This is a genomic window from Fodinicurvata halophila, from assembly GCF_042651425.1.
Taxonomy (GTDB): domain Bacteria; phylum Pseudomonadota; class Alphaproteobacteria; order Kiloniellales; family DSM-21159; genus Fodinicurvata; species Fodinicurvata halophila.
The window spans coordinates 1-54915 of record NZ_JBHSCW010000007.1 but is presented as its reverse complement, the minus strand read 5'-3'; the positions used below and the strand labels follow the sequence as shown (position 1 = coordinate 54915).

General features: G+C 62.2%; 55 protein-coding genes and 1 pseudogene (1 of these 56 only partly in view). 22 read left to right on the top strand and 34 right to left on the bottom strand.

The features are described from left to right. Positions 1-813, top strand: the 3' portion of a protein-coding gene (locus tag ACFOW6_RS12520; RefSeq protein WP_382422715.1) for a penicillin-binding protein activator. The gene continues 441 nt to the left of window position 1, outside the view; the window shows 813 of its 1254 coding nt (coding positions 442-1254); the start codon falls outside the window, past its left edge; it ends in the stop codon at positions 811-813. Here ACFOW6_RS12520 and hemW read toward each other — a convergent pair. The 3 genes from hemW to rph are packed head-to-tail and all read right to left on the bottom strand — an operon-like array spanning position 806 to position 3365. Beyond that, a complete protein-coding gene (gene hemW / locus ACFOW6_RS12515; protein WP_382422714.1) occupies positions 806-2002 on the bottom strand; it encodes a radical SAM family heme chaperone HemW in 1197 nt (398 codons plus the stop codon). The genes ACFOW6_RS12520 and hemW overlap by 8 nt on opposite strands. A gap of 29 nt (positions 2003-2031) precedes the next feature. Then, on the bottom strand, positions 2032-2637 hold the full coding sequence (gene rdgB / locus ACFOW6_RS12510) for an RdgB/HAM1 family non-canonical purine NTP pyrophosphatase (protein WP_382422713.1): 606 nt from the start codon (positions 2635-2637) through the stop codon (positions 2032-2034). Then, positions 2634-3365, bottom strand: coding sequence for a ribonuclease PH (gene rph, locus ACFOW6_RS12505; protein ID WP_382422712.1), 732 nt, complete (start codon positions 3363-3365; stop codon positions 2634-2636). Before rph ends, rdgB begins: the two co-directional genes overlap by 4 nt. Positions 3366-3607: 242 nt before the next feature. Between rph and hrcA the strand changes: the two genes are divergently transcribed. Continuing rightward, a complete protein-coding gene (gene hrcA, locus ACFOW6_RS12500) occupies positions 3608-4684 on the top strand; it encodes a heat-inducible transcriptional repressor HrcA (RefSeq protein ID WP_449267365.1) in 1077 nt (358 codons plus the stop codon). A 68-nt stretch (positions 4685-4752) separates the two neighbouring features. Beyond that, positions 4753-5415, top strand: coding sequence for a nucleotide exchange factor GrpE (gene grpE, locus ACFOW6_RS12495; RefSeq protein WP_382422711.1), 663 nt, complete (start codon positions 4753-4755; stop codon positions 5413-5415). 32 nt (positions 5416-5447) lie between these two features. Here the strand turns inward: grpE and ACFOW6_RS12490 are convergent, their stop codons facing one another. After that, positions 5448-5723, bottom strand: a complete 276-nt coding sequence (locus ACFOW6_RS12490) for a hypothetical protein (protein ID WP_382422710.1) — start codon at positions 5721-5723, stop codon at positions 5448-5450. A 225-nt stretch (positions 5724-5948) separates the two neighbouring features. Here ACFOW6_RS12490 and dnaK point away from each other — a divergent pair, with 225 nt between their 5' ends. From dnaK to ACFOW6_RS12475, 3 genes are all read left to right on the top strand, one after another. Continuing rightward, positions 5949-7883: a molecular chaperone DnaK gene (gene dnaK / locus ACFOW6_RS12485; RefSeq protein WP_382422709.1), complete on the top strand. Its 1935-nt coding sequence runs from the start codon at positions 5949-5951 to the stop codon at positions 7881-7883. 99 nt (positions 7884-7982) lie between these two features. Then, entirely contained in the window at positions 7983-9131 is a 1149-nt protein-coding gene (gene dnaJ / locus ACFOW6_RS12480; RefSeq protein WP_382422708.1) for a molecular chaperone DnaJ, read from the top strand. A gap of 108 nt (positions 9132-9239) precedes the next feature. Next, complete coding sequence (locus tag ACFOW6_RS12475; protein WP_382422707.1) at positions 9240-9665, top strand: OsmC family protein; 426 nt, start codon at positions 9240-9242, stop codon at positions 9663-9665. Here the strand turns inward: ACFOW6_RS12475 and ACFOW6_RS12470 are convergent. The 7 genes from ACFOW6_RS12470 to ACFOW6_RS12440 form a co-directional block, all read right to left on the bottom strand. Then, entirely contained in the window at positions 9650-10051 is a 402-nt protein-coding gene (locus ACFOW6_RS12470) for a helix-turn-helix domain-containing protein (RefSeq protein WP_382422706.1), read from the bottom strand. The two genes, ACFOW6_RS12475 and ACFOW6_RS12470, sit on opposite strands and share 16 nt — an antisense overlap. Beyond that, the gene (locus tag ACFOW6_RS12465) at positions 10048-10662 is read right to left on the bottom strand and encodes a Smr/MutS family protein (protein ID WP_382422705.1); all 615 of its coding nucleotides are present in this window, start codon (positions 10660-10662) and stop codon (positions 10048-10050) included. Before ACFOW6_RS12465 ends, ACFOW6_RS12470 begins: the two co-directional genes overlap by 4 nt. 6 nt (positions 10663-10668) lie before the next feature. Further along, on the bottom strand, positions 10669-11340 hold the full coding sequence (locus ACFOW6_RS12460) for a LutC/YkgG family protein (protein WP_382422704.1): 672 nt from the start codon (positions 11338-11340) through the stop codon (positions 10669-10671). Next, complete coding sequence (locus ACFOW6_RS12455) at positions 11337-12779, bottom strand: LutB/LldF family L-lactate oxidation iron-sulfur protein (protein ID WP_382422703.1); 1443 nt, start codon at positions 12777-12779, stop codon at positions 11337-11339. Before ACFOW6_RS12455 ends, ACFOW6_RS12460 begins: the two co-directional genes overlap by 4 nt. A gap of 5 nt (positions 12780-12784) precedes the next feature. Then, positions 12785-13636, bottom strand: a complete 852-nt coding sequence (locus tag ACFOW6_RS12450; RefSeq protein ID WP_382422702.1) for a (Fe-S)-binding protein — start codon at positions 13634-13636, stop codon at positions 12785-12787. Between the two features lie 63 nt (positions 13637-13699). After that, positions 13700-14932 carry a murein transglycosylase A gene (mltA, locus tag ACFOW6_RS12445; RefSeq protein ID WP_382422701.1) on the bottom strand — a complete coding sequence of 411 codons (1233 nt, stop codon included), beginning with the start codon at positions 14930-14932 and terminating at the stop codon, positions 13700-13702. Between the two features lie 40 nt (positions 14933-14972). After that, entirely contained in the window at positions 14973-15695 is a 723-nt protein-coding gene (locus tag ACFOW6_RS12440; RefSeq protein ID WP_382422700.1) for a Tim44/TimA family putative adaptor protein, read from the bottom strand. A gap of 157 nt (positions 15696-15852) precedes the next feature. On the opposite strand from ACFOW6_RS12440, the gene ACFOW6_RS12435 reads away from it, so the two are divergent. After that, positions 15853-16401, top strand: coding sequence for an FxsA family protein (locus ACFOW6_RS12435; protein WP_382422699.1), 549 nt, complete (start codon positions 15853-15855; stop codon positions 16399-16401). Positions 16402-16508: 107 nt separating this feature from the next. Next, entirely contained in the window at positions 16509-17090 is a 582-nt protein-coding gene (gene secB / locus ACFOW6_RS12430; protein WP_382422698.1) for a protein-export chaperone SecB, read from the top strand. A gap of 94 nt (positions 17091-17184) precedes the next feature. Here secB and dnaQ read toward each other — a convergent pair whose 3' ends face one another. The 5 genes from dnaQ to ACFOW6_RS12405 are packed head-to-tail and all read right to left on the bottom strand — an operon-like array spanning position 17185 to position 20791. Continuing rightward, positions 17185-17862 carry a DNA polymerase III subunit epsilon gene (gene dnaQ / locus ACFOW6_RS12425; protein WP_382422697.1) on the bottom strand — a complete coding sequence of 226 codons (678 nt, stop codon included), beginning with the start codon at positions 17860-17862 and terminating at the stop codon, positions 17185-17187. After that, entirely contained in the window at positions 17855-18490 is a 636-nt protein-coding gene (gene coaE / locus ACFOW6_RS12420) for a dephospho-CoA kinase (protein WP_382422696.1), read from the bottom strand. Before coaE ends, dnaQ begins: the two co-directional genes overlap by 8 nt. After that, positions 18490-19341, bottom strand: coding sequence for a shikimate dehydrogenase (locus tag ACFOW6_RS12415; protein ID WP_382422695.1), 852 nt, complete (start codon positions 19339-19341; stop codon positions 18490-18492). Before ACFOW6_RS12415 ends, coaE begins: the two co-directional genes overlap by 1 nt. After that, on the bottom strand, positions 19338-19967 hold the full coding sequence (locus tag ACFOW6_RS12410) for a Maf family protein (protein WP_382422694.1): 630 nt from the start codon (positions 19965-19967) through the stop codon (positions 19338-19340). The genes ACFOW6_RS12415 and ACFOW6_RS12410 overlap by 4 nt, the downstream gene beginning before the upstream one ends. Then, positions 19964-20791: a pyruvate, water dikinase regulatory protein gene (locus ACFOW6_RS12405; protein ID WP_382422693.1), complete on the bottom strand. Its 828-nt coding sequence runs from the start codon at positions 20789-20791 to the stop codon at positions 19964-19966. The genes ACFOW6_RS12410 and ACFOW6_RS12405 overlap by 4 nt, the downstream gene beginning before the upstream one ends. Before the next feature lie 431 nt (positions 20792-21222). Between ACFOW6_RS12405 and hemE the strand changes: the two genes are divergently transcribed. The 4 genes from hemE (at position 21223) to rho (ending at position 25360) form a co-directional block, all read left to right on the top strand. Beyond that, positions 21223-22263, top strand: coding sequence for a uroporphyrinogen decarboxylase (hemE, locus tag ACFOW6_RS12400; protein ID WP_382422692.1), 1041 nt, complete (start codon positions 21223-21225; stop codon positions 22261-22263). A gap of 37 nt (positions 22264-22300) precedes the next feature. Then, on the top strand, positions 22301-23383 hold the full coding sequence (gene hemH, locus ACFOW6_RS12395) for a ferrochelatase (RefSeq protein ID WP_382422691.1): 1083 nt from the start codon (positions 22301-22303) through the stop codon (positions 23381-23383). 30 nt (positions 23384-23413) lie between these two features. Then, positions 23414-23854, top strand: a complete 441-nt coding sequence (hemJ, locus tag ACFOW6_RS12390) for a protoporphyrinogen oxidase HemJ (RefSeq protein ID WP_382422689.1) — start codon at positions 23414-23416, stop codon at positions 23852-23854. A 249-nt stretch (positions 23855-24103) separates the two neighbouring features. Further along, positions 24104-25360 (top strand): transcription termination factor Rho, encoded by a 1257-nt coding sequence (gene rho, locus ACFOW6_RS12385; RefSeq protein WP_382422688.1) that lies wholly within the window; start codon positions 24104-24106, stop codon positions 25358-25360. Between the two features lie 136 nt (positions 25361-25496). Here rho and ACFOW6_RS12380 read toward each other — a convergent pair whose 3' ends face one another. The 3 genes from ACFOW6_RS12380 to ACFOW6_RS12370 are packed head-to-tail and all read right to left on the bottom strand — an operon-like array spanning position 25497 to position 29334. Then, on the bottom strand, positions 25497-26474 hold the full coding sequence (locus ACFOW6_RS12380) for a quinone oxidoreductase family protein (protein WP_382422687.1): 978 nt from the start codon (positions 26472-26474) through the stop codon (positions 25497-25499). Positions 26475-26491: 17 nt separating this feature from the next. Continuing rightward, positions 26492-27190 carry a dienelactone hydrolase family protein gene (locus ACFOW6_RS12375; RefSeq protein ID WP_382422686.1) on the bottom strand — a complete coding sequence of 233 codons (699 nt, stop codon included), beginning with the start codon at positions 27188-27190 and terminating at the stop codon, positions 26492-26494. A gap of 50 nt (positions 27191-27240) precedes the next feature. Further along, the gene (locus ACFOW6_RS12370) at positions 27241-29334 is read right to left on the bottom strand and encodes a thioredoxin domain-containing protein (RefSeq protein WP_382422685.1); all 2094 of its coding nucleotides are present in this window, start codon (positions 29332-29334) and stop codon (positions 27241-27243) included. A gap of 115 nt (positions 29335-29449) precedes the next feature. On the opposite strand from ACFOW6_RS12370, the gene ACFOW6_RS12365 reads away from it, so the two are divergent. From ACFOW6_RS12365 to ACFOW6_RS12335, 7 genes are all read left to right on the top strand, one after another. Further along, complete coding sequence (locus ACFOW6_RS12365; RefSeq protein WP_382422684.1) at positions 29450-29722, top strand: DUF6489 family protein; 273 nt, start codon at positions 29450-29452, stop codon at positions 29720-29722. A gap of 53 nt (positions 29723-29775) precedes the next feature. Further along, complete coding sequence (locus ACFOW6_RS12360; protein WP_382422683.1) at positions 29776-30390, top strand: nitroreductase family protein; 615 nt, start codon at positions 29776-29778, stop codon at positions 30388-30390. After that, the gene (mnmE, locus tag ACFOW6_RS12355; protein WP_382422682.1) at positions 30387-31742 is read left to right on the top strand and encodes a tRNA uridine-5-carboxymethylaminomethyl(34) synthesis GTPase MnmE; all 1356 of its coding nucleotides are present in this window, start codon (positions 30387-30389) and stop codon (positions 31740-31742) included. Before ACFOW6_RS12360 ends, mnmE begins: the two co-directional genes overlap by 4 nt. 78 nt (positions 31743-31820) lie before the next feature. After that, complete coding sequence (gene mnmG / locus ACFOW6_RS12350) at positions 31821-33695, top strand: tRNA uridine-5-carboxymethylaminomethyl(34) synthesis enzyme MnmG (RefSeq protein WP_382422681.1); 1875 nt, start codon at positions 31821-31823, stop codon at positions 33693-33695. Positions 33696-33707: 12 nt separating this feature from the next. Beyond that, the gene (rsmG, locus tag ACFOW6_RS12345) at positions 33708-34346 is read left to right on the top strand and encodes a 16S rRNA (guanine(527)-N(7))-methyltransferase RsmG (RefSeq protein WP_382422680.1); all 639 of its coding nucleotides are present in this window, start codon (positions 33708-33710) and stop codon (positions 34344-34346) included. 15 nt (positions 34347-34361) lie between these two features. Then, positions 34362-35189 (top strand): ParA family protein, encoded by an 828-nt coding sequence (locus ACFOW6_RS12340; protein ID WP_382422679.1) that lies wholly within the window; start codon positions 34362-34364, stop codon positions 35187-35189. A gap of 31 nt (positions 35190-35220) precedes the next feature. Beyond that, positions 35221-36168, top strand: coding sequence for a ParB/RepB/Spo0J family partition protein (locus ACFOW6_RS12335; protein WP_382422678.1), 948 nt, complete (start codon positions 35221-35223; stop codon positions 36166-36168). A gap of 32 nt (positions 36169-36200) precedes the next feature. Here ACFOW6_RS12335 and holA read toward each other — a convergent pair whose 3' ends face one another. The 11 genes from holA to ACFOW6_RS12280 form a co-directional block, all read right to left on the bottom strand. Then, positions 36201-37250: a DNA polymerase III subunit delta gene (gene holA / locus ACFOW6_RS12330; RefSeq protein ID WP_382422677.1), complete on the bottom strand. Its 1050-nt coding sequence runs from the start codon at positions 37248-37250 to the stop codon at positions 36201-36203. A 34-nt stretch (positions 37251-37284) separates the two neighbouring features. Further along, complete coding sequence (gene lptE, locus ACFOW6_RS12325; protein WP_382422676.1) at positions 37285-37902, bottom strand: LPS assembly lipoprotein LptE; 618 nt, start codon at positions 37900-37902, stop codon at positions 37285-37287. Further along, positions 37889-40465, bottom strand: coding sequence for a leucine--tRNA ligase (gene leuS, locus ACFOW6_RS12320; protein ID WP_382422675.1), 2577 nt, complete (start codon positions 40463-40465; stop codon positions 37889-37891). The genes lptE and leuS overlap by 14 nt, the downstream gene beginning before the upstream one ends. Positions 40466-40602: 137 nt before the next feature. Beyond that, on the bottom strand, positions 40603-41148 hold the full coding sequence (locus tag ACFOW6_RS12315; protein WP_382422674.1) for a DUF3576 domain-containing protein: 546 nt from the start codon (positions 41146-41148) through the stop codon (positions 40603-40605). A gap of 140 nt (positions 41149-41288) precedes the next feature. Next, a complete protein-coding gene (locus ACFOW6_RS12310) occupies positions 41289-41876 on the bottom strand; it encodes a hypothetical protein (RefSeq protein ID WP_382422672.1) in 588 nt (195 codons plus the stop codon). A 124-nt stretch (positions 41877-42000) separates the two neighbouring features. Continuing rightward, a complete protein-coding gene (locus tag ACFOW6_RS12305) occupies positions 42001-42606 on the bottom strand; it encodes a hypothetical protein (protein WP_382422671.1) in 606 nt (201 codons plus the stop codon). 97 nt (positions 42607-42703) lie between these two features. Next, on the bottom strand, positions 42704-43672 hold the full coding sequence (hslO, locus tag ACFOW6_RS12300) for an Hsp33 family molecular chaperone HslO (RefSeq protein WP_382422670.1): 969 nt from the start codon (positions 43670-43672) through the stop codon (positions 42704-42706). Beyond that, complete coding sequence (argF, locus tag ACFOW6_RS12295) at positions 43660-44586, bottom strand: ornithine carbamoyltransferase (RefSeq protein ID WP_382422669.1); 927 nt, start codon at positions 44584-44586, stop codon at positions 43660-43662. The genes hslO and argF overlap by 13 nt, the downstream gene beginning before the upstream one ends. Before the next feature lie 4 nt (positions 44587-44590). Then, entirely contained in the window at positions 44591-45772 is a 1182-nt protein-coding gene (locus ACFOW6_RS12290) for an aspartate aminotransferase family protein (protein ID WP_382422668.1), read from the bottom strand. A 135-nt stretch (positions 45773-45907) separates the two neighbouring features. Then, positions 45908-46690, bottom strand: a complete 783-nt coding sequence (locus ACFOW6_RS12285) for an ABC transporter permease (RefSeq protein WP_382422667.1) — start codon at positions 46688-46690, stop codon at positions 45908-45910. A gap of 10 nt (positions 46691-46700) precedes the next feature. Continuing rightward, the gene (locus ACFOW6_RS12280) at positions 46701-47453 is read right to left on the bottom strand and encodes an ABC transporter permease (protein WP_382423006.1); all 753 of its coding nucleotides are present in this window, start codon (positions 47451-47453) and stop codon (positions 46701-46703) included. A 198-nt stretch (positions 47454-47651) separates the two neighbouring features. Here ACFOW6_RS12280 and ACFOW6_RS12275 point away from each other — a divergent pair, with 198 nt between their 5' ends. Beyond that, complete coding sequence (locus ACFOW6_RS12275; RefSeq protein ID WP_382422666.1) at positions 47652-48305, top strand: regulatory protein RecX; 654 nt, start codon at positions 47652-47654, stop codon at positions 48303-48305. Between the two features lie 66 nt (positions 48306-48371). Continuing rightward, positions 48372-48995, top strand: coding sequence for an FMN-binding negative transcriptional regulator (locus tag ACFOW6_RS12270; protein WP_382422665.1), 624 nt, complete (start codon positions 48372-48374; stop codon positions 48993-48995). Here the strand turns inward: ACFOW6_RS12270 and ACFOW6_RS12265 are convergent. From ACFOW6_RS12265 to ACFOW6_RS12255, 3 genes are read right to left on the bottom strand one after another with little or no spacing between them, the layout of a single operon-like run. Then, the gene (locus ACFOW6_RS12265) at positions 48992-49453 is read right to left on the bottom strand and encodes a (deoxy)nucleoside triphosphate pyrophosphohydrolase (protein WP_382422664.1); all 462 of its coding nucleotides are present in this window, start codon (positions 49451-49453) and stop codon (positions 48992-48994) included. The genes ACFOW6_RS12270 and ACFOW6_RS12265 overlap by 4 nt on opposite strands. A 2-nt stretch (positions 49454-49455) precedes the next feature. Beyond that, a complete protein-coding gene (argJ, locus tag ACFOW6_RS12260) occupies positions 49456-50685 on the bottom strand; it encodes a bifunctional glutamate N-acetyltransferase/amino-acid acetyltransferase ArgJ (protein ID WP_382422663.1) in 1230 nt (409 codons plus the stop codon). A gap of 47 nt (positions 50686-50732) precedes the next feature. After that, positions 50733-51656: a peptidylprolyl isomerase gene (locus ACFOW6_RS12255; protein WP_382422662.1), complete on the bottom strand. Its 924-nt coding sequence runs from the start codon at positions 51654-51656 to the stop codon at positions 50733-50735. Between the two features lie 335 nt (positions 51657-51991). Here ACFOW6_RS12255 and secA point away from each other — a divergent pair, with 335 nt between their 5' ends. Continuing rightward, positions 51992-54742 carry a preprotein translocase subunit SecA gene (gene secA / locus ACFOW6_RS12250; RefSeq protein WP_382422661.1) on the top strand — a complete coding sequence of 917 codons (2751 nt, stop codon included), beginning with the start codon at positions 51992-51994 and terminating at the stop codon, positions 54740-54742. A 52-nt stretch (positions 54743-54794) separates the two neighbouring features. Here secA and ACFOW6_RS12245 read toward each other — a convergent pair. Then, positions 54795-54915, bottom strand: a pseudogene (locus tag ACFOW6_RS12245) (IS5/IS1182 family transposase); the annotation flags it as partial.

Sequence of the window (54915 nt, the reverse complement as noted above, 5' to 3'; positions counted from 1 at the left end):
TCCAACAATCGCGAAGTGGCCGCGCCGGGCATCTATGTCATGGGCATCGGCCCCTCCAACGACATCACCCGGGTCATCGAGTACGCCACCGAACAGGGGCGCAGCCGCATTGGCCTGCTGACGCCGCGAAATGCCTTCGGGCGGGCTGTGCAACAGGCCGCACAGCAGGCCGCTTCGCGCTACGGAGCGGAGATCACGCGTCAGGCCTCCTACGACCCCGAGGCCGTGGACATCACCAGCGAGGTCCGGGGTCTCGCCCAGTCCGCCAGCCAGACCAGCAGCGAGCAGACCGTCACCGGCAGTGCGGGCCCTGGTGCCACCGGCTTCAACGCCCTGCTGATCCCGGCCGGCGGCCGCGAGGTGGAGAACATCGCCCCTCTGCTGCCCTATTACGACATCAATCCAGAGAACGTCCAGCTCCTGGGCTCCCGCCTGTGGGAGAACGGCAATCTGGGACGCGAGCAGATCCTGGTCGGCGGCTGGTTCGCCGCACCGGAACGGGACAACTGGCGCACCTTCGCCCGGCAGTATGAGGACCTCTACGGCAATGAACCGCCGCGGGTGGCCTCCATCGCCTACGACACCACGGCCCTGGCCGCCGCTCTGGCCCGGGACGCCGAGGGCGGCGACAATCCCGTCGTTTATGATGAAGAGGTTCTGACCAGCAGTGACGGCTATACCGGCGTCGACGGCCTGTTCCGCCTGCGGCCCCAGGGCGAGGTGGAACGCGGCCTGGCCGTCTACGAACTGCGCAGTGACGGTTTCGAGCGTCTCGAGGCGGCGCCGGACAGCTTTGAACCGCTGATCAACTAGCGGCGCGCGTTCGGCCCAGCAGGTATCCCAGCAGGGCGTCGAGGCGCTGGCGCCCCGCCGGCAGGGCGCGCAGGCGCTGTGGTGTCAGTTCCAGATAGCCTTCCTCGCAAAGCGCGGTGAGCCGGTCCCGGTCCAGCAGTTCCTCCAGGCAACGGCCCTGTTCGGATTCCACATCCGCGCGATTGATCCCCTCCGCAAGCCGCAGCCCCATCATCAGGCGTTCGGTAAGGCGCTCCTCGCGCGTCAGGGCGGTGTCCGCACGCGTGGCATGGCCCTGGCGCTCCACGCTCTCCAGCCAGGCCTCGGGAGCCCGGTGCTGGCGCAAGGCATAGCGCTGACCATCGAGGGTCAGGCGCCCGTGCGCGCCCGGGCCGATGCCCAGGTAATCGCCATAGCGCCAGTAGACCAGGTTGTGGCGGCTCTCCGCACCGGGACGGGCATAGTTCGAGATCTCGTATCCCAGCAGCCCGGCCGGTTTCAGGATCTCGGCGGTGCGCTCGTAGAGAGTGGCCTGGCGCTCTTCGGGTGGCAGGTGCAGTTCGCCGCGGCGCCAGTCGCCGTGAAAGACGGTGTTGGGTTCGATCGTCAACTGGTAGAGCGAGATGTGCTCCGTTCCCTCTTGCAAGGCGGCCTGGAGCTCGTCTTCCCAGGCCGAGAGGCTCTGGTCCGGCCGCGCATAGATCAGGTCGAAGGAGAAGCGCGGAAAATGCCGCCGGGCCAGCGCGATAGCCTGGCGCGCCTCGGCGGCCGAGTGACGGCGGCCCAGGAAGGCCAGTGCCTCGTCGTCGAAGGACTGCACCCCTAGCGACAGGCGGTTGACGCCGGCCGCCCGATAGGCGGCGAACTTCTCGGCCTCCGTTGAGGTCGGGTTCGCCTCGAGCGTCACCTCCAGGTCCTCGGCCAGCTGCCAGTGCTGCGGCAGGCGCTCGAGAAGCGCACCCACGGTGTCCGGTGCCATCAGGGACGGCGTGCCGCCGCCAAAGAAAACAGAGGTCAGGCGGCGCCCCCGGGTGCGACGGGCAAAGTGCTCCAGCTCGTTCAGCAGTGCGGAACGCCAGCGTGCCTGATCGATGGTCTCGCGCACATGGCTGTTGAAATCGCAATAGGGGCACTTGGACTGGCAAAAGGGCCAGTGAATGTACAGTCCGAAGCCGGCCTGCGAGGCCTCCGCTTTGCTATCGGTTTCCAAGACAGCCATTTCCGTTTGCACCTGTGCCATCACTCCGTTTTGCGCAGCCAGGAGTCCAGATCCCGAAAGGCGCGGGCGCGATGACTGATGGCATGCTTCTCGGCCGGATCCATCTCGCCGAAACTCTCGCTGCGGCCGTCGGGCAGGAACATGGGGTCGTAGCCGAACCCCCGCTCGCCCCGGGGCGGCCAGAGCAGGACGCCATCCACTCGCCCCTCGAAGATCCGTATCTCCTCTCCGGGTCGCGCCAGGGCCAGCGCACAGACGAAATAGGCATGCCGGTCCCGACTCTCGCCAAGTTCGCGGTTCACCCGCTCCATGGCGTGAGAAAAATCCTTGTCCGGCCCCGCCCAGCGGGCCGAGTAGATACCGGGCGCTCCGTCGAGTGCCGGCACCACGAGACCGGAATCATCGGCCAGGGCGGCCAGCCCGGAGGACTCGGCCGCGGTTTCCGCCTTCAAGGCGGCATTCTCGGCAAAGGTGTGACCGGTTTCCTCCGGCTCGGGCAGCTCCAGCGTTCCGGCCGAGACCACCTCGATACCGAAGGGAGTCAGCAGCGCCTCGATCTCCCGGACCTTTCCCGGGTTGTGGCTGGCAATGACCAGGCGTTCGCCGAGCAAAGCCCTGGCTGTCATGCCGCACCCCCCAGTTCGCCCAGGGCGGCGCGCTGAACCTCCGTCAATCGCTGAATGCCGCTTTCGGCCAGCTCCATGAGATGATCGAACGCCTCGCGCGTAAAGGGGACATCCTCGGCCGTGCCCTGGATTTCCACGATTCCGCCGCTCGCCGTCATCACGAAGTTGGCATCGGCACCGGCTTCGGAGTCTTCCGCGTAGTCCAGGTCAAGCACCGGGATCCCGCGAAAGAGCCCGCAGGAGACGGCCGCCACCTCTTCGGACAGCGGGACCTTCTCGACAACACCCAGACGGCGCAGGTGCTCGAAGGCAATGTAGAGCGCCACATAGGCTCCGGTGATGGCCGCCGTGCGCGTTCCTCCATCGGCCTGCAGTACGTCGCAGTCCAGGCGGATCTGACGCTCGCCGAACGCGCTCATGTCGGTCACGGCTCGCAGGCTGCGCCCGATCAGGCGTTGGATCTCCTGGGTCCGGCCGCTCTGACGGCCGCGCGCGGCTTCGCGATCGGTCCGCCCGTCGGTGGCCCGGGGCAACATGCCGTATTCCGCGGTCACCCAGCCGCGTCCGCTGTTGCGCAGCCAGCCCGGCACGCCGGGATCCACGCTGGCCGTGCACAGAACATGGGTGTCCCCGAAGCGAGCCAGGCAGGAGCCCTCGGCATACTTGTTGACATGGGTTTCGAGGGTAATCTCGCGAAGCTGGTCGGTGGACCGGCCACTGGGACGCATGGGCGACCTCCCTATTGCATATGATAGGCAGAACGGGCCGAGGCCCCTGGAGGCATCGGTCTGACAGGACAAACTGCCGTGAAACGGCGCGAACCTAACGCCTGGAAGCAGGGCCGTCCAGTCGCATAGGGGCCGTTGAAACCGCTCACGTCACGGACTAAATGCTCTGCGTGTGATTGGCGAGGGTGAAGTTTGCTCTCGGCCTGCAGTGTTTCTCCGGTATAATCGATCTCATGACCTCCATGTCCAAGCGTCCCTCAAAGTCTTTTGCCGCCCGCCCCGAACTGGGCGCGCTGAACGAGCGTTCGCGTGAAATTCTGCGCATGATCGTCGATGCCTATGTGGAAACCGGCGCCCCTGTGGGCTCGCGCACGCTGTCGCGCAACATGGGTCTGGATCTCTCATCGGCCACGATCCGCAACGTCATGGCCGACCTGGAGGAGCTGGGACTGCTGGTGGCCCCCCACACCTCGGCCGGGCGGCTGCCCACGGAGCAAGGCCTGCGCCTTTATGTGGACGGCCTGCTCGAACACGGCAATCTGGGACAGGACGAACGCGAGATCATCGAGGGACAGTGTGCGGCCTCCGGACGCAGCCTCTCCCAGGTTCTCGAGGAGGCCACCAGCCTGCTCTCGGATCTATCGCACTGCGCCGGGCTCGTGCTTGCCCCGAAGCAGCAGGACGATACCCTCAAGCATATCGAGTTCGTGTCACTCGGCCCGGGGCGGGCCCTTGTGGTGCTTGTCGGCGAGTCAGGAAACGTGGAGAACCGCGTGATCGACGTGCCTGTGGGCCTGCCGCCGTCTTCCCTGGTGGAAGCGTCCAACTTCCTCTCGACTCACCTGCGCGGCCGCACGCTGGAAGATGCCCGACAGATCGTCAACAAGGAGCTGGAGGAGCAGCGTGCGCGCCTGGACGAACTGACTTCGCGCGTGGTCGAGGCCGGACTGGCCACCTGGGCCGACAATTCCAGCGGCGGTGCCCTGATCGTGCGCGGCCAGGCCCAGTTGCTCAGTGACGTTCAGGCTCTCGAGGACTTGGAGCACATCCGGCAGCTGTTCACGGCGCTGGAAAAGAAGGAAGCCCTGCTTCGCCTGCTGGACCTGACCGACGACGCCGAAGGCGTTCAGATCTTCATCGGCGCTGAAAACGAGTTGTTCGGCATGGCCGGATGCTCCATGGTCGTCGCGCCTTACAACAACAGCCGGCAGCAGATCGTGGGGGCCATCGGCGTGATCGGTCCGACACGCATCGACTATGGCCGGATCATACCAATGGTGGACTACACGGCGAAGGTCATCGGTCGCTTGATCGGCTGACCCCTTAAAACGGGCGCCTCGCTCACACAGATAGTCAGTCTGTATCAGTTATTATTCGGAAAGGACTCATGGCAAAACGTCCGCAGCAAACCCAAACGCCCGATTCCTCGACGGAAGAGGAATTCACGGAGGACCAGAACACGATGGACTCGGAGTTCGACCCATCTGCCGTCGCCGAGCAGGAGAGGGATGGCGATGAGGCAACCCCGGACGAAACGGAGGGCGACGAGACCGAAGCCCTGCGCGCGGAGATCGCCTCGCTCAAGGATCAGCTTTTGCGCGCCATGGCCGATGCGGAGAATATCCGCAATCGGGCACGCAAGGAGCGTGACGAGGCCGTCAAGTACGCCGGCGGCGGTCTTGCCAAGGACCTGCTGAGCGTTGCCGACAACCTGCGGCGCGCCCTCGACAGCGTGCCCGCCGGCGCCGCCGAGGAGAACGAGCACCTGAAGAGCCTGATGACCGGCGTGGAGATGACGGAGAAATCCCTGCTGGAGGCCTTCGAGAAGAACCACATCAAGCGCATCGACCCGGTGGGCGAACGCCTGAATCCGCACTATCACGAAGCCATGGTGGAGGTCGAGGATCCCAACTATCCGCCCGGAACGATCTCCCAGGTCCTGGAACCTGGCTATATCCTGCACGACCGCTTGCTGCGCCCGGCGCGCGTGGCCGTCTCCAAGGGCAGCAGCCAGAACGGACCCGGCGGACAGGTAGACACCCAGGCCTGAGGGGCCGGCGGCATCCGCCGGCCCCTCAGGATTCAATCCTGTCCGGGCCGCTCACCCTCCGCTTGGTCGCGGGAGGCGGCCTGGCGCCGGCGTACGCCTTCCCGAAGCCCCAGCCAGCGGAAGAAGAAGTAGACAATGCCCGCCACCAGCATCAGGCCGGTGCCGAAATGCGCAAGCGCGGAACTGTCGAAAACCCGTTCGCCGAACAGGGCCAGCAAGGCCCCGACCACAATATTTACCACCATCAACCAGAGGATCGTCAGATATATGCGATTGTCGGGGAAGGGCGGTCGGTTCCTGTAGAGCATGAACTCATCCTGCCCCTTTCCCCGAAGCGAGACAAGCTGAAGAAGAAAGCCGCTGCGCGCCTTGTAGGCTGGGTCGAAAGCCTTATATATGCGGACGTAAGCGGCATTCGCCGCCTTCTGGTAAGATCAACAGGTTTTTTGGTCCCCCGGACCGGACCTCCAAGGGACTAGGGACGGCGCTTTATGAGGCTGTCTCAGAAGTCTGCTGCGAAAGAGAGGATATAAATGAGCAAAGTTATTGGTATCGACCTCGGAACGACGAACTCCTGTGTCGCCGTAATGGACGGCAAGGACGGACGGGTGATCGAGAATACGGAAGGCACGCGTACCACACCTTCCATGGTGGCTTTCACCGAAGACGGAACATTGGTCGGCCAGCCGGCCAAGCGTCAGGCGGTCACCAATCCGGAAAACACGCTTTTCGCGATCAAGCGACTCATCGGCCGGCGCTATGACGACCCGACCACGAAGAAGGACAAGGACCTGGTTTCCTACCAGATCGTGGAAGGGCCGAACGGCGACGCCTGGGTCCAGGTGAATGGCGAGAAGTACAGCCCGAGCCAGATCTCCGCGCAGATTCTCCAGAAGATGAAGGAGACCGCGGAGAGCCATCTCGGCGAGAAGGTGGAGCAGGCGGTCATTACCGTGCCGGCCTACTTCAACGACTCGCAGCGCCAGGCCACCAAGGACGCCGGTCGCATTGCCGGCCTGGAGGTGCTGCGCATTATTAACGAGCCCACGGCAGCCGCGCTGGCCTATGGGCTGGACAAGAAGACGTCCGGCACCATCGCGGTCTATGACCTGGGCGGCGGCACCTTCGACATCTCGATCCTGGAAATCGGCGACGGCGTCTTCGAGGTGAAGTCGACCAACGGCGACACTTTCCTGGGCGGCGAGGACTTCGACAGCCAGATCATCGAGTACCTGGCCGACGAGTTCAAGAAGGAGCAGGGCATCGACCTGCGCCAGGACAAGCTGGCGCTGCAGCGCCTGAAGGAAGCGGCCGAGAAAGCCAAGATCGAGCTGTCCAGCAGCAGCCAGACGGAAGTGAACCTGCCGTTCATCACGGCCGATTCCTCCGGCCCGAAGCACCTGAACATCAAGCTGTCCCGGGCCAAGCTGGAAGCGCTGGTGGATGACCTGGTCAAGCGCACGATCGGCCCCTGCAAGTCGGCCCTGAAGGACGCCGGTGTCAGCGCCGGCGAGATCGACGAGGTGATCATGGTCGGCGGCATGACCCGCATGCCCAAGATCATCGAGAACGTGAAGAACTTCTTCGGCAAGGAGCCCCACCGCGGCGTCAATCCCGACGAAGTGGTGGCGATCGGTGCCGCCATTCAGGGCGGCGTGCTCCAGGGCGACGTCAAGGACGTGCTGCTGCTCGACGTGACACCGCTGTCGCTGGGTATCGAGACCCTGGGCGGCGTCATGACCAAGCTGATCGAGCGCAACACCACGATTCCGACACGGAAGTCCCAGGTCTTCTCGACGGCCGAGGACAACCAGAACGCCGTGACCATCCGGGTCTTCCAGGGCGAGCGCGAAATGGCCGCGGACAACAAGATGCTGGGTCAGTTCGACCTGGTCGGCATCCCTGCCGCCCCGCGCGGCGTGCCGCAGATCGAAGTAACCTTCGACATCGACGCCAACGGCCTCGTGAACGTCTCGGCCAAGGACAAGGCCACCAACAAGGAGCAGGCCATCCGCATCCAGGCCTCCGGCGGTCTGTCCGAAGAGGACATCGAGCGCATGGTCAAGGAGGCCGAGGAGAATGCCGAGGCCGACAAGAAGAAGCGCGAGCTCATCGACGCCCGCAACAACGCCGAGAGCCTGATCCACACCACGGAGAAGACCCTCAGCGAGAGCGGCGACAAGATCGACGCCACGGCCAAGTCCGAAGTCGAGCAGGCCATCGCCGACCTCAAGGAGGTCAAGGACGGCGAGGACCTCGAGGCCATCAAGGAAAAGACCGAGGCCCTGTCCCAGGCGTCCATGAAGGTCGGTGCGGCACTCTATGACACCGAGGATGGAAGTGGCGCCGCCACGGGTGATGGTGCTACCGGCGAGGAGAGCACCGCGGATTCGAGCTCGGAGGATGACTCGGTGGTCGACGCCGACTTCGAGGAAGTCGACGACGACAAGAAAGGCAAATCCGCGTAATAGCGAAAAAGACCGACGGGGCCGTTTTACGGCCCCGTCGGCTTTTATCCTTCGTCTTTTGAAGAACCGGATCGCCCAAGGGACCGTGCAACCTGAGCCATGGCAAAACGAGATTACTATGAAATCCTGGGCGTCAGCCGCAATGCGGATGACGACGAGATCAAGAGAGCCTACCGCAAACTCGCGATGGAATATCATCCGGACCGCAACCCGGATGACAGCGAGGCCGAAGTCAAGTTCAAGGAAATCAACGAAGCCTATGCGGTCCTGAAGGACAGCGACAGTCGTGCCACATATGATCGTTTCGGTCATGCCGCCTTCGAACAGGGCGGTGGCGGACGACCCGGCGGCGGTGGTGGCCCCGGCGGTTTCGGTTTCGAGGGCTTCGCGGACATCTTCGACGAAATGTTCGGCGACATGATGGGTGGCGGCCGTCGAGGCGGCGGCGCACCCCATGGTGCCGACCTGCGTTTCAATCTCGAGATTGCCCTTGAGGACGCCTTCAACGGCAAGGACACACAGATCAACGTACCCACCTGGGTGGCCTGCGAGAGCTGTGAGGGCAGCGGCGCCCAGCCCGGCTCGAAACCGGTGACCTGTCCGACCTGCGGCAGTCGCGGTCGTGTGCGCATGCAGCAGGGTTTCTTCACCATCGAGCGGGCCTGCCCCAGTTGTCACGGTCAAGGCAAGGTGATCGAGGATCCCTGTGACGACTGCGAAGGCGTGGGGCGCCTGCACAAGGAAAAGACCCTGCAGCTCAACATCCCGCCCGGTGTCGAGGATGGGACGCGAATTCGCCTGGCCAACGAGGGCGAGGCCGGCCTGCGCGGAGCTCCTCCGGGTGACCTCTACATCTTTCTCGCCATCAAGCCGCATCGCTTCTTCCAGCGCGACGGCGCCAATCTGTTCTGTCGCGTACCCGTGCCCATGACTACGGCAGCGCTGGGCGGCGAGATCGAGGTGCCCACCATGAATGGTGGTCGGGCCAAACTGAACATCCCCGCCGGCAGCCAGTCCGGAACCCAGTTCCGCATGAAGGGCAAGGGCATGCCGGTGCTGCGCTCCAACGCCAAGGGCGATCTCTACATACAGGTTTCCGTCGAGGTGCCCGTCAACCTGACCAAGCGCCAGCGTGAACTTCTGGAGGAGTTCCGCGAGGAATCCGGGGAGGACAACGACACGCACCATCCGGAAAGCCATGGCTTCTTCTCGCGCGTGAAAGAGTTCTTCGAGGACTTGCGCGACTGAGCCAGGCTCGGTGTGCATGGCAGCGTACAATCGTCACAGCGGTCCCTCTGGACCTGTAGCTGCAAACGCCCACATGATCTCCATAGAAGATAGAGAAGGGAGTGTGACATGAAACGCAGTGCATCTGCCGTGTGGACCGGCGACCTGAAGGGTGGCAAGGGCCAGATTTCCAGTGAAAGCGGTGTTCTGGAGAACAGCCAGTATTCCTTTTCCACCCGCTTCGAGGAAGGCAAGGGAACCAATCCCGAAGAGTTGATCGCCGCCGCGCATGCCGGCTGCTATTCCATGGCCCTGTCCAATGAGCTTGCGGGCGCTGGCCTGTCTCCGGAAAGCGTGGAGACGCGTGCCTCGGTCACGCTGGACAAGGTCGAGGAGGGCTTCGCCATCACGAAGATCCATCTGGACGTGAAGGCCAAGGTCCCTGGTGCCAGCAAGGACGACTTCGACGCCGCGGCTGATCGGGCCAAGACGGGATGCCCCGTCTCGAAGCTGATGAAGGCCGAGATCACGCTCGAAAGTCAGCTGGAGTCCTGATCGGAGACTTTCTGTCGCAGTGTCTCCGTGGTCTCATCCTCGCGTAGCACCGCCAACAGGGTGGCAAGCCGCTCCTGCGAAAGTGTGGTGACGGTCTCGGCGAGCCGGTTGGCTAGTTCCGTCGCCTCCGGAGTGAGACCGGAGGTGTCTATGACCACGCGAGGATGAGACAGTTCGGCCAGGCGTTCCAGTTCCTCTGCTTCATCCCAGATGATGCCGAGGTACTGACAGACGGCATGAATCAGGTGCAAGCTGGGCTTTCCCCTGTGACCATGTTCCAGCGCAGAGAGATAGGCCGGGGAAACCTCGAGGGCCACAGCCATGTCCTTGAGGCTGAGGCTTCGCTGTTCGCGCAGACGGCGCAGCTTGGCGCCGAAGGGAGTCATGAGCCTCGCTCCCCCGTTTCCCGCTGACGGCGCAGGAGGACATAGAGAGCCCCGGAGCCGCCATGCTGGGGCCTGGCATAGTCGAAGGCCAGGACCCGGTTACGATTGGCCGAGAGGTTCAGCCACTTGGGAACCTGCTTGCGCAACACCCCGCCTTCGTCGCTGAAGCGCCCCTTTCCCGTGATCACCAGGACGCAGCGCAGGCCCTGGGCCTGGGCACGTGCCAGGAAACCATCGAGCTCGCCGTGCGCTTTCTGCTGATCCAGCCCATGAAGGTCCAACCGGGCTTCGATTGGCATCTTGCCGCGGCGCATGCGCTCGGCGGAACGCCGATCAATGCCGGCCATCATGCCATGGGAGAGTTCCGGGGTAGACTGGCTGCGTTTCGGAGCGACTTTCCGCGGTGGCAGGGAACTGGGCATCTTCGCCTTTCCCGCCGTTTCGTCGCTGCTGGACGTCTCGCTGGCCTGGTTGTCGCGATCCTCCTGGCCAGGATGGGCAACCGACCCCTTCAGCCGGGCGCGTCCCGGCAAGGGGCGGGCATCGCGCACCACATGTTTCCAGAGGCGCGCCTCTTCACGGCTGAGCCCCGTTTTTCCCCGCCCGGACATGCTTGATCAATCCTCTGGATCTCCGATCACGAGGATGTGTAACCGCCGTGGCCCGTGGGCGCCAAGCTGAATCGTCTGTTCGATGTCCGCCGTTCGCGACGGACCGGTGATCATGTTGACCGTACGCGGCAGGCGTCCGTCATGAAGATGGCGCAGGCGGTCCCAGATTTCTTCGTAGGTCCCGACAATATCCTTCGCCTCCAGTGTCACGATATGGGTATCCGGCAGGAAGTTCAGACCCGTCGGCCGTTCGGCGCCGGAATGCAGGATGAGCGTGCCCGTTTCGGCCACGCCGGCATAAGCCGGTACGAGGGAGACGGCATCGTCGGCTTCTGCCCGGCCGGAATACACCTCGAGACCGGAGGCCTTTTCAGCCCAGGGCAGCTCGATAAGGGCACGGTCCGGAGCCAGGCGAAGAGTGGCGGGCAGGTTGCGCTCGCGAAGATACTCCGCGACGGCCTCGGGAATGTCCCGAACCGTGGCCAGGCGCGAAACCGTGGCCTCCACGGAACATGCCTGCTCGGTGAACAGCGCCAGCCTCTCAGCGCTTGGCAGAAGCCCACGGGCCGGGATCGGGCCCCGCGGATGCTCGGAGAGCCGCCGGTCAACCACTTCATCCTTCACGGCGGCGCGGCTGCGACGGATATGCTCCAGGATGCGGTTTCGGCTGTCCGTCACGACCGTTTCTCCCGGGGCCTGGACTGACGGCCCTGTCTGGCCCAGAGCTGCTGGAAGGTCGCCCCTTCCGGTGCCGGCAGGTCACGATGATCCGTCCAGCCCGAAGCCAGGGGCAGACGTGACAGGCGACCGCGACGCCGGCCCAGCCAGCCGAGCAGCGGCATCACCAGGCGGTTGGCGGCATGATAGAGTGCCGGCCGGCGCGCGAAGAAAGCCCAGAAGGACAGACCCGTGCGGGCGGCAGAAGGGGTCAGGTGGCGCTCATACTCCTGCTCGCGCCAGTGCCGCATCATCTTGGGCAAGGGGATGCGCATGGGACAGACGGCTTCACAGCGCCCGCAGAAGCTGGACGCATTCGGTAGGTGCCCGGCCTCCTCGACTCCTGTCAGGGCCGGCGTGAGCACGGCTCCCATGGGACCGGGGTAGACCCAGCCATAGGCGTGGCCGCCCACGGCATGATAGACGGGACAGTGGTTGAGACAGGCGCCGCACTTGATACAGCGCAGCATCTCCTCGAATTCGCTTCCCAGCATGGCTGAGCGCCCGTTGTCGAGCAGGATTACGTGATATTCCTCCGGTCCGTCGGCGTCCTCGGCGCGTTTGGGACCCGTGGAGAAGGTGGTGTAGCTGGAGAACTCCTGACCCGTTGCCGAGCGCGCCAGCAGGCGCAGGATGGTCGAGGCATCCTCCAGCGTTGGTACGACCTTTTCGATGCTTGCGATGACGATATGAACCTGCGGCAGGGCCTGGGTCAGGTCGCCGTTGCCTTCGTTGGTCACGATCACGCTGCTGCCGGTCTCGGCGATCAGGAGGTTGGCACCGGTGATCCCCACATCGGCATCGAGGTAGCGCTGGCGCAACATGGTCCGCGCTTCCTCGACCAGCTGGGCGGGCTGGCTGAGGTCACGGTTGTCGGGCAGGGTCCTGTGTACCCGGCGAAAGTCGTCGGCCACCTGCTCCTTGTTGAGATGAACGGCCGGCGCAATGATGTGGCTGGGGGCCTCATGGCGCAGTTGGATGATGTATTCGCCCAGATCCGTTTCCACGGGCTCGATATCCTGAGCTTCCAGAAAGTCGTTCAGGCCGATCTCCTCGGCCACCATGGATTTTCCCTTGGTGACGCTGCGCGCTCCGCGCCGTCGGCATATCTCCAGGATCGCGTTGCGGGCCTCCTCGGCCGTCTCACACCAGTGAACCTGTCCGCCGTCCTCGTGAACCCGGGCCTCATAGCGTTCCAGGTAGTGATCCAGGTGTGCGAGGGTATGGTCCTTGACCGCACGACCTGCATCGCGCAGTTCCTCGAACTCCGGCAGTTTGTCTACGGCAGCCTGCCGCTTGCCGATGAAACCGCGCTTAACGTTGCCCATAGCCTTCTGCAGCTGTTCGTCCGCCAGGGCGTGACGGGCATTTTCCTTGAAATTGCGGCTGGTCGACTGCATGACCGCTATCCGTTCCTGCTCCGTGAATTTCCGTGTGCTTCGTCTACAGCTCCACCGATCGGCGGACTGTCCAGGTTGCCGGCCAGAACCTCAGCCACATGCCTGACGGCCACTGTAGAGCCCTGACGGCGCAGCTTACCCGCAATGTTCATCAGGCAGCCCAGTTCCCCGGCCAGCAGCAAGTCCGCACCGCTGGCGTCGACCGCCCGGCACTTGTCCTCCACCATGGCGTTGGAGATATCAGGATACTTCACGCAGAAGGTGCCCCCGAAACCGCAACAGACCTCACGGTCCGCAAGTTCATTCATCGTCAGTTCCTCGACCTCCCGCAGCAGGTGCCGGGGCTGATCCGAAACACCCAGCTCGCGCAGGCCGGAACAGCCGTCATGATAGGTCACGGTCCCTTCGTGGCTCCGTCCAACCGGGCTGTAGCCACGGATATCCACCAGGAAGGTTGTCAATTCGTAGGTCCGGGAGGCCAGATCCTCCACCGCCGGCAGGAGATCGGGGGCATCGCGGAACAGGCGCGGATAGTGTTCCCGGATCATGGCCGCGCAGGACCCCGAGGGGGCCACCACGTAGTCATAGCCGCGGAACGCCTCCACTATCGATCGGGCAATGGCCTGGGCATCCGCTCGATCACCGGAATTGTAGGCCGGCTGACCGCAGCAGGTCTGGTTGTAGGGGACCTCTACCGTGCAGCCTGCCTCCTCCAGCAGGGACACGGCGGAAAACCCCACGGAGGGGCGGAAAAGATCGACGAGGCAGGTAATGAAGAGCCCGACGCGGGGTGCCGTGTCTGCTTGTCCGGAAAGATTTTCGGCAGACGAAGTTTCCGGCTTCGTTTCTTGGTTCATGGACAAACTGTTTCTCCCTGTCGCAACAATGGTATGACCACTTGCAAAAGACAAGCCGGAGGTTCAGCTCTCCGGTTTCACGGAGCCCTGGGCCACGACCCGCTCAGCAACGGCGTCCGGCAGAAGGATCCAGTAGCGCCCCGCTTCCTTCATGCGGCCGGCGCGCTCGAAGGCCTCTTCCCCGCTGCCCCAGAAGAAATCTCCGCGCACGGGGCCCGTAATGGCGCTGCCGGTATCCTGCGCCACCATCAGGCGTGAAAGCTGGGCCTGGCTGTTCGGCCAGTTGGTTTCCAGCCACAACGGAACCCCCAGGGGCAGGAAGTCGCGATCCACGGCCAGGGAGCGACCCGCGGTCAGGGGAACGCCCTGGGCTCCGATCGGGCCGTCTTCGTCGATCTCACGGAAGAAGATATAGCGTTTGTTGCGTCGCATGAGAGCGTCCGCGCGATCCGGGTTGTCCTGGAGCCATTGGCGAATGGACTGCATGGAAGCCTCGTTGCGGGAGACGGCTCCCTCCTCGATCAAGGCGCGCCCGATGGCGTAGAAGGACCGCCCGTTCGAAGCGGCAAATCCAATGCGCTGTCGGCGCCCGTCGGGCAGCGTGGCCACGCCCGATCCCTGGATATGCAGGAAGAAAACGTCTACGGGATCCTTGCCCCAGAGCAGAACCTCCGACTTGCCTTGCAGCGCACCCTCCTCGATCTCGGCCCGGGAATGATAGGGCTGGAAGGCCCCCTCGGTGACGCGACCGACCAGCCTTTCTCCACCCAGCTCGGGATCGAAGGCACCCAGGTCCGCCGTCACCAGATCGTCCGGCGGCGCATGTAGGGGGACATCATATCCATTACCGCGCGTGCGGGAGGCTTCGATCTCCGCCTCGTAATACCCCGTGAACAGTCCGTCCTGCCTGGGCCGGCCTTCAACCGAAAAGGGGCGGAAGTTCGCTTCCAGGAAACGGCGCAGTTCGTCATCTGTGGCAAAATTCTGGCTGCGGAGCGCCTCGCAGGGGCCCCGCCAGTCAGCGATGGTTCCGGCCTGTCCCCTGGGCCCTAGACTGCGCTCGGCAGGCTGCTGGACCAGCCGTGAACAGGACCGACGCATAGCGGGCAGGGCTTCTAGAAAACGGTCGTCCCGCCAGCCCGGGAGATCTGTGAAGCTGGCCGGTTGGAACACGACCTCAGCTTCCTCGGGACCTGCTGGTTCTTCCTTTTCGCCATCGGGAGGCGGAAGCACCTGGCAAGCCGACAGCAGCACGACCGCCAGAACGACCGTCACAAGATTTCGGAACACACTCATCCACCACTGCTCATGGAAGAACCCTTACTCAGGCTGAAACTCAGGTCGGGCTTTCCGTGGCCGTCAGCGCCCAGTTTGGATCGCGGTTGCGCGTGTTCCGCTCGAAGGTCCAGATATCCGTGATCTTGATGATCTCGTTGGGATCGCCTTCGATGATGCGATCCTCTTCGTCACGGGTCACGTTGATCTGCTCACTGACGAACTTCACATCGATGGAGGCAACACGGTTCTCCAGCCGGGCATCGACGATATCAGCGGATTTGATGCTGACGATGGTCGTCTGCAGCGTCTCGTTGTTCTTTTCACGTTCGTCGATGGCGTTCGAGAAATCCTCGTAAACCTGGTCGGCGAGAAGGCCACGCAGAGTTTCCCGGTCTCCAGCCGCAAAAGCCGAGACGATCATCTCGAAGGCTGCGCGAGCACCTTCCAGAAAGCCTTGTTCGTCGAAGGAACTGTCGGCCAGCTTGATCTGCGTCAGGCCGGCTGCCGCGGGACCTTCGGTCCGGAATTCCGTCTGACTCTGATTGGGGGCAGCCTGATCGCCGCCTTCACGGTTGGGCATTGGGACGACCTTTTCCTCGCCCTTGCGGCCCTGGCCCTGGCTTTGTCCGCTATGCTCTTCCTGATTCTGCTTGAAGGGATCGAAATCGGGACGCGATTCATTCCCGTTTCGACGACCCAGGACAGAGCGCAGACGCAGGATAAGGAAGGCCGCAATCGCTGCGAAGAGAATAATGTCGAGAAGTTGAAAGCCTTCGCCCATCAGATATCCTGTTCATGACCGGCGCAGGTCTGGTCGGGAGCGGCCGGCCTCACCGAGCGTCCCCTGTGCCGATCCGCATGTGTGAAACAAGCAACAGACCTTGTCATCCTTTGGTCTCTACCCCAGTACATAGGGGAGCATCAAGGAAAGAACAAGCATGGCCCTTTACATACTTCTCGCCTTTATCGTCATCCCCCTGGTCGAAATCGCTCTTTTTATCCAGCTCGGGGACTGGATTGGATTGTGGCCAACACTGGCTGCCATCGTCCTTACCGCCCTGGCAGGAACAGCCCTGCTGCGCATCCAGGGGTTGGTAACACTGGCGCGCGCTCGCGCAGAAATGGATCGTGGCGAGGTTCCGGCCCGCGAGCTCTTCGACGCCCTGTGTCTCGTGATCGCAGGGGTCCTGCTGCTGGTCCCCGGCTTTTTCACGGACGCGATCGGCTTGCTGCTTTTCGTTCCGCCCGTGCGCACCTGGTTGCGCAGGATCCTGGGCCGCAACATCCAGGTGCGCAGCATGTCCGCCCATGGTTATGGCCAGTATCGCCAGAGAGATGATGATCGGACCATCGATGCCGACTACGTGGACGTCACTGGCGAGGAGGAGCGACAGGAAAAAGAGGACGAGCACCGGGAAATCCACGACAAGCGGTCCGACGATGACGATCGTTCGGGAAAGTCGGGCGGCAGCAAATGGGTCCGGTAGGAGGAACCGGCTGTGGCGCTTGTGCCGCCGACCGGTTCCATGCTAGCCAACCGGCACCGGATTTCCGAAGACTTATGTAATTCCTGCCCAGAGAAGAGGCCTCTCTCATGAATGACACGACTCCCGGCACCACTCCCGGCGCATCGCCTGCCGGTGCGAATCCCCAGGACCAGCAACAGGGCGGCAGGGAAGCCCCGGTTACTGTCCATGTGCAGTATCTCAAGGACCTTTCCTTCGAAAGCCCGAATGCACCGACCATCCTCACCAACACGGGCCAGTCGCCCAATCTCGACATCCAGCTGAATGTCGGGGCACGGCCTTTGCAGGACCGTATTTACGAGGTGGTGCTCAATCTCAAGGTCACCGCCAAGCAGAAGACCGAGCAGGAAGAGCGCACCGCCTTCATGGTCGAACTGGAATACGCCGGCGTGGTGACTGTGGGCCAGGTGGTCCCGGATGAACGCGTCGAGCAGGTTCTGCTCATCGACTGCGCCGCTATGCTCTTTCCCTTTGCACGGCGTGCAGTGGCCGATACCACCCGTGAGGGCGGCTTTCCGCCGGTTCTCATCAATCCCGTCGATTTCGTGCAGCTCTATCGCCAACGCAAGGCACGCGAAGCGGCTGCGTCCGGGGACGGCCAGGAAGGCAATGGCGCCAGCACCGGAAACGGCGAAAATCAGCAAAGCTGATCATGGGATGCGGGAGCGACGGCGAGCCCTGTTCGACAGACGTACGGAAACCGGGCCTCGCCTCGCGCCTTTAGCAGTCGGGAGCAACGGCTCCTCAGCTTGACCAGAGAGGATCCTTCAGTTTTTCCAGCATGCGGGCGTGTGCCTCCTGCTCCGCCTGACTGGGGCTGTGTGGACGCGGTGGACGTGGCGGACGATCGGCGCGGAGCTCGCTCGTAGAGGCCTCCTGGCCTTTCTCCTCCGCCAGGATCAATCCAGGCTGCCGTCCACCCCGCAATTCCAGATACACTGCGGCCAGTAACTGGCAGTCCAGCAGAGCTCCGTGCAGACTGCGTTCACTCAAATCGATCTCAAACCTCCGGCAGAGAGCATCCAGACTGGCTTGGGCGCCGGGAAAACGCTGACGAGCAATCTTCACGGTATCGATCGCACGATCCGCTGGGATAGGCGGAAGGCCGCTGCGTGCCAGTTCCGCATTCAGGAACTTGAGGTCGAAGTCCGCATTGTGAATCACCAGGGGTGCCTCGGCGATGAATTCCAGGAACTGCTGTGCCACATCGGAAAAGCGCGGTTTGTCCGCCAGGAACTCGAAACTCAGTCCATGCACCCTGAAGGAGTCTTCGGGGATATCGCGGTCCGGATTCAGATAGAGCTGCAGGTTCCGTGTCGTGGGAACGTGGTTTTCCAGCTCCACACAGCCGATTTCGATGATCCTGTGACCGGCTTCGGGATCCAGGCCTGTGGTTTCGGTATCAAGCACGATTTCACGCATGAACGGTCCCTGTCCTTCCCGCCTTGGATTTGCCGGGACCTCCCCGGCGCATGCGACGTACAATATGCGAAAGCTGGCGATAGGTCATGGCCTTGCTGGACCCGGTCCGTACCACGAAGTCGGCTCGCTTGCGCTTGACTTCATCCGGGACCTGGCGCGCCAGGATCGCCTGGAAGCGTTCCTCGCTCATGCCGGCACGTCGCATAACTCTCTGGCGCTGGAGGCGCCGGGGGGCACTGACAACGATGACTGCATCACACAGTGCTTCACCTCCCGTCTCGAAGAGCAGGGGAATGTCCAGGACCACTAGAGCCGCACGGCGCCTGCGCTGACGTTTCAGGAAATCCAGCGCTTCCTGCCGCACCAGAGGATGAATCACGCTTTCCAGTCGCCGAAGGGCGGCCGGATCCTGGAAGACCCGTGCGCCAAGCCGCTGCCGATCCACGGCCCCGTCTACAATGGTTTCCGGAAATTCCCGGGAAATCGGCAGGACGGCCTTGCCGCCGGCCGCGAACAGCCGATGGACAGCTCCGTCTGCGTCATGTACCGGCACGCCGAGACGGCGTAGCATACGGGCCGCCGTTGTCTTTCCCATGCCTATGGAGCCTGTCAGCCCGAGGACACGCATTACGCCTCCAGCACGAAGCGGCGCAGATCCTCATCCACATCGGGGGTTTGTCCGAACCAGCGGCTAAAGCCGGGAACGGCCTGGTGCAACAGCATGCCGAGACCGTCTACGACCCTGTTCCCGCGCTGCCGGGCAGTTGCAAGGAGCTCGGTTTCCAACGGCGTATAGACGATATCGTTGACCAGGGCCGTTGTGGGCAGGGCGGAGAGATCGATCCCCAGAGCCGGTTGGCCGGTCATGCCGAGACTGGTGGCATTGACCAGAAGATTGGCGTCGGCACAGACTTTGTCCCAATCTCCCCAGACGCCGATCTCCAGCTGTGCGCCATCGCCATTCTGACGAAGGCTGTCCGCCAGCCTGTCCGCACGCTCCTTCGTCCGATTGACGAGCCGAATCTCCGGCGCACCGGCGTCAAGCAGGGCTACGCAAAGTGCTCGCGCGGCACCGCCAGCTCCCAGAACCACGGCCGGGCCCGCCGTTGCTTGCCATTGGGAACAGCCTTCGAAGAGGTTCTGGATAAAGCCATAAGCATCGGTATTGTCCCCCAGGATGCGCCCCTCTTCAAAGAAGAGCGTATTGACGGCCCCGATGCGTCTGGCACTGCTGGTAACCTCGTCGCAGACGCGCAACGCCGCCTCCTTGTGGGGAACCGTTACATTCGCTCCGCAAAATCCCAAGCTTGCCAGTGTGGTGACAGCGGAGGCAAAGCTCTCGGGACGTACGGGTAGGGGGATGTAGGCGCCATCGATCTCGTAGCGTTCAAGCCAATGATTCTGCAACCTGGGCGAGCGTGAATGGCTGACCGGCCAACCCAGAACACCGGCAATACGGCTTTTTCCAGACAGAATCATCCTCTTACGGCTCCTCGATCACGCAGAAACCCCAGTAGCGGCAGCAATGGAAGTCCCAGGATGGTAAAGAAGTCTCCTTCCACGCGAGCAAAGAGATGGACTCCATAACCTTCCAGGCAATAGCCTCCCACTGAATTCAGTATGGCCTCACCCGAGAGATCAAGATAGCGTGCGATGAAATCATCATCAAAGCTCCGCATGGTGAGACGGGCAGTTTCGTTGTGGTGCCAGAGACGTTCATTGTCCCGCACGACGCATACGGATGTTTCCAATGTATGCGTACGCCCACTCAATGCCTTCAGGTGTCCCGTGGCCTGATCCCTGTCGCCAGGTTTGTCGAACCAGGTTCCGTTACAGTCCAGCATCTGATCCGCCCCGATAACCAGGGCACCCGGCCAACTGCGACTGATCCGCCCCGCCTTCAGCTCCGCCAGGGTTTCTGCCGTCTGTAAAGCCGACGCACCCTCTGCTGCCAGAGACCGCTTGATCTCGTTCTCGTCGATGGCGGCAGCATGGCATTCAACGGGGAGACCGGCATTTTCCAGGAGTTGCTTTCGTGAGGAGCTGGCGGATGCTAGTACGACCTGAGAGCTATCCTCTGCCAAGAAACGGGCGTTGACAGTCATTCAGCTGCCTTCGCGCGATGGCGCTGATAGAGAGTGAGAATGGCGGCCGCCGTTTCCTCTATGGAACGGCGGGTGACATCGATCACCGGCCAGTGATGGCGCGCATAGAGACGCCGGGCTTCCTTGACCTCTTCGGTCACCGCATCGATATCGGCGTACTTTCCGGCCTCCTCCTGATCATTCATGACTCTCAAGCGACTTCGCCGGATATCCACCAGTCGTGCCGGATCCTTGGTCAGGCCGATAATGAGCGTCCGCTCCAGCCTGAACAACGCATCGGGCAATGGCACGCCTGGCACATAGGGTACGTTCGCTGCTCGGATGCCCCGCTGGGCCAAATAGACGCAAGTAGGAGTCTTGGAGGTACGGGAGACGCCGACCAATGCAACATCCGCCGCACTGAGATCCTCGTACATTTGTCCATCATCATGGGCCAGTGCAAAATTCATGGCTTCGATGCGGTCGAAGTACTCGTTGTCCAGGGTATGCTGCTTTCCGGGCCGCCCGGCACTGGTACGTTCATAATGCAGACCCAAGGCATGGATTACGGGATCCAGTACGGCAACACAGGGCACACCCATGGCATGACAGTTCTTTTCGAGCAGCCGCCGCAGATCCTCGTCCACCATGGTGTAGATCACGGGTCCAGGTTCTCGTCGGATGTTATCGACGATCTTCTCCACATGACCTCGGGTCCGGACCAGGGTCCAGACATGTTCCTGTGGCTCGATTCCCTCGAACTGAGCAACACAGGCCCGAGCCACGCTATTGACGGTCTCCCCTGTGGAATCGGAGACCAGATGAAGATGATGCTCTGCGTTCATGTGCTCCACGGACATGGGTGGGTAAGACAAGGATTATGGGGATAACTGGCCTTCGATCAAAGCCTTCTGAAAAAGCATCACCGTTCTGGCGGATTCCGCACGGAGAGTTATACCTTGTGAATCCTCAGTGGTGGAAAACTCTCAAACAGGGGACAGAATATACCAAGGATCGGACAGCCCATTGTTTTCCCCACGATCCACAGTGCTCACATAGCCATCGTTTTCACGAAGAACACCAGTCTTCCAACAAATTTCTGCACAGGGAAGCCACCCCTTTCCAGCAGAAGAGGAAACTGTGGACTTTCCTGAGGATGGAAAATAATCCCCGACTTTCCCCCATCCTACAACGACTCCAGATTCCTTTTTAAATAGAATGATTGATATTAGAACTGTGGATCCCTTTCCCAGGTTCGAGAAGTGGACGCTATTCCTTGAAACCGTTGCTCCAGGCCCTGAAGGGCAATATCCTTTCCCCTCCACCTGTCTGGTTCATGCGCCAAGCGGGGCGCTATCTCCCCGAGTACCGTGAAGTTCGTTCCAGGGCAGGCAGTTTTCTCGACCTATGCAAAACACCGGAGTTGGCTGAGAAGGTCACGTTGCAGCCTGTCCACCGTTTTGGAATGGATGGGGCAATCCTCTTTTCCGATATCCTGGTTGTTGCGGAGGCCCTGGGACAAAAGCTCTGGTTCGAGGAAGGCACGGGTCCGCGACTTGAAGCGCTGGACTCGGCAGACGATCTCAATCGGCTGACAACCCGCCATTTCCATGAACATCTCCATCCTGTCTACCAGACCTTGGAACGCCTTCAAGAAAGCGTGCCGGCAACGGTGACGCGGATCGGCTTTGCGGGAGCTCCCTGGACCGTTGCCAGCTATATGATCGAGGGCGGATCCAGCCGGGATTTCTTGAAGTCTCGGCTCTGGGCCTATCGGGATCCCAATAGCTTTGCCCGATTGATAGAGCTGTTGGTTGACGTGACGTCTGACTATCTGGTTCATCAGGTTTCGGCTGGGGCGGAAGCAGTCCAATTATTTGATTCCTGGGCAGGAATCTGGCCGGAAGCAGAATTCCGGCGTTGGTCCCTCGAGCCGTGTCGCAGGATCATTGAGCGCGTTCACGAGTCATATCCGGAAGTCCCGGTCATCTATTTTCCACGCGGGGCCGGCGTCCTCTATGAAGCTTGTGCCGTAGAGAGTGGTGCCCAGGCCCTGTCGCTCGACAGCTCTGTGCCATTGCGCTGGGCCCGGGATGTTCTTCAGCCCCATGTCACGTTGCAGGGCAATCTCGATCCGGCCTGTCTCGTTGCCGGGGGAAGAGCGATGGAGAGCGCAGCGGAAAGTCTCCTGAGGATGCTGGATGAGGGTCCATTCATTTTCAATCTGGGACACGGAATCGACAAGACGACACCGCCTGAACATGTGACGGAACTCATGGAAATCATTCGCGGCAAAAGCGCACAGGCGCCGACCTGACCTTTCCTCACGGGGCAACCGGCATAGCTATGTGAAAATGACGGAAACCAGCAACTACCAGCAGCACACAGCTCCCGACGTCTTGCCTGCAGATCACCCCGAGGTAGCTCAAGGGAAGGTGGGGATTCTCCTCGTTAATCTGGGGACACCCGATGGCACGGACTATCGTTCGATGCGTCGCTATCTCTCGCAGTTCCTGAGCGATCGCCGCGTGATCGAGTTGCCGCGCCTGCTCTGGCAACCGCTCTTGCAAGCCGTGATCCTGAGCCGGCGGCCGCAACGCAGCGGTGAAGCCTATGAGAAGATCTGGAATCACGAACAGAATGAATCGCCACTCCGCACGATCACGCGCAGACAGGCCGAAGAGATTGCGCAGTGTTTCACGGGAAACGAGGAAACAGCCCCGGAGGTGCTCGTGGACTGGGCCATGCGATATGGGACACCCTCCATTGAAGACCGCTTCATGCATTTGAACGAGTCAGGTTGCCGCCGGATCCTGGTCTTTCCGCTGTATCCGCAGTACAGCGCAGCGACAACGGCTTCGGCCTGCGACACGGTTTACAGGACCATGATGAGATTACGCTGGCAACCCAGCCTGAGAACAGCCCCCCCATACCATGATGAACCGGCCTATATAGCAGCACTCGGCGCGAGTATTCGCGAGCATCTGGCACAGCGATCTCAATGGCCGGAAAGAATACTTGTCTCGTTTCATGGACTTCCGAGAGAGAATCTGGACAAGGGTGATCCCTATCACTGTCACTGCCAGAAAACGGCGCGTCTGCTGAGCAGCTATATGAGCGAACATCTCGGTAATGACTGTCCTCCTTTACAGATCGTCTTCCAGTCACGCTTCGGGCCCAAGGAATGGCTTCAGCCTTATGCGGACGTCACGACAGCCGACCTGGCCCGGCAGGGGACGAAACGCCTGGCCATAATCAGTCCCGGATTTGCAGCGGATTGCGTGGAAACGCTGGAGGAATTGAATATCGGCTTGCGCGAGACTTTCCTCGAGAACGGAGGTGAGGACTTCACGTACATTCCTTGCCTCAATGACAGTCAGGCGCATATCGACATGCTGACTGGACTCCTGAGGCGTGAGCTTGCAGGCTGGATTTGAACGACAGCACTCCCTTGGAGAGGACAGGTCATGAACTGGCTTGCTGAGGCATACCCTTGGATCAAGGCCCTGCACGTGATTTCCGTGATTGCCTGGATGGCGGGCCTGCTCTATTTGCCTCGCCTTTTCGTCTATCATGCGGGAACCGAACCGGGGACGGAAAGTTCGGAAACCTTCAAGGTCATGGAACGACGCCTTCTGCGAGCCATAACCACACCGGCAATGATCGCCAGTCTCGTGTTCGGACTGCTTTTGCTGACAACTCCCGGCATCTTCCAGCAGGGCTGGCTACATGCCAAGCTTCTGCTGGTTCTGGGCATGTTCGCCATGCACGGAGTCCTGTCACGCTGGAGAAAGGATTTCGAAGCGGACCGCAATCGACATCCTGCTCGTTTCTATCGATTCATGAACGAAATTCCCACAGTACTGATGATTCTGATCGTCTTGCTGGCCGTCGCCAAACCTTTCTGAAAATACCAGGGCATCCTTCCGGGCGCTTGACTTGCCCAAGTGTTTCGGATATGGCTCTAGGGAAGTGCAGGTCAGACTTCCTGTGCGATTCCCCTTCAAAAATGAAAGCGGATCCGCAATATCGAGTGCCGCCGGGTTGATCGGCATGCTTTCCTGATCCGCAATACGAAAAACCCTTCCCTTCAGCGATAGAGCGATCTTGATCCTCGCTCGCCGGCCTTCAAAGCCAAAGCGCGTCAGAGCACCCACATGAATCTCGCAGAACTCAAAGCCAAATCACCGGCCGACCTTCTGGCCTTCGCGGAAGAGCTCGAAATCGAGAATGCAGGCACCCTGCGCAAACAGGACATGATGTTTGCCATTCTCAAGCAGCTGGCTGAAAATGATGTTGCCATATATGGATCGGGTGTTTTGGAGGTCCTGCCGGACGGGTTCGGTTTCCTGCGTAGTCCCGAGGCGAACTACCTTCCTGGTCCGGATGACATCTATGTCAGTCCCAGCCAGGTCCGCCGTTTCGGCCTGCGCACCGGCGATACGGTCGAGGGGGAAATCCGCTCACCGAAGGACGGTGAGCGTTACTTTGCGCTGCTCAAGGTCAACTCGATCAATTTCGATCCCACCGAAGCCACGCGCCACCGGATCAACTTCGACAACCTGACCCCGCTCTATCCGGAAGAGAAGCTGAGTCTGGAAGTCGAGGATCCGACGATCCGGGACATGACGAGCCGCGTGATTGATCTGACAACGCCCCTGGGCAAGGGCCAGCGTGGACTGATCGTGGCACCGCCGCGTACCGGAAAAACCATGATCCTGCAGAACCTGGCACGGTCCATCGCCACGAATCACCCTGATATCTACATGATTGTCCTGCTGATCGACGAGCGGCCGGAAGAGGTGACCGACATGGACCGTTCGGTGAAGGGTGAGGTTGTCTCCTCGACTTTCGACGAGCCGGCCCAGCGCCATGTGCAGGTGGCCGAAATGGTCATCGAGAAGGCCAAGCGTCTCGTTGAGCACAAGAAGGATGTGGTCATCCTGCTGGACTCGATCACGCGCCTGGCACGCGCCTACAACACCGTGGTTCCCTCCTCCGGCAAGGTTCTGACGGGGGGTGTGGACGCCAACGCCTTGCAGCGCCCGAAGCGCTTCTTCGGTGCTGCGCGCAATATCGAGGAGGGCGGCAGCCTGACCATCATCGGGACGGCTCTGGTTGATACCGGCAGCCGCATGGACGAGGTCATCTTCGAGGAGTTCAAAGGCACCGGCAACTCGGAAATCGTGCTGGATCGCAAGCTTGCGGACAAGCGGACCTTCCCGGCCATCGACATCGCCAAGTCGGGCACCCGCAAGGAAGAGATGCTGGTCGACAAGAACACGCTATCGAAGATGTGGGTCCTGCGGCGCATCCTCATGCCGATGGGCACCGTGGATTCCATGGAATTCCTGCTCGACAAGCTCAAGCAATCCAAGAACAACGCCGACTTCTTTGCGTCCATGAACCAATAGGCAAGGCACTCTCCTTGCGATCAAGTCAGCGGCTTCCGGCACAGGCCAGGCAGGGCGCACAATCGGGAACAGCAGGCTACGGCGTTCCATTGATCGCAAATAGGGATGTGATGCTTGGTTCCGGCCGCTTTCCCATTTAGGGAAGCAAGACTGTCGAGCCCGTGGTCTTGCGGTCTTCGAGATCGCGATGAGCCTGGGCAGTTTCCGAAAGCGGGTAGCTCTGGTTGATCTCGATCTTCACGGCACCGGACTGGACCACCTCGAACAGTTCATTCGCGCTGGCCACGAGATCGGCCCGCTTGGCAGTGTAGGTCATAAGCGACGGGCGAGTGACATAAAGAGACCCCCGCGATGCCAGCATGCCGAGGTTGAAATCCTCGACGGGACCGGATGCATTGCCGAAAGAGACCATCATGCCCATGGGCTGCAGGCAGTCCAGGGAGCGTTCGAAGGTCTCCTTGCCGATGGAATCATAGACCACGGGAACGCCGACACCGTGTGTTAGCTCTTTCACGCGGTCCACGACATCCTCTTCGCGGTAATTGATGGTGTGGGCACAGCCATGCGCCCGAGCCAGTTCCGCCTTCTCCTCCGAACCGACCGTGCCAATCACCTGTACGCCCAGTGCTTTCAGCCACTGGCAGGCGATCAGGCCCACCCCTCCGGCAGCCGCGTGGAACAGCACGGTTTCACCGGCTTTCACGCGATAGGTGCGCCGGATCAGATACTGTACCGTCATGCCCTGCAGCATCATGGCCGCCGCTGTCTGATCATCGATGGCCTCGGGCAGCCTGACCAGGCGGTCGGCCGGCATGTTGCGCTCCTCGGCATAGGAGCCAATGGGTGGGGAGGCGTACGCAACGCGCATCCCCACCTCGAGATCGTCGACGCCATCGCCGAGTGCCTGGACCGTGCCAGCGCCTTCCAGGCCGATGGTGACCGGAGGCTCGCCGGTCGGGTAGAGGCCCGTGCGGTGATAGACATCGATGTAATTCAGGCCCACGGCCGAGTGCTTCAGGCGCACCTCGCTCCGACCGGGGGCCGGCAGATCAATATCCTCCCAGACAAAAACCTCGGGACCACCATGCTCGTAAAGGCGAATGGCTTTGGTCATGTCGGCGGCCTCCCGGCTCAGCTCAGATTCGATTTCAGGAAAGCCAGCGTGCGACTGTTTGCAGTCTCCGCGGCCTCAGGATCATAGTGCTTGCCGCCTTCACGGGCGAAGGCGTGGTTGTTGCCCTCGTAGACATGCATGGTGACCTGGGGATGGTCGGCGAGCTCCGTCTGGACCTTCTCGCGCCCCTCGGCCGGGAAGAATTCGTCCTCGGAGGCGATATGCAGCAGAAGCGGGTTCTTGATCGAACCGGCTTCACCCAGCAGAGCATCTAGACCCACACCGTAGTAGCTGACGTTGGCATCGGCATCGGTTCGCGTTGCCATCATGAAGGCAAGCTTGCCGCCGAGGCAGTATCCGATGGAACCGACCTTGCCTGTACAGGTGTTCTGATTGCGTAGGAAATCCGCGGTGGCCTGTAAGTCTTCCACACCCTTGTCCACATCGAAGCGCTGCATATAGCCGAAGGCCTGCTGCCATTCCTCTTCGGTCTGGTCGGTAAGCTGTACCCCGGGTTCGAGACGCCAGAACAGGTCCGGACAACAGGCCAGATAGCCTTCGCCGGCCAGCCAGTCGCAGATATCCTGCATGACCTTGTTCACACCGAAAATCTCCTGAATGACGACGATGCCAGGGGCGGGGGTGCTTTTCGGTTTTGCGAGATAACCGGCAAAACTGCCACTGCCGTCCTTGGAAGTGATCTTCACATCGGTCATGGGGTATATTCTCCTTTTCCAGAGAGCGCGGGAAAGCGGGGTTCCTGCGCTCAGGGTGTCGAAGCAGAAATATCCGCTTGAAATGCCAAGCGTTCGTCGAGCAGAGATTGACGCAGCTGTGCAGTGTCTTGCAAGGGAAGTGAGCAACTCTGACCGCGACAGAGGTAGACTGTTGCACGTCCATCCACAGCCGTCTTGCCTGCTGCCGGATGCAGCGGCGGCAGGCTGTCCACGGACTTGGGCTGAAGGAGGGCCTTGTGCGGCGCACTGGTGGTCGCGATCGTTTCGAGAAGGCTGTCGTCCTGTGCGTCCTCGCCGGCCATCAAGACCAGCTGCAGGGCATCCTGAAGCATTACTGCGGCATTCAGCAGCGTGGCGTAGGGAAAGACCGTGCGTTCCAGCTCGCCCGAGAAGACGGTGAGCAATTCCTCACAGCGCTGGAGGTATTGGTCGTTACCTGTCAGGTGATAGAGTCGCGCCAAGACATCGGCCAGCGTTCCGTTGCCGGAGGGGACGGCATTGTCGTGGGCGTTCTTGGGTCGGATCACCACGTCGTCGCTGTCATCGGCTGTGATGAAATAGCCGCCGTTCGCGGAATCCCGGAAATGGCGCTCGATGCTGTCCACCCAGCGTTCGGCCTGCTCCAGGTAGTTGCTTTGGCCGGTGATTTCATGGAGCGTCAGGGCGGCGGATGCCATCTGCGCGTAGTCGTCCAGCATGCCCTTGTGCTGAAGCTGGCCGTACCTCCAGCTATGAAACAGCCGGTCGCCATCCGACATTTCATCCCGTACGAAGGCGAAAGCCGCCTCCGCCGTTGCGAGCCAGTCGGATCGCCGGAAGGTGAAGGCAACCCGCGCCAGTGCCGCGATGGTCAACCCATTCCAGTCGGCCAGAACCTTATCGTCCCAGCCCGGGCGAACCCGTTGGCTGCGTTCCTGGAACAAGAGCTCTCGGGCTGTGGCAAGCCGGTCTTCCTCGTCATCGGAACGGAATTCGGAATGCATGGAGCGGTTCAGGATGGTCTTTCCTTCCCAGTTGCCTCCTGGGCGCACGTCGTAGACTTCCTTGAAGAGCGGAGCCTCCTTGCCGAGGATCCGATCGATTTCTTCCTCGCTCCACACGTAGAAACGACCTTCCTCGCCCTCGCTGTCCGCATCGAGCGAGCTGGCAAAACCACCGCAGAGTTCTCCACCCGGCTCGCGTTGGGCCCGCATTTCCCGCAGCATCCAGTCCACCGTCTCGTGGATGCGGCGGGCATAGAGCAGGTTTGCGGTCTCCTTCCAGGCCTCGTTCAGCAGGTCGAGGATCTGGGCGTTGTCGTAGAGCATCTTCTCGAAATGCGGGACCAGCCACTTGTCGTCCGTGGCATACCGGGCATAGCCGCCGCCCAGATGGTCATAGATCCCGCCCTGGCTCATTCGTTCCAGCGTTCTCAGAACGGCATTCCTTTCCTCTTCCCGTCCGCTGCGCAGGCCGGCCAGCCACAGGAGCTTGAGGATGGGAGGTTGAGGAAACTTCGGGGCACTGCCCAGGCCACCCTCCACGGGATCGATATGGCGCACCAGGCTACGGGCGGCCAGGTCGTGCGCCTGCAGGGAGATGCCCTGTCCAGCTTCCGGGCTGGAAAGTTTCTGTAGGGCTTCATGAAGGGCAGAGACGTTCTGCTGAACCGCTTCGGGTTTCTCGTGATAGGCCTGGGACATGGCCTGGAGGACGTCGGTAAAGCCGGGCCGCCCGAAACGCGCTGCCGCGGGGAAGTAGGTTCCACCCCAGAACGGCTCGCCCCTGGGGGTGAGGAACATGGTCAAGGGCCAGCCGCCCTGTTCGCCGAGAAGCGCCAGCGCCGACTGGTAGATACCGTCCAGGTCGGGGCGTTCCTCGCGATCCACCTTGATGTTCACGAACAGGCGGTTCATCTGGGCGGCGACTTCGGGATCCTCGAAGGACTCATGGGCCATGACATGGCACCAGTGGCAGGCGGCGTATCCCACGGAAAGCAGGATCGGCTTGTTCTCGCGACGTGCCTTGTCCAGTGCTTCCGTGCCCCAGGGATACCACTCGACGGGATTGTTCCGGTGCTGCAGGAGATAGGGACTGGTCTCTTGAGCAAGACGATTTTGCTGGGCCGCGTGCTGTTCGGTCATGGGCTTCCTTTGCGCGCTGCTCGATTTCGCCTTATATGGAGGTGAAGGGTCGGGATGAACAAGCACAGCATCAGTTTTTCCTTGCCAGAATTCTTTGCGAGCAGGAGCCGGTTCCATGAAGATCACGATCGACATTGACTGCACACCCGAGGAGGCCCGAGCCTTTCTGGGGCTGCCAGACGTTGCGCCGATGCAGAAGGCGGCCATGGAAGAAATCGAAAAACGCATGCTCTCCGGATTGCAGTCCATGGATCCGGAGACCCTCTACAAGACCTGGTTGCCAGGCTCGATGCAGGGCTGGGAGCAATTCCAGAAGGCCTTCTGGAACCACTTCTCCGGCGGTGGCGGCCGGGACGGGGGATCTGGCCGGGAAGGCAACGACAGCTGAGACCGGCTACGGAGCCTCTTCGTTTTCCTGAGAACCAACCGGAGACAACCAGCATGGATGCCATGAGCCTGTTGCTCGGCCGTCGGTCCGCCGACGCCAAGAAGCTTGCCGCACCAGCGCCCAGCGCGGAGGAACTCGACCGGATCCTGCGGGCCGGCCTGACTGCGCCCGATCACGGCGCCATACGTCCCTGGCGGTTTTTCGTGATCACGGGAGAGGCACGTGCGCGCCTTGGCGACCTCTTTGTCGAAGCGACGGCCAAGCGCGAACCCGATCTGCCGGACAAGAAACTGGAGGACCAGCGCGGCAAGCCGCTGCGCGCGCCGATGATCATCGCTGTGGCGGCGCGCATTCTTGCCGATCACCCCAAGGTTCCTGCGGTCGAGCAACGTGAGGCCGCCATGGCCGCGGCGCAGAACATGCTGTTGGCGAGTGAGGCGCTGGGATATGGCGCAGTGTTTCTGACGGGTCCCAACACCTACGACCAAAGGGTAAAGTCAGCTTTTGGGCTGGAAGAGAAGGATGCGCTGGTCGGCTTCCTGTATATCGGGACACCGAATGAGCCCATGAAGAACAAGCAGCGGCTGGAGCCCTGGCAGGTGACCCGCCAGTGGGCAGGCGCCGGCGACATGGAACCGCTCGCGGTCCTCGAGCAGGAGCAGCAATGAGCCCTTCCGCGCCTGAGGACACGATCTATGCACTGTCTTCGGGTGGCGGCCGCTCGGCTGTAGCCGTGATACGCCTGTCGGGTCCGGATGCTGCGGGGGCGCTCGAAGGCCTGTCCGGGCCCTTGCCACCGCCACGCGAGGCCCGGTTGAGAGCCCTGCGAGTGCCGGATACGCAGGAGCTGCTCGATCGCGCCCTTGTGCTCTGGTTTCCTGCGCCGGCAAGCTTTACCGGAGAGGACTGTGTTGAACTTCACCTGCACGGCAGCCAGTCGGTGGTGGCGGCCGTTCTGCGTGCGCTCTCGGGCATGGAGCGATTGCGCGCGGCCGGACCGGGAGATTTCACACGGCGGGCGTTCGACAACGACAGGCTCGACCTGACTGAGGTGGAAGGTCTGGCCGATCTGATCGATGCCCAGACGGAAGTGCAGCGGCGACAGGCGCAACGCCAGTTCGACGGCGCCCTTACCCAACGGATCGAGCACTGGCGGGACCGCCTGATCCGGCTCAGCGCACACGTGGAGGCGGCGATCGACTTCAGCGAGGAGGAGATACCGGAGACCCTGCTGAGCGATTGCCTGACGGAATCCAGTGGTTTGCGGGCAGAGATGGAAGAGTTGCTGGCAACCAGCCGAGCCGGGGAGCGGATTCGCGAGGGCATCTATATTGCGCTGCTCGGGGCGCCCAATGCCGGGAAGTCCTCCCTGTTGAACGCGCTCGCGAAACGCGAGGCGGCTATAGTGTCCGAGATTGCGGGCACGACCCGGGACGTCATCGAGGTGGCGCTGGATATCTCGGGCTTCCCGGTGATTCTGGGGGATACGGCGGGGCTGCGTGGCGACGTGGCCATCGATCCTATAGAGGCGGAAGGTATGCGCCGGAGCCGCGAGCGGGCCGCCCAGGCCGATCTCAAGCTCGTCCTCTTCGATGGTCAGGAAATCGGGACCCCCGAGCCTGGGAGCCTGCAATTGCTGGACGACAAGGCTCTCGTCCTGATCACGAAGAAGGATCTCGTAAGCGAACCGCTTCCGGAGAGCCTGGATGGCCAGCCGGCCTATGCCCTGTCGGTGATCAGCGGGGAGGGGGTGGAGGCATTCCTGCAGGTTCTGGAGCGGCGTCTGGAGGCCAGCTATGCCAGCGGATTGCAGGGTTCCGCCCTGCTGACTCGCGAGCGCCATCGCGAGGGCCTGAAGACCTGCATCGAGGCATTGGCGCGGGCTGAAGACGCTCCGGAGGTCTCGCTTATGGCCGAGGACTTTCGCCATGCACTGACTGCGCTGGGCCGATTGACGGGACGCGTGGATGTCGAGGACCTGCTGGACGTGATTTTTCGCGATTTCTGTATCGGAAAGTAGCGGTTTCACGTGAAACAAGCTGCCACCGGATCGTTTGCTAGCTTGACTTGAACGCTGTCTCTCGCGCATTTTCCGCCCATGACACGACTTCAAGAAACTTGGGATGTCCTCGTAATCGGTGGCGGGCACGCCGGCTGCGAGGCAGCTGCGGCTGCAGCCCGATGCGGTGCACGCACGTTGCTGGTAACCCACAAGAAATCCACGCTGGGCGTGATGTCCTGTAATCCAGCCATCGGCGGTCTTGGCAAAGGTCACCTGGTCCGCGAGATCGATGCACTGGATGGGCTGATGGGGCGCGCCATCGATCGCGCGGGAATCCAGTTCCGCGTCCTCAATCGCAGCAAGGGGCCGGCGGTACGCGGCCCGCGCGCGCAGGCAGATCGCAGGCTCTATCGCGAAGCCATCATGGAACTGCTGGAAGAGCAGGAAGGCCTGCGAATCCACGAAGCCGCCGTCGAGGATCTCCTGGTGGAAGACGGAGTCTGCGCCGGTGCGGTGACGGCCGAGGGAGAGGAGCTGCGCGCTGGCAGTGTGGTGCTGACCACGGGAACCTTCCTGCGCGGCCTCATTCACATGGGGGAGCGACAGATTCCGGCAGGCCGTGTGGGCGATGCCCCGGCACGGGGTCTGGCCGAGCGGCTGGAACAGGCAGCCTTCGCCCTGGGGCGCCTCAAGACAGGCACGCCACCGCGGCTGGATGGCCGCACTATCGACTACGGCAGCCTTGAAGTGCAACACGGCGACGACCCGCCGGAGGCATTCTCCTGGATGACTGAAGCGATCCGTCAGCCCCAGGTGGTGTGCCACATTACGCATACCTCGCCGGAAGGCCATGACCTGATCCGCGAGAATCTCGACCGGGCTCCACTCTATTCCGGGCAAATCGGCTCCACGGGCCCGCGCTACTGCCCCTCCATCGAGGACAAGGTGGTGCGCTTTGCCGACCGGGACCGGCACCAGATCTTTCTGGAGCCGGAAGGGCTCGACGATTCGACCGTCTATCCCAACGGGATCTCCACCTCGCTGCCCGAGGAAGTGCAGCAGGCACTGCTGCAGACCATTCCGGGGCTAGAGCGCGCAGCAATCCTGCAGCCGGGCTACGCCATCGAATATGATTACGTCGATCCACGCGAGTTGGGCCCGGACCTGCAGACCGTGCGAATTCCCGGCCTTTATTTCGCGGGACAGATCAACGGGACCACCGGTTATGAAGAGGCGGCGGCCCAGGGGCTTATGGCAGGGCTCAATGCGGCACTGCGCGCCGGAGGACGGCGAACGCCTGTTCAGCTCGACCGGGCCGAGGCCTATACCGGTGTCCTGATCGACGACCTGATCACGCGCGGCGTTACCGAACCGTATCGCATGTTCACCAGTCGTGCCGAGTATCGCCTGCACCTGCGTGCCGACAATGCCGATCAGCGCCTGACGGACAAGGGCCTGGTGTGGGGCTGTGTGGGCGCATCGCGGGCAGCGCTTCATCGCGACCGGATGGATGCGCTGGATGAAGCGCGGCGGTTGGTCCATGGGTTGAACGCCACACCGGACGAGCTGCGCAAGGCCGGCTTCAGTATCAACCGGGACGGCCAGCGACGGAGTGTGTTTGACCTCTTGCGGTATCCGGACATGTCCCTTGCGCGCTTGCAGGGGCATTGGCCCGAACTGACCGCCCTGTCCAAGTCGATCTCCGAACAGGTGGAAATCGACGCCCGTTACGCAGGGTATCTGGAGCGCCAGGAGGCGGATGTCCGCGCCTATCGCAAGGACGAATCCCTGGAGTTGCCGAGCGATCTGGATTATGAGGCGATTCCCGGTCTGTCCAATGAGATTCGGGAAAAGCTCCAGGCGGCTCGGCCGGCCACATTGGGCGCGGCCGGTCGTATTCCGGGCGTCACGCCCGCCGCCAGCCTGCTGTTGCTGCGGCACGTGCGGCGACGCCGAGACGTGGCGGCCTGACGGAATCCCACAGTGGCCACAGACTACAATGAAGAGACGTTTGCGCGCGACTTCGATGTTTCACGTGAAACATTGGAGCGCTTCCGTATCTATGCTGCGAAGCTGGAAAAATGGAACCAGGCAATCAACCTGGTCAGTCGGGATACACTCGGAGATCTCTGGCGCCGGCATTTCCTGGACTCAGCCCAGTTGCTGCATTGCCTGCCGCGGGCGGTTCGTCCGGACACCTGCTGGGTCGACCTCGGCTCCGGTGCCGGATTTCCGGGACTGGTCCTGGCCCTTATGTCTGCAGGCGAGTTCCATCTGGTGGACTCGGATGCGAGAAAATGTACTTTCCTGCGCGAGGTTTCACGTGAAACGGGCACCCCCGTGCATATCCATAACCAGCGCATCGACTCTCTCTCCCTGCCCACTGCCGACTATGTAACGGCACGGGCCTGCGCTCCATTGCCGCGCCTCGTGGATTATGCCCGGCCTTTACTGCGTCCGGGCGGGTATTGCCTGTTTCTCAAGGGAGCGCGCCTTGATGAGGAATTGACGCTTCTGCGCAAAGCAGGGAAGATGCCTTTGGATATATCCGGCGCAGAGGTTTTTCCCAGTGAGTCCGATTCCAAGGGACGCATTCTGCGGTTGGGTCCTTACAGTAGCTGACCAGGGACAGCCTTCATGAACGACAGCAGTGAACCCCAGACTATGCAGGAAGCTCGTATCCTGGCCGTCGCCAACCAGAAAGGCGGGGTGGGCAAGACCACAACGGCGATCAACCTGGCAACGGCTCTGGCCGCGTGTGGTGAAAAGGTCCTGATCATCGATCTGGACCCTCAGGCCAATGCCACCACCGGTCTGGGGCTGGAGCACGACGAAAAGCGGCAGACCGTTTATGAAGTCCTGCATGCGTCCTGCGAAGTGGATGACGTGGTGTTGCCGACACGGGTTCCGGGCCTTGATGTTCTGCCCTCCTCGGTGGAGCTGTCCGGGGCTGAACTGGAACTGGTCAACCTGCCCCAGCGCGATCGCCGCCTCGCGGATGCCTTGGGGCGCAGTCAGCGCGATTGGAGCTATATCCTCATCGACTGTCCGCCGGCGCTTGGGCTGTTGACCGTGAATGGCCTGGTAGCTGCCCACGCTGTCGTGGTTCCCCTGCAGGCCGAATTCTATGCGCTGGAGGGACTCAGCCACCTGCTTCGGACCGTCGAGCGGGTACGACAGACCCTGAATCCTGACCTTGAACTTCAAGGGGTTGTGTTGACCATGTATGACAGCCGCAACAACTTGTGCAATATGGTTGCGGATGATGTGCGCGCCTTCCTCGGCGGGCGGGTCTATGAAACCGTGATCCCGCGCAACGTTCGGGTCTCGGAAGCGCCGTCTCACGGCAAACCCGTTCTGCTGTACGACCTGCGCTGTGCGGGGTCACAGGCCTATCTGCACCTGGCCCGAGAAGTTCTCCGTCGCGAGGGACGGGCGCTACCGGATGCGGCCCTGGCATCCTGACAGAGCCGGCCGAAAAGGAGAGAATGACAGAATGAGCGAATCCCAGTCCCCCAAGCGCAGCAATCTGGGACGTGGTCTGGCATCCCTGCTGGGAGAAGCGGCAGGCGACTATGCGGATCTGGACCGTCACCGCGCCAACAAGACGGTGCCGATCGAACATCTTCATCCCAGCCGGGTACAGCCGCGCCGTCATTTCGACGAAGCTGCGCTGGATTCCCTGGCGGAGTCGATAAAGACCCAGGGCCTGCTGCAGGCCATTCTCGTGCGGCGCCATCCTGATCGTCCCTCGGAATACGAAATCATCGCCGGCGAGAGACGTTGGCGTGCCGCTCAACGGGCGCAATTGCACGAGGTGCCGATTCTCGTTCGCGAGATGGATGACGGGACAGCCCTGGAGCTGGCGATTGTCGAGAACGTGCAGCGTCAGGATCTCGATCCCATTGAAGAGGCAGAAGGCTATCGCCGTCTGATCGACGACTTTTCCCACAGTCAGGAAGAGCTCAGCCGCTTGATCGGCAAGAGTCGGCCGCATATCGCCAACACACTGCGGCTGCTCAACTTGCCGGACAGCGTGAAGGACAGGGTCGGGGAAGGCAGTCTGTCCGCTGGCCATGCCCGGGCCCTGCTGTCGGCGGAGGAACCGGAAAAACTGGCCGAGGAAGTGGTGCGCCGCGGGCTTACCGTCCGGGAGACCGAGCGTCTTGTCAGTGGCCAAAAGGGCTCAAGAGGACAGGACGGAGCCGCAGGGGGGCGGCAGAAGTCGAGATCCTCCGCTGCGGCAAAGGGAGCGGTCGCCAAGGATGCCGATACCCTGGCCCTGGAGCGCGATCTTTCCGGTCTGCTCGGACTCAAGGTGAATATCGAGTTGCACGGCAACGGAGAAGGTGGCGTCCTGTCCGTTCATTACGACAATCTGGATCAGCTGGACGACGTGTTGCGCCGACTCAACCAGGCGCCGGCCCCGAGCAGCGGTTTGTGAATTCCGTGTTCCGGACAGGAATCTGCCGAGGCTCAGCGCCGCGCGCGGCCAGCAGAACGCCGCGCCAGCGGTGAACCCCGAGCAATGGCGAAAAGGCTGTCGGAGCACAGCAATGTGTCCGGCGCCCCGGTTTTCTTGCAGGCCGCTTCGGTTTCCAACAGACGCTCCAGCGCCCGTGTGAGATGACCGATTGGCCAGGTACGCGCCTGGGCCTTGAAGCGGTCGGCCACTTTCCAGAAGACGGGGGGGCGCAGCTTGCGCAGGGCCGTATCCAGATCCTGGCCCGACGCCATCAAGCCCACCGTCATGTGAAGCCTCTGAAAGTGGCGCGCCACGGCGCGCAGGATGGCGACAGCGCTCATGCCTTCATCAAAGCTTCGATTCAGGGCGCGCTCGACGGCGGCCAGCTGCCCCTCCGCAACAGCGAAGGAGAGGTCATCCAGGGACAATGAAGCACTGTCACCGATGCACGCCTGGGCGTCCTCCAGTTCGATGGTCTGGGCGTTTCCGGCATACAGGGAGAGTTTCTCCAGCTCCCGTCGGGTGAGTTGGCGATCGCCCCCGAGATTGGCGGCCAGGTAGTCCCGTGCTTCACGTGAAACACTCTGGCCATGCTCGTGGAAGTACGTATCGATCAGGCGGAAAAGTGTCGTACCCTCATCGCGATAGCAGGCCACTGCGGCGACGGAGTCTCCGGCTTTCTCGAAGAGCTTCACAAGCTCGGACTTGCGCGGAATTTCTCCGGCTTCGGCGACCAGAAGCGCGTCACCAGGCAACGCCTCGATATAGTCACGCAGCAACCCGGCCTCGTTGCCGAGCCCCCGCAGGCGGATGACACGTTGACCACCGGAAAAGGAAAGAGCGGTTGCCTCGTCGTGCAGACGAGCAGGCTCCTCCTTCAACTGGCTGGGGGTCACCTCGACGAGGCGAAATGGGTCGTCAATGTCACCGATGACGTATCGCACGGCCGCATTGGCGCGCTCCTCAACCAGGCCGCGGTCGGGGCCGTACAACAAAACGGCCCGCAGGTTCGTGCCCTTGCGCTTGAGATGGGCCTCGTATTGCTCGCCCTTGATCTCCATGATTCAGAGTCCAAGCAGGAGGTCGTTGCCGGGATCAATCCCCGGTCTGGAACTCAGCTTCATCCGCGTCGTCCTCGTCATAGGAGGACCAGGCATCCGGCGATGGACCTTGGGTATGGATCTCCGGGCCGATGCCTTCCTCCTGGGCGGCGAAGTAGAGGCCGACCCGACGGCGGATTTCCTGTGCAATTCCTTCCAGTGCACGCTCCCGGCCATCCTGTTCCGAGACATAGGTGGCAAAGCCCGAGGGATTCACATTGTAGCCGACCGTGCCGATGGCCAGTCCCCGCATCTCGTCCTGGCGCGTCTGATTGTCCTGGAGTGCGAAATTGGCTTCGATCGTCAGGTTCTCGCGAGTTGCCGTCTCGCTGCGGCGCACGGCGGTGAAGTCCCGGGATTCGCGCAGTCGCACGACCAGCACATGCTCAGGATCCCTGGGCTGTCCGTAGGGATTGAGCATGTTGCGCAGCTTGTTGTGGAGGATCTGTCCCTCGCGATCCGGAATCGGCTCGATGCGGATCGAGGAAAACTGGGTCTGGCTGGTTTCCCCCACACCACCTGGGGCATAGAGCGGGCGCACGGAGCAGCTTGCCAGCACGAGAGCCGCAGTCAGAAGAAGGGGCAGGGCGAAGAGTGGCCTAAAGTACGACATTCACGATCCGGTTCGGTACGACCACCACTTTTCGCGGTTCGCGTCCCTCAAGATAACGCTGAACCGTCTCATCACCCAGGGCAGCCTCACGCAGGAGGTCCTGATCGCAGTCGCGCGGCTGCTGGAGTTTCGTGCGAAGCTTGCCGTTCACCTGGACCGCAATGGTCACGGTTTCGTCCTCGACGAGGGCGGGATCCGCTTGCGGCCAGTTCTGCTCGGCCAGCAGGCTGGCGTGTCCCAGGGTCCGCCAGAGTTCCTCCGAGAGATGGGGCATCATGGGTGCGATCAGGCGCACCAGGATTTCACAGGCCTCGCGGAGGGCCCAGTCCAGGCCCTTGCCATCAGCTTGCGAAGTGGCCGAGGAAAGATGGTTCGTCAGCTCGTAGAGGCGCGCGACGGCCTTGTTGAAATGGAAGGCCTCGATGTCCCCGGTCAGGCCCTGAATGGTCTTGTGAACGTTGCGACGCAGCTCCAGGGCCGTCTCGTCGAAGTCCTTTGGTGCCGGCGCCCCCACCGGGGGCAGCCGATCGCTGGCAGCCGTTTCGCGTACCAGGCGCCAGAGCCGTTGAACGAAACGCCAGGCCCCCTCGATGCCAGCGTCCGTCCATTCCATCTCGCGATCCGGCGGGCTGTCGGAGAGCATGAACCAGCGCGCCGTGTCGGCCCCGTAGCTGTCGATGATATCGGCCGGATCCACGGTATTGCGCTTGGACTTGCTCATCTTCTCGACCCGACCGACGGTCACGGGCCGCTCTTGGCTGTCCACTGGATTGCCGGATGGGTCGCGATGGACCTCGTCCGGCCATAGCCAGTGGCCATCCGCATCGCGATAGGTTTCGTGACAGATCATGCCCTGGGTGAAAAGGCCGGCGAAGGGCTCTTCCAGATTCAGGTAGCCGGCTTTCCGCAGGCCACGCGTGAAGAAGCGGGAATAGAGAAGGTGCAGGATGGCATGCTCGATTCCGCCCACGTACTGGTCCACCGGCAGCCAGTAATCGACATCCTGGCGGACAAGCGGCGTCGCCTCGGCCCGCGGGCTGCAGAACCGCGCGAAATACCAGGAGGAATCGACGAAGGTGTCCATGGTGTCGGTGTCGCGTTGAGCAGGGGTGCCGCATTGCGGACACTGCGTGTGCTTCCAGCTCGGATGATGATCCAGTGGATTGCCGGGCGTTTCGAAGGTAACGTCACGCGGGAGTTCTATGGGCAGCTGCTCCTTGGGAACCGGGACTGCGCCACAGTCGGGACAATGGACCACGGGAATTGGGCAGCCCCAGTAGCGCTGCCGGGAAATGCCCCAGTCGCGCAGGCGGAACTGGACCGTTCCCTTGCCGTGGCCGTACTCCTCGAGCCGTCCGATGACTCGACGTTTGGCTTCTGGCACATCCAGGTCGTCGAGAAACTCCGAGTTGCACAGCACGCCGTCGCCTGTATAGGCTTCGTTGCCAATCGTCCACTCGGCGCCCGGAACCTCGCGGGGACGCACCACGGGCAAGACATCCAGGCCGTATCTGCGGGCGAAATCCAAGTCGCGCTGGTCATGGGCCGGACAGCCGAAGATGGCACCAGTGCCGTATTCGAGCAGGATGAAGTTCGCGACGTATAGCGGCAGGGTTTTTCCCGCGATCAGGGGATGGCGAATGCGCAGGCCTGTGTCGTATCCGCGCTTTTCCGCTTTCTCGATGGCTTCTTCGCTTGTGCCCAGACGGTCGCATTCGGCAATGAAGTGCTTGAGCTCCGGATCCTTTTCGGCCAGCTCCGCAGCCAGGGGATGGTGTGGAGACAACGCTCCGAAAGAGGCACCGAACAGGGTATCCGGGCGGGTGGTGAACACCTCCAGCGGTTCGTCACGGCCCTCGATCTCGAAGAAGATGCGTGCACCTTCCGAGCGCCCGATCCAGTTCTGCTGCATCAGGCGCACCTTTTCCGGCCAGCGCTTCAGATCCTCCAGGCCTTCGAGAAGTTCCTCGGAAAAGGCGGTGATGCGGAAGAACCACTGGGAGAGGCGCCGGCGCTCGATGGCTGCGCCCGAACGCCAGCCCTTGCCGTCGATTACCTGTTCATTGGCCAGTACGGTCTGGTCCACCGGATCCCAGTTGACCCAGGATTCCCGCCGTTCGACAAGGCCAGACTCCATGAAGTCAAGGAACAGAGCCTGCTGATGACTGTAGTAGCCGGGATGGCAGGTGGCGAATTCCCGGCTCCAATCGATGGACAGACCCATGGACTTCAACTGCGTCCGCATGGCGTCGATGTTGCTGTAAGTCCAGTCGGCCGGATGCACGCCGCGCTCGACAGCAGCGTTCTCGGCCGGAAGACCGAAGGCGTCCCAGCCCATGGGGTGCAGGACGTTGAAGCCACGGGCCCGCTTGAACCGGGCGATCACATCCCCGATCGTGTAGTTCCGCACATGTCCCATGTGGATCCGGCCCGAGGGATAGGGGAACATCTCGAGGACGTAGTACTTGGGCCGATCAGGCTCTGTCTTCGTCAGGAAGCAGCCGGCCTCTTCCCAGGCCTGCTGCCACTTGCTTTCGGTTTCCTTCGGATTGTATCGGCTCATGTCTCACTGGTCCGCGGCTGGGGGCAGGGGATACGCCGCGGGAGCATCTTCCGGCGAGCGGCGTATCGCCGTGACTCACGTCCGCCCTGTTCACGAGATATGGACAACGCCCCTTTCCCTGGAACGGAACGTCCGCTTCAGTTCAGGCCCGCGATGCGGAGTTCGCGCGCCCGGGTGAGTATGGAGTCCTCGATCTCCCGATCGCTTTCCGGCTCGACTTCTGCGTCGACCCAATTGCCTGTGTCGTCACGCACCTGCCGGAAGACCGTGGCTCGGACACCATCGGCCCGCAGGTCGCGCCCCAGGATAAAGACGTTGACCTTGAAGCGTTCGTCCGGTGTCTCCGGCGGGGTGTACCATTCGGTCAGGATAACGCCGCCGAAGGGGTCCGCCGAAGCCAGGGGCATGAATGAGAGAGTGTCCAGCGAGGCGCGCCAGAGATAGGCATTCACGCCGATCCCGGAGCCGCCGCCGCCTTGCTGCGGGTCTTCCTCTCGCTCGCCAACCAGCAGTATGCCATCGGTCCCGAAGACGCCGGGCTCGGTCTCGGATTGATAGACGGTACGGCCTCTTCTGTCCGTTTCCACCGGATAGTCGTACTCCCGCTCCGTGGACGAGCAGGCGGCGAGCAGGCCGGCGAGACTCACTACGGCAAAAAACCGGAAGATCTGGCTTGTTTTCATCTGGATCACGTTCCGCATAGGCTTGACAAAGCGGTCTGGTCGACCGCGCGCGGCACTATGCCAGCATTTCCCCGGCAGGTAAAACAGATCGTTGTTCTTGCCGAAGGATTTATTCCGGTTTCCGGTGTGACGCCCACAACTCAGGAGTTCCAGTCGTTGCCTTGGTTGTCCCGGTCGTCCAGATGGGGATTGTGGCGCGGGAAAAGCGCCCCGCTCACCTGCTGCAGGATCCGCTGCAGCCTCGGGTCCTCCGCGCCTGTTATTTCGCCGGGGAGGGAGGCCCGGGTGCTGGTCACGCGGCTGCCGTTGCGGCAAAAGGCGGCAAACACCGTCTGCGGCTTTTCGCCAGCGGTCGGTGTGCTGTCCAGGGAATGTCCCCGTGTCGTGGAGCAGACATCGCTCGCCGAGGCGCTTTGCGGTGCGTCGAAGGCCAGGACCATGGACCAGCCGCTGCGACCGTCCTCGGAGGTGCGCGGGCGGATGTCCACCTGGGGCGCATAGCCCGGCACCCGCATGTTGTCGGCAAAGGATGCGGCGGCCTCGTCCGCGTTCATGCCGTAGGGCGTGCCGGTCACCGACAGGGGAATACCGTTGTCCTTGCCTGCCCACCAGAGGTCGATGAGCTTGTAGGACGGCTCGATGGTCACCGGCTCCATGGTCGTCGGGGTGCAGCCAACCAGGAGGCCGGCAGACAGCAGGGTCGCGAAAGTGCAATGGAGGCGTTTCATGGCGTCAACTCTGATGTGTTCGCTGTCTTGTCCAGCTTCACTCTAGAAGCTGGTATTCAAACACGGAAAGTCATCCCGTAGGCAGGATTTTCCATTGTGGCAAACTGCCTGTGCAACAGCTGTCTCAGTTCAAAAGCCAAGGTGTCAGGTTCTCGCGCACGACCTGCTCCATTTCCCGATCGAAACGGCGCATCAGATCCTCTGTCAACTGGAACCAGATGGCTTCGCGTTCGGTCAGGCTCGCGTCCTCGGCTACGGTCAAGGAACGGCGGACATCGGCGCGCACGACCCGGCGTGCGCCGTCGCTCGAGTCCCGGATTTCCAGTTCCGCCCGCAGGCGCGCATCATAGCGCTCACTTTGGTCGATCACGAAAAAGCGTTTCAGGCCCTGGGTACCTGCCAGCTCCTGCTCCACTACGGACGCCTCTTGGATGGTGAAGCGGGCGTTGTTCCGGGGGCCCTCTGCCTTCAGGCGCTGGTGCCCCCAGCGCTCGGCCACCTCCGGAAGGGGGTCCGGAAAGCGGTGACCAACATAGGGGGCCTCACGCGGCGCCTCGTATTGCTGGATCACTTCTATGCTTGCCACGTCGAAACGGAGTGGCTGGCGGTGATCGAAGCCGATGCGCGCGAAGTCATTGCGCGGAGGCGTCATCTCGCAACCGGCAAGCAGCGCCAAGCTTGCAGCACCGGTGCCGGCAATCATGAAACCACGACGGGAAAGGGGCTGCATGCTCGTTCTGACCTCGTATTCCGTGGCCTTGGCTGAACTCGGGTTTCCGGCTTCCTAGAGGGAAAATGCGGCAGAGCCAAGACAGACGTCGGGTATTTCAGCCGTTGTCCTGTTGGTCCGTGGCCTCTCGAAAAAGAGCTTCCAGCTCCGCTTCGCTGAAGTGGTAATTTGTGCTGCAGAACTCACACTTCATGCTGACCGAGCCGTCCTCGTAACTGAGCTCGCGAATCTGCTCGCTGGGCAGGGACTTGAGCACATTGACGACTTTTTCGCGCGAGCAGCGGCAGGTCGCGTCAAAGGATTTGGGCTCGAAGACTCGCACTCCGTCCTCGTGGAACAGACGGTAGATCAATCGTTCGGCGGACAGCTCCGGCGCCAGGAGCTCTTCTTCGGTACAGCTCGACATGAGGATCAGGGAATGCCGCCAGTCCTCGTCCGAGATCTCGAAAACGTCGCCGGTCGCACTGTCGGGGATGCGCTCGATCAGCAGCGCGCCCCCGCGCCAGCCGCTGTCGGTCTGGGATACGGCCACCAGGATACCGGCATTGATCTGTTGCGACTGGCGGAAATAATGGCGCAGGGAATCCGCCAGCCGCGGACCCTGAAGCTCCACCATTCCCTGGTAGCGCTCGCTGTGCTGGCCCTGGTCGACGGTGAAGGCCATGTAGCCTTCGCCCAGCCAGCTCGTGATATCCGATGGCAGGTCGCTGTCCGTTTCCTGCAACTCGGCCACCTTTTCCGCGTCATAGCTGGCATAGCCACGCAGGCTGCCTGCACTGGTCATGTCAGTCACCATGGTCTTCAGCGCACCATCGGCCTTGACCTGCAGCGTGAAGACGCCGTCATACTTCAACGTGCTGCCCAGAAGACAGCCCAAGGCCACCAGTTCGCCCAGCAGGGCCGCAACGGGTCGGGGCAGCTCCGCCCGCCCCAGTATGGTGTCCAGTACTGGCCCCAGGCGGACAAGGCGTCCGCGAATTCCGGTCCGTTCGATCAGGAAGGGCTGGACCAGATCGTCGCCCGGCGTGTAGTTCACAAACCGTGTGTCTTCGTTCAGTTCAGACACCAGAGCAAGATTCCCTTCTGTGCATGCATTCGGTTTTCCGCCTCGTCCCAGACCACGGACTGGGGGCCGTCGATGACCCTCGTGGTGACTTCCTGTTCGCGATGCGCCGGAAGGCAGTGCATGAAGATGGCCTCCTGCTTGGCCAGGGCCATCAGCTCCTCCGTAACCTGGAAGGGTTTGAGGAGATTGTGCCGGCGAATGGAATCCCCCACGTCATCTCCCATGGAAACCCAGGTGTCGGTCACCACGCAGTCAGCATCCTTCATGGCACTGCGCGCATCGTCGGTGACCAGGATCCGAGCGCCTTCCTGCTGTCCCCAGGCAACCACCTCGGGTGGCGGCGAGAGAGCTGCAGGACAGGCGAGCCGAAGCTCGAAACCGAAGCGAGCGGCCGCGTGTATCCACGAGGTCGCCATGTTGTTGCCGTCACCGGACCAGACAACCGTCTTCCCCTCGATGGGGCCGAGCCTTTCCTCGAAGGTCATGACATCGGCCATCAGTTGACAGGGATGGGTGCGGTCGGTGAGTCCGTTGATCACGGGCACCGTGGCGAATTCTGCCAGCTCGAGGAGTTTCTCCTCCTTGGTGGTGCGGATCATGATGGCATCCACGTAGCGCGAAAGGACGCGCGCCGTGTCGGCCACCGTCTCGCCGCGTCCGAGCTGTGAACCGCTGGGCTCCAGCACGATGGGTTCCCCACCCAGTTGGCGGATGCCCACTTCAAAGGACACGCGGGTTCGGGTCGAGGGCTTCTCGAAGATCATTGCCAGCGACTTGCCGGCGAGCGGGCGCTCGCTTCCCAACTCGCCCGCCTTGCATCGTTTGCCGAGGTCGAGAATCTGACGCAGCTCGGCCCGATCGAACGTGTCGAGATCAAGGAAATGCTTGAGCGCGCTCTGCGAAGCACTGGACATGAGATTACTCCGCGGCATGGCCATAGGCCTCAGCAACGGAATTCAGAATTCCAACTGCGGCTTCGGCCTCGGCTTCCGTAATGATGAGGGGTGGCAGGAGACGGATGACATTTTCGCCGGCCCCCACGGTCAACAACCCGCGCGCCCGCAAGGCCGCGATAAGCTCCGTGTTGGGAACGGCACCGCGCAGCCCCAGAAGCAGCCCCATGCCGCGCACCTCGGAATAGACCTGAGGATGGCGCCGGACGAGATCGTCCAGCTTTTCCCGAAGAGAATGGCTCACCCGCTTGACCTGGGGCAGGAAGCCTTCGTCCAGCATGACGTCCATGACCGCATTGCCGCAGGCCATGGCCAGGGGGTTGCCGCCGAAGGTGGTGCCATGATTTCCGGGACCGAAGGAGGCGGAAACCTCCTCCGTGGCCAGCAGGGCGCCGATGGGAAATCCACCACCCAGTCCCTTGGCCAGCATCATGACGTCGGGGGCAATGCCCGCCTGTTCATAGGCAAAGAGCGTTCCCGTCCGGCCCATGCCACACTGGATCTCGTCGAAGACCAGCAGCAGGCCGAACTCGTCGCAGACCTGCCGCAGGCCGCGCAGATATTCCAGGTCCGGGGTGCGGATGCCGCCTTCGCCCTGAATCGGTTCCACGAGGATGGCCGCCGTCTCGTCGGTAATGGCATGGCGCAGCTCGTTAAGGTTTCCGAAGGCCGTTTGGGTGAAGCCAGGAACATGGGGCGCGAAACCGGCCATGTACTTCTCGTTGCCGGCGGCGGCAATGGCGGTCAGGGAGCGGCCGTGGAAGGCGCCGTTGCAAGTGATGACCTGCCAGCGATCCGGCTCACCCTTGTCGTCGAAATACTTGCGAACCAGTTTGGTGGCGGCCTCGAAGGCCTCGACGCCAGAATTGCAGAAAAAAACGCGATCGGCGAAGGAGTGGGCAACCAGGCGCTCGGCCAGGCGTTCGCCTTCGGGAATACGGAAGAGGTTGGAGCAGTGCCAGAAGCGTGCTGCTTGCTGCTGCAGCGCGTTCACGAGATGCGGATGGGCGTGTCCCAGCGCAGTGACCGCGATGCCGCTGGCAAAATCCAGGTAGCGATCCCCCTCGTGGGTGATCAGATAGGGCCCCTCGCCGCGCTCGAAAGCGAGATCGGCGCGGGCGTAGGTGTTCATCAACGCGTCGCTCACGTCAGCAATCCTTGTTTCCTGCCATCACGGCTGTCCTTCCGGATCCCGGTATGATCCCGAGTTTTGCGGAAAAGCGGGACGATGACGGGTTGCACTGAAGCTGTCAACGCTGGCCGCCGCACAAATACAGGGCCCTTACTGACGGATCCTGTAACCGCGCCTGAACAGTCTCTGCGACAGCCAGAACAGCAGAACGATCACCAGCACAGGCAGAAGCAGTCCGCCCGTAAAGTCGCTTTCGGTCGTTCCGGTAAATCCGCTGCGCAGCCCGTCGATGATGTGGAACACCGGATTGGCCAGGATGGCCGTGCGCCCGGCTTCGGGCAAGCTGGCCAGGGTGAAGAAGCTGCCTGACAGCAGGCCCAGTGGCAGCACCAGGAAGTTCTCGACCATGGCGAAGTGGTCCCACTTGATGGCCCAGAGGCCGCAAAGCAACCCGATGAGGGAGAAGAGAAGACAGCCCAGCAGCGCGAAGGGAAGGATCAGAAACGGCTTGGCGAGTGGCAGGTCGATGATGAAGGAAAAGACCAGTCCCAGGAACAGCCCGGTCAGCAGCCCGCCGAACAGACCGGGCAGAAGATAGCCGGCCAGGCGCTCAGCCGGAGAAAGCGGCGCCATGAGGACATCCTGTATCATGCCTTCCATCCGGTCGAACAGCAGGGGAAAGGCCACATTATCGAAGGCATCCGAGAACATGGCCCAGGCGATCAGGCCCGGTGCGAGAAACTGCAGGGCTGTCACGCCGGGCTGGAAGGCCACACCCTCGGGCAGTGCCACGGAGAAGACCAGGAGGAACAGCAGGCCCATGCCCACGGCCCGGCCCGCCACCTCGGGAAGATTACGCAGGTAGCGGATCAGCCAGCGACGCACCAGCGTCCAGATACCGATCCAGTTCGGGCCGCGGGCGAAGCTGCGCATCGTTTCCGGCTTACGGCTTCAGCTTGTAGCCGGTTGCCAGCATCCGGTAGGTCAGTGTCCAGAGCAGGATGTTCACCACGGCCACGATCAGGGCCCCCAGCCAGACTGGGCTGTCGCTATGCCCGATGATTCCGTAGCGGAAGCCGTCGATCAGATAGAAGAAGGGGTTCAGGTGCGCCACGAAGACCCAGTTTTCCGGCAGACGCTCCACCGAATAGAAGGTTCCCGACAGGAAGGACAGCGGCATGATCACGAAGTTGGTGACGGCTGCGATATGGTCGAACTTGTCGGCCCATACACCGCCCAGAATTCCCAACAAAGAGAGCATCATGGAGGCATTGATCCCGTAGTAGAGGATGGCCAGCGGATCATGGATGCCATAGCCGATGAAGGGCCAGATGGCGATTGCCGCGGCCACGCCGACCAGCAGGCCGCGAGTCATGCCGCCACCCACATAGCCCAGGGTCAGTTCGCCCGGTGAGAGGGGTGGCATCAGGACATCGACGATGTTGCCCTGGACCTTTGCGATCACCAGCGAGGAGGAGGTGTTGGCGAACGCGTTCTGGAGCATCTGCATCATGATCAGGCCCGGCGCCAGAAACTCCGGATAGGGAATGCCGGCCACGGACATGGATCCCCGGCCGAGCGCCAGTGTGAAGACCGCCAGGAACAGCAGCGACATGATCACCGGTGCGACTACGGTCTGGGTCAGCACGTTCAGGAACCGGCGCACTTCTTTCAGGTAGAGTGTCCAGAGGCCCATCAGGTTGAAGCGGCCCAGCAAGCGGGGGCCGACCTCTGTCGCCGGACGGGCTGTCGACTGCGGGGCCGGCGCGGCGGGCGCCGGATGGGACTCACTGAGTGTATCGGTCATGGGCTAGGAGATATACCCGTGGCAGAGGGGATACAAGCGCACAGGTTACACTTCGCATCTGCACGCGGCACATGGCAGACTGACGGCATGGACAGCTCGAGGAAACAGGACCGGAATTCTGCTGACACCCGCGACCCGGGACCGCAGGAGTCGGACGAAAGGCAGGCGAAGTCGAAACAGCGGCGGCAGCCGCGCCGGATCACGCCCGCCTACCTGGAACGGGCCGCGCTTTTCTATCTTGAACGTTATGTGACCTCAGAAGCCAACCTACGTCGCGTTCTCAGGCGCAAGGTGAAACGTTCCCTTGAAGTGCACGGGGGCGATCAGGACGAGGCGGAGCGCTGGATCGAGGAGCTGATCGTCCGCTTGCGACGCAACGGCTTTCTGGATGACGCGGCCTATGCCCAGGGTTTGGCGCGCAGCCTGCACCGGCGAGGAAAGTCGGCGCGAGCCATCGAAGGGAAGTTGCGCGAAAAAGGCGTGGAAGCAGGGTTGATCGAGGATGCTCTGGAAGACCTGGAAGCGGAAAAACCGAATTCCGAATTCCGTGCAGCCGTGGCCTTTGCTCGCCGCCGTCGGCTTGGCCCCTTTCGCGAGGAGAGCAGGCGCGAGGAACGGCGTGAGCGGGACTTGGCCGCCCTGGGGCGACAGGGATTCAGCTATGCGCTTGCGCGCTGCATTGTCGAGGCCGAGGATGTGGCAACGCTGGAGGAGATGCTCGCGGCCGACCCTCAAGCATGAACGGAAACGATGGTGGGCAAATCCGGCGTCGGCCTCGCGGTATCGTGGGATAGGAAGGAACGCATCATGTACACACCGCCGCAGTTCCGTGTCGAAGATCTGGGTGAGATCCATCGGATGATGCGCGCGACCAGGCTATGCAGCCTGGTGACCTTCGGGGCTGAGGGCCTGCAGGCCACATCGCTGCCCCTGATTCTCGACAGCGAAGAAGGCGAAAGGGGCACGCTCTACGGCCATCTCGCTCGTGCAAACCCGCAATGGCGCTCAGACATCCAGGGCGAGGCGCTGGCCATTTTCACGGGACCGAGTGCCTATATAACGCCAGCCTGGTACGCGGCCAAGGCAGAGACCGGAAAGGTGGTGCCGACCTGGAACTATACGGCGGTTCATGCCTATGGGACGGTGGAGTTCTTCGCCGAGCCCGAGCCGCTTCTGGCTGTGGTTTCGCGCCTGACGGAATTGCATGAATCCATGCGTGAGCAGCCTTGGGCCGTCAGCGACGCGCCGGACAGTTTCGTGGCAGCGAAGCTCAAGGGCATTGTCGGCCTGCGCCTGCAAATCACACGCCTGGAGGGCAAGGCCAAGATGAGCCAGGACAAGGCCACGGAGGACCGACAGCGCATCGCGGAGGGGCTTGGCGAAAGCGGTGACGCGGAAGACCTGGCTGTGGCGGATCGGATCCCGCGCTAGAGAAAATCCCGCAGCAGGGCCACAAGCGGCAGGTCCGCGGCCGGCATGGGGTAGTCCATCATGCGCGCCGGTCGTACCCAGGCCAGGGCCTGTCCTTCCCGGCCTTCCGGGGTTCCCTGCCAGACTCGGCAGGCAAACAGCGGCATCAGCAGGTGGAAGTTTTCGTAGCCGTGGGAGGCAAAGGCGAGTGCCGCCAGGCAGCTCTCCCGCGTGTCGATGCCCAGTTCCTCGTGAAGTTCCCGTATAAGAGCGGCCTCCGGCGTTTCGCCGGCATGGACCTTGCCGCCGGGAAATTCCCACAGGCCTGCCATTTCCTTGCCTTCGGGACGTTGGCTCAGCAGGACGCGTCCGTCCGTATCCACCAGCGCGGCGGCGGCGACCAGGATGATCTCTCGGGGGCCATCTTCGCCTGCGGTCCGCTCGCCGGCCTGCCAGCACCCGCTTTCAGCCGGCGGCATGATCAGCTCCGATAGTCGGCATTGATGTCGATGTAGCCGTGGGTCAGATCACAGGTCCAGACCCGGGCCCGGCCCCGCCCCACGCCGGCATCCACCTGGATCAGGATATCCCGCCCTTTCATGTGGGCGCTCACCGGGGCTTCGTCGTAGTTTCCGACGCGCTGACCCTCGCGGGCGATTTCCACTCCACCGATGGAGATGGACAGACGATCACGGTCGGCCCGCTCGCCGGATTTGCCGACCGCCATGACAATCCGTCCCCAGTTGGCGTCTTCTCCGGCGATGGCGGTCTTGACGAGTGGGGAGTTGGCGATGGCCAAGCCCATGCGCCGCGCGGAGCGTGCGCTGGTGGCGCCGGTAACCTCGATGGTGATGAACTTGCTGGCGCCTTCGCCGTCCTTCACGACTTGTTGCGCCAGGTCGATCAGGAGGTCCTCCAGCGCGCGGGTGAAGCGGCGCAGGCGCGGATCGACCAGGCTGCGGATCGGTGTGTTGCCCGCCTTTCCGGTGGCCGCCAGCAACAGCGTGTCGCTGGTTGAGGTATCGCCATCCACAGTGATGGAGTTGAAGGAGCGGTTGTTGGCCCGGGTGAGGAGCTGCTGCAGCACATCCGCAGGGAGGTCGGCATCGGTGGTGACGAAGGACAGCATGGTGCCCATGTCCGGCGCGATCATGCCGGAGCCCTTGGCAATGCCGTTCAGGACCACCTTCCTGCCGTCGATTTCCGTCGTGCGGCTGGCTCCCTTGGGGAAGGTATCGGTGGTCATTATGGCCCGCGCTGCGGTTTCCCAGCCATCCGGTGCCAGCTTGCCGACGAGCTCGGGCAGGCTGTGGGTCAGCTTCTCGTCCGGCATCGGTTCGCCAATCACGCCGGTTGAGGCCACGAAGACCTCCCGGTTCGTGCAGTCAAGGGCCTGCGCCGTGGCCGAGACACTGCGCTCCACAGAGGCAATGCCGGCCCGTCCGGTGAAGGCGTTCGCATTGCCCGAATTGACCAGAAAGGCTCGGGCCCGGCCGCCAGCCAGCGCTTCCCGGCACCAGAGCACCGGGGCGCTGGCCGTCTGCGAGCGGGTAAGCACGCCGGCCACCACCGTTCCCGGGGAAAAGCACATCAGCAGGGCGTCCTCACGCCCCTTGTAGCGCAAGCCCGTGGCCGCCGCCGCCAGCTCCACACCCTCTACAGGTGGCAGCACAGGAAAGGATGCAGGGGCCAGCGGCGACAGTTCGGGCATGTCCGGGACTCTTTCTGGTCTTCAGGATGGGTTTGGCGAAAGCGGGCTTACTGGGTCGATTCTCCCGTGTCGGGCAGGCTCTCTTCCTCGAGGGCCTCTTCCGGAACCTGCTGCGGGGCGGCGCCCATCATCTCGATGTCGGCATCGGCCCGCAGGTCGGCCAGGATCTCCTCGATGGATTCGGACGCGATCTGCTGTTCGAGCTCTCCGCGAACCTCTTCCATTTCGGGAGGTTCTGTCATCCGGCTGTCCTCCACCTTGATCACGTGCCAGCCGAATTCCGTTTCCACGGGTTCTTCACTGTAGCTGCCGGGCTCCATGTCAAAGGCGGCATTGGCAAAGGGCTCAACCATGCGATCCTGGGTGAAGTAGCCAAGATCTCCGCCTTCCGTGCCTTCATCCATGGAATGCTCGTCCGCCAGGGCCGCGAAGTCGGCCCCGTCGCCCAGTTCGTCAATCAGCTCTTCGGCCTTGGCCTTTTCCTCCACCAGGATATGGCGGGCGCGGACTTCCTTCTTGGGCTCGAAATCCGCCTTGTACTGCTCATAGGCTTCCTGCAGCCTCTCATCGGTGGCCGCGTCGTCCATCGCCTGCTGCAGGTAGACCTGACCGATGGCCTCGCTCTCCGCGCGTTCCACCGCACGGCGGACCTGTTCGTTGTCGGCCAGGCCCTTCTCGCGGCCGGCTTCCTCAAGCAGCTTGAAATCGACCAGCCGCTCGACCAGGGCCGGGAAAAGTCTGGACAGCTGCGACTGATACTGCTGGGGAAGCTCCTGGGCGGTGGCGATCACATCGGCCATACGGATATTCTCGCCGTTGACCGTGGCAAGCACGCGATCGGGATCGTAGCCGGTCGTCTCGCCGTCTGCCTGGCTGTCCTGCGCGTTCGTTTCGTCCTGTGCCTGAAGCTGGGAGACACCTCCGGGCATCAGGGCCGTGCCGGCCGAAAGAAGCGCGGCCAGTGTCAGCACCGACAGCCACCGACGGCCAGCCGATGTCGGACGTGGCCTGGATACGGCAGGTGACAGAGCAGGGATCTGGAATGACATAAAACCTCCATTGTGTGTGCCGGCTGGTGTCGTGCACCAGCCATCCCGGCAAATATGCAGATGGCACGAAAAATCACAAGTGAAGCCCTCGCCTGTGCACGCGGTGACACCCGTGCAGGCAGCATTGTGGGCTTTTTCCCGCGGGCGGGGGTCTCACGCGTTGACAGAATGCAACAGGGGTCATATCTGTCAGGCTTACTGCGCGGCCATCTTATGGCTTTTGCGTGTCTATACGTTCCTCCGACACCGAGGGTTTCATGCTGAGCGCGATTGCCAAGCGCCTCTTCGGGTCTGCCAATGACCGTTACATAAAGTCTCTGCGCCGTGACGTCGAAGCGATCAATGCGCTTGAACCCGAGCTCGAGACGCTCGACGACGAGGCCCTGCGCGCCCGTACTTTCCAGTTTCGCGAACGTCTCGAGAATGGCGAGACACTGGATGATATCCGCGTGGAGGCCTTCGCCACCGTGCGCGAAGCGGCCAAGCGGACGCTCGGCCAGCGCCACTTCGATGTGCAGATGATCGGCGGCATTGTCCTGCACAAGGGCATGATCGCGGAAATGAAGACCGGCGAGGGGAAGACTCTCGTGGCCACGCTGGCGGTCTATCTCAACGCGCTGTCGGGCAAGGGCGTGCACGTGGTGACGGTCAACGACTATCTGGCGCGGCGCGACTCGGAATGGATGGGCCAGATCTATCGCTTCCTGGGTCTGACAGTGGGCTGTGTCGTTCCCGGCGTCCCCGATGCCGAGCGGCGCGAGCAGTACGCTTGTGATGTGACCTATGCCACCAACAACGAACTGGGGTTCGATTACCTGCGCGACAACATGAAGTACCGCCTGGAGGACATGGTCCAGCGCGAGTTCAATTACGCCATCGTCGACGAGGTGGACTCCATCCTGATCGACGAATCCAGGACGCCGCTGATCATCTCCGGACCGGCCGAGGATTCCTCGGACATGTACATGGCGGTCGACAAGATCATGCCGAAGATCAGTGAAGAACACTACGAAAAGGACGAAAAGGCGCGCTCGGTCACGCTGACGGACGAGGGGACGGAGTACGTGGAGGAACTGCTCCAGGCCGAGGGGCTGATAGAGGAAGGCTCGCTCTACGACATCCAGAATGTCGGGATCCTGCACCATGTGACCCAGGCCCTGAGGGCGCATGTGCTGTTCAACCGGGATACCGACTACATCGTCAAGGACGACAAGGTCGTCATCATCGACGAGTTCACCGGCCGCATGATGGAGGGGCGTCGCTATTCCGAGGGGCTGCACCAGGCTCTGGAGGCCAAGGAAGGCGTGACCATCCAGAACGAGAATCAGACGCTGGCCTCCATCACCTTCCAGAACTTCTTCAGGCTCTATCCCAAACTGGCCGGCATGACGGGCACGGCGGTTACCGAAGCCAGCGAGTTCGGCGAAATCTACGGGCTTGAGGTGGTCGAGATCCCCACCAACGAGCCGGTTCAGCGGATCGACTACGACGACGAGGTCTATCGTTCGGCAGACGAAAAGTACACTGCGATCATCGACCAGATTGATACCTGCCAGCAGCGTGGACAGCCGGTGCTGGTGGGCACTGTTTCCATCGAGAAATCCGAGCATCTCTCGGAGATGCTGAAGAAGCGGAAGATCGACCACCAGGTGCTCAACGCCCGCTATCACGAGCAGGAAGCCTACATCATCGCCCAGGCCGGTGCGCCGGGTGCGGTGACCATCGCCACCAACATGGCCGGCCGCGGCACCGACATCCAGCTGGGCGGCAACGCCGACATGCGCATCCAGCAGGAAGCCATGACGCTGGAGGACGAGACGGCCCGCCAGGCCAAGATCGAGGAACTCTACAAGGACATCGAGGAAAAACGCGCCCGCGCGATGGAAGGTGGCGGCCTGTTCGTGCTGGGAACCGAGCGGCACGAAAGCCGGCGTATCGACAATCAGTTGCGCGGCCGGTCCGGCCGCCAGGGCGATCCCGGCGGTTCCAAGTTCTTCCTCTCCCTGGAAGACGACCTCATGCGAATCTTCGGATCCGAACGCATGGACGGGATGCTGAAGCGCCTGGGACTGCAGGAAGGCGAGGCGATCAAGCATACCTGGGTGAACCGCGCCCTGGAAAAGGCCCAGGAAAAGGTGGAGGCCCGCAACTACGAGATCCGCAAGAACCTGCTGCGCTTTGACGATGTCATGAACGACCAGCGGAAGGTCATCTTCGAGCAGCGCAAGGACATGATGCGCGCCGACGACGTGCACGACACCATTCTGGGCATGCGCGACGATGTCACCGCCAACCTGGTGGCCCGATGCATCCCGCCCAAGGCCTACGCCGAGCAGTGGGACATCGACACGCTGCACGAGGAATGCCTGCGGCTGTTTGGCCTGGATCTGCCGGTGCACGACTGGGCGCGCGAGGAAGGCATCGCCGACGAGGAGATCCTGGAGCGAATCCGCCAGGCCATCGAGCAGAAAATGCAGGAGAAGGAAGCGGCCTTCGGTGCCGAGCTCATGCGTACGGCGGAAAAGCAGATTCTGCTGAGCACGATGGACAAGCAGTGGAAGGAGCACCTGCTGGCGCTCGACCACCTGCGCCAGAGCGTCGGGCTGCGTGCCTATGCCCAGCGCAATCCGCTGAACGAATACAAGGCGGAGGCCTTCAATCATTTCGAGACCATGCTGGCCAACGTGCGCGAGGAAGTGACCCTTCTGCTCTGCCACGTCAACATCCGGGTCCAGGAACCGGAGTCCCTGATGCCGAAGCGTGGACCACAGCAGATGCAGGAAAGCCGTGAGGATCCCGCCTTTGCGGAAGATCGCGGGGCAGGCCGGCAAGCCGCGCCGGCTGGCAGCGCCACCGCTGCCAACACCGCTTCAGGCCGCTCGGGGGCAGCGGCGGCCGCGGAGTTGGACCCCAACGACCCGTCCACCTGGACCAAGACGGGTCGCAATGCCTCCTGTCCCTGCGGGTCTGGCAAGAAATACAAGCACTGTCACGGCAAGCTGAACTGACACCGGTTATCGAGTGTCGAGGTAGCAGGCGACAGCTCACCTCTGTCTCACTCTAGGCCGCAGACTCATAAGACTTCAACCAGATGCGGAGTGAAGCCAGCTTGAGCGCGGCGAGGTAGTTTTCCGGTTTGCGGTCATAACGTGTTGCGATGCCTCTGAACTGCTTGATTTTC

What these genes read in the sequence shown, in the direction of transcription:
- ACFOW6_RS12285 (WP_382422667.1), bottom strand. Translation starts at nt 46,690, where the DNA reads ATGCGCAGCTTCGCCCGCGGCCCGAACTGGATCGGTATCTGGACGCTG.
- ACFOW6_RS12265 (WP_382422664.1), bottom strand. Translation starts at nt 49,453, where the DNA reads ATGCCGCCGGCTGAAAGCGGGTGCTGGCAGGCCGGCGAGCGGACCGCA.
- ACFOW6_RS12455 (WP_382422703.1), bottom strand. Translation starts at nt 12,779, where the DNA reads ATGCAGTCGACCAGCCGCAATTTCAAGGAAAATGCCCGTCACGCCCTG.
- mnmG (WP_382422681.1), top strand. Translation starts at nt 31,821, where the DNA reads ATGACACGACTTCAAGAAACTTGGGATGTCCTCGTAATCGGTGGCGGG.
- mnmE (WP_382422682.1), top strand. Translation starts at nt 30,387, where the DNA reads ATGAGCCCTTCCGCGCCTGAGGACACGATCTATGCACTGTCTTCGGGT.
- ACFOW6_RS12375 (WP_382422686.1), bottom strand. Translation starts at nt 27,190, where the DNA reads ATGACCGATGTGAAGATCACTTCCAAGGACGGCAGTGGCAGTTTTGCC.
- secA (WP_382422661.1), top strand. Translation starts at nt 51,992, where the DNA reads ATGCTGAGCGCGATTGCCAAGCGCCTCTTCGGGTCTGCCAATGACCGT.
- ACFOW6_RS12315 (WP_382422674.1), bottom strand. Translation starts at nt 41,148, where the DNA reads ATGAAAACAAGCCAGATCTTCCGGTTTTTTGCCGTAGTGAGTCTCGCC.
- ACFOW6_RS12275 (WP_382422666.1), top strand. Translation starts at nt 47,652, where the DNA reads ATGGACAGCTCGAGGAAACAGGACCGGAATTCTGCTGACACCCGCGAC.
- ACFOW6_RS12335 (WP_382422678.1), top strand. Translation starts at nt 35,221, where the DNA reads ATGAGCGAATCCCAGTCCCCCAAGCGCAGCAATCTGGGACGTGGTCTG.
- rph (WP_382422712.1), bottom strand. Translation starts at nt 3,365, where the DNA reads ATGCGTCCCAGTGGCCGGTCCACCGACCAGCTTCGCGAGATTACCCTC.
- dnaJ (WP_382422708.1), top strand. Translation starts at nt 7,983, where the DNA reads ATGGCAAAACGAGATTACTATGAAATCCTGGGCGTCAGCCGCAATGCG.
- ACFOW6_RS12310 (WP_382422672.1), bottom strand. Translation starts at nt 41,876, where the DNA reads ATGAAACGCCTCCATTGCACTTTCGCGACCCTGCTGTCTGCCGGCCTC.
- secB (WP_382422698.1), top strand. Translation starts at nt 16,509, where the DNA reads ATGAATGACACGACTCCCGGCACCACTCCCGGCGCATCGCCTGCCGGT.
- ACFOW6_RS12475 (WP_382422707.1), top strand. Translation starts at nt 9,240, where the DNA reads ATGAAACGCAGTGCATCTGCCGTGTGGACCGGCGACCTGAAGGGTGGC.
- ACFOW6_RS12305 (WP_382422671.1), bottom strand. Translation starts at nt 42,606, where the DNA reads ATGCAGCCCCTTTCCCGTCGTGGTTTCATGATTGCCGGCACCGGTGCT.
- argJ (WP_382422663.1), bottom strand. Translation starts at nt 50,685, where the DNA reads ATGCCCGAACTGTCGCCGCTGGCCCCTGCATCCTTTCCTGTGCTGCCA.
- leuS (WP_382422675.1), bottom strand. Translation starts at nt 40,465, where the DNA reads ATGAGCCGATACAATCCGAAGGAAACCGAAAGCAAGTGGCAGCAGGCC.
- argF (WP_382422669.1), bottom strand. Translation starts at nt 44,586, where the DNA reads ATGTCCAGTGCTTCGCAGAGCGCGCTCAAGCATTTCCTTGATCTCGAC.
- dnaK (WP_382422709.1), top strand. Translation starts at nt 5,949, where the DNA reads ATGAGCAAAGTTATTGGTATCGACCTCGGAACGACGAACTCCTGTGTC.
- ACFOW6_RS12365 (WP_382422684.1), top strand. Translation starts at nt 29,450, where the DNA reads ATGAAGATCACGATCGACATTGACTGCACACCCGAGGAGGCCCGAGCC.
- hemJ (WP_382422689.1), top strand. Translation starts at nt 23,414, where the DNA reads ATGAACTGGCTTGCTGAGGCATACCCTTGGATCAAGGCCCTGCACGTG.
- ACFOW6_RS12280 (WP_382423006.1), bottom strand. Translation starts at nt 47,453, where the DNA reads ATGGGCCTCTGGACACTCTACCTGAAAGAAGTGCGCCGGTTCCTGAAC.
- ACFOW6_RS12370 (WP_382422685.1), bottom strand. Translation starts at nt 29,334, where the DNA reads ATGACCGAACAGCACGCGGCCCAGCAAAATCGTCTTGCTCAAGAGACC.
- ACFOW6_RS12435 (WP_382422699.1), top strand. Translation starts at nt 15,853, where the DNA reads ATGGCCCTTTACATACTTCTCGCCTTTATCGTCATCCCCCTGGTCGAA.
- ACFOW6_RS12470 (WP_382422706.1), bottom strand. Translation starts at nt 10,051, where the DNA reads ATGACTCCCTTCGGCGCCAAGCTGCGCCGTCTGCGCGAACAGCGAAGC.
- ACFOW6_RS12380 (WP_382422687.1), bottom strand. Translation starts at nt 26,474, where the DNA reads ATGACCAAAGCCATTCGCCTTTACGAGCATGGTGGTCCCGAGGTTTTT.
- coaE (WP_382422696.1), bottom strand. Translation starts at nt 18,490, where the DNA reads ATGCGTGTCCTCGGGCTGACAGGCTCCATAGGCATGGGAAAGACAACG.
- ACFOW6_RS12410 (WP_382422694.1), bottom strand. Translation starts at nt 19,967, where the DNA reads ATGACTGTCAACGCCCGTTTCTTGGCAGAGGATAGCTCTCAGGTCGTA.
- ACFOW6_RS12360 (WP_382422683.1), top strand. Translation starts at nt 29,776, where the DNA reads ATGGATGCCATGAGCCTGTTGCTCGGCCGTCGGTCCGCCGACGCCAAG.
- rho (WP_382422688.1), top strand. Translation starts at nt 24,104, where the DNA reads ATGAATCTCGCAGAACTCAAAGCCAAATCACCGGCCGACCTTCTGGCC.
- ACFOW6_RS12465 (WP_382422705.1), bottom strand. Translation starts at nt 10,662, where the DNA reads ATGTCCGGGCGGGGAAAAACGGGGCTCAGCCGTGAAGAGGCGCGCCTC.
- ACFOW6_RS12405 (WP_382422693.1), bottom strand. Translation starts at nt 20,791, where the DNA reads ATGAACGCAGAGCATCATCTTCATCTGGTCTCCGATTCCACAGGGGAG.
- ACFOW6_RS12490 (WP_382422710.1), bottom strand. Translation starts at nt 5,723, where the DNA reads ATGCTCTACAGGAACCGACCGCCCTTCCCCGACAATCGCATATATCTG.
- grpE (WP_382422711.1), top strand. Translation starts at nt 4,753, where the DNA reads ATGGCAAAACGTCCGCAGCAAACCCAAACGCCCGATTCCTCGACGGAA.
- ACFOW6_RS12450 (WP_382422702.1), bottom strand. Translation starts at nt 13,636, where the DNA reads ATGAACCAAGAAACGAAGCCGGAAACTTCGTCTGCCGAAAATCTTTCC.
- hemH (WP_382422691.1), top strand. Translation starts at nt 22,301, where the DNA reads ATGACGGAAACCAGCAACTACCAGCAGCACACAGCTCCCGACGTCTTG.
- ACFOW6_RS12270 (WP_382422665.1), top strand. Translation starts at nt 48,372, where the DNA reads ATGTACACACCGCCGCAGTTCCGTGTCGAAGATCTGGGTGAGATCCAT.
- ACFOW6_RS12340 (WP_382422679.1), top strand. Translation starts at nt 34,362, where the DNA reads ATGAACGACAGCAGTGAACCCCAGACTATGCAGGAAGCTCGTATCCTG.
- ACFOW6_RS12415 (WP_382422695.1), bottom strand. Translation starts at nt 19,341, where the DNA reads ATGATTCTGTCTGGAAAAAGCCGTATTGCCGGTGTTCTGGGTTGGCCG.
- rdgB (WP_382422713.1), bottom strand. Translation starts at nt 2,637, where the DNA reads ATGACAGCCAGGGCTTTGCTCGGCGAACGCCTGGTCATTGCCAGCCAC.
- mltA (WP_382422701.1), bottom strand. Translation starts at nt 14,932, where the DNA reads ATGAGTGTGTTCCGAAATCTTGTGACGGTCGTTCTGGCGGTCGTGCTG.
- ACFOW6_RS12440 (WP_382422700.1), bottom strand. Translation starts at nt 15,695, where the DNA reads ATGGGCGAAGGCTTTCAACTTCTCGACATTATTCTCTTCGCAGCGATT.
- holA (WP_382422677.1), bottom strand. Translation starts at nt 37,250, where the DNA reads ATGGAGATCAAGGGCGAGCAATACGAGGCCCATCTCAAGCGCAAGGGC.
- dnaQ (WP_382422697.1), bottom strand. Translation starts at nt 17,862, where the DNA reads ATGCGTGAAATCGTGCTTGATACCGAAACCACAGGCCTGGATCCCGAA.
- lptE (WP_382422676.1), bottom strand. Translation starts at nt 37,902, where the DNA reads ATGTCGTACTTTAGGCCACTCTTCGCCCTGCCCCTTCTTCTGACTGCG.
- hrcA (WP_449267365.1), top strand. Translation starts at nt 3,608, where the DNA reads ATGTCCAAGCGTCCCTCAAAGTCTTTTGCCGCCCGCCCCGAACTGGGC.